The 52,817-nt window shown below is 73.4% G+C and carries 52 protein-coding genes and 1 tRNA gene; 26 read left to right on the top strand and 27 right to left on the bottom strand.

Features of this window, described 5'->3' with window-relative positions; all coding sequences use genetic code 11:
• Positions 1-169: 169 nt before the first annotated feature.
• The 7 genes from ACIQUT_RS37695 to ACIQUT_RS37665 all read right to left on the bottom strand — a co-directional run bounded on the left by ACIQUT_RS37695 (position 170) and on the right by ACIQUT_RS37665 (position 7,840).
• Positions 170-1,366, bottom strand: a complete 1,197-nt coding sequence (locus ACIQUT_RS37695) for a cytochrome P450 (RefSeq protein ID WP_403569919.1) — start codon at positions 1,364-1,366, stop codon at positions 170-172.
• A 144-nt stretch (positions 1,367-1,510) separates the two neighbouring features.
• Entirely contained in the window at positions 1,511-2,170 is a 660-nt protein-coding gene (locus ACIQUT_RS37690) for a response regulator (protein WP_403569917.1), read from the bottom strand.
• Positions 2,167-3,507, bottom strand: a complete 1,341-nt coding sequence (locus ACIQUT_RS37685) for a sensor histidine kinase (RefSeq protein WP_403569915.1) — start codon at positions 3,505-3,507, stop codon at positions 2,167-2,169. The genes ACIQUT_RS37690 and ACIQUT_RS37685 overlap by 4 nt, the downstream gene beginning before the upstream one ends.
• Before the next feature lie 87 nt (positions 3,508-3,594).
• Positions 3,595-4,275, bottom strand: a complete 681-nt coding sequence (locus ACIQUT_RS37680; RefSeq protein WP_403569913.1) for a response regulator — start codon at positions 4,273-4,275, stop codon at positions 3,595-3,597.
• Between the two features lie 8 nt (positions 4,276-4,283).
• A complete protein-coding gene (locus tag ACIQUT_RS37675; RefSeq protein WP_403569911.1) occupies positions 4,284-5,612 on the bottom strand; it encodes a sensor histidine kinase in 1,329 nt (442 codons plus the stop codon).
• 10 nt (positions 5,613-5,622) lie between these two features.
• A complete protein-coding gene (locus ACIQUT_RS37670) occupies positions 5,623-6,843 on the bottom strand; it encodes an acyltransferase (RefSeq protein ID WP_403569910.1) in 1,221 nt (406 codons plus the stop codon).
• Positions 6,836-7,840: an alpha/beta hydrolase gene (locus ACIQUT_RS37665; protein WP_403569908.1), complete on the bottom strand. Its 1,005-nt coding sequence runs from the start codon at positions 7,838-7,840 to the stop codon at positions 6,836-6,838. Before ACIQUT_RS37665 ends, ACIQUT_RS37670 begins: the two co-directional genes overlap by 8 nt.
• Positions 7,841-8,192: 352 nt before the next feature.
• Between ACIQUT_RS37665 and ACIQUT_RS37660 the strand changes: the two genes are divergently transcribed.
• Complete coding sequence (locus tag ACIQUT_RS37660; RefSeq protein ID WP_403569923.1) at positions 8,193-8,678, top strand: HIT family protein; 486 nt, start codon at positions 8,193-8,195, stop codon at positions 8,676-8,678.
• A 117-nt stretch (positions 8,679-8,795) separates the two neighbouring features.
• Here the strand turns inward: ACIQUT_RS37660 and ACIQUT_RS37655 are convergent, their stop codons facing one another.
• The 3 genes from ACIQUT_RS37655 to ACIQUT_RS37645 all read right to left on the bottom strand — a co-directional run bounded on the left by ACIQUT_RS37655 (position 8,796) and on the right by ACIQUT_RS37645 (position 10,996).
• Positions 8,796-9,434 (bottom strand): LysE family translocator, encoded by a 639-nt coding sequence (locus tag ACIQUT_RS37655; RefSeq protein WP_403569907.1) that lies wholly within the window; start codon positions 9,432-9,434, stop codon positions 8,796-8,798.
• Positions 9,435-9,807: 373 nt separating this feature from the next.
• The gene (locus ACIQUT_RS37650) at positions 9,808-10,377 is read right to left on the bottom strand and encodes a MarR family transcriptional regulator (protein ID WP_403569906.1); all 570 of its coding nucleotides are present in this window, start codon (positions 10,375-10,377) and stop codon (positions 9,808-9,810) included.
• Positions 10,370-10,996, bottom strand: coding sequence for a DJ-1/PfpI family protein (locus ACIQUT_RS37645; protein ID WP_403569904.1), 627 nt, complete (start codon positions 10,994-10,996; stop codon positions 10,370-10,372). The genes ACIQUT_RS37650 and ACIQUT_RS37645 overlap by 8 nt, the downstream gene beginning before the upstream one ends.
• A 202-nt stretch (positions 10,997-11,198) precedes the next feature.
• On the opposite strand from ACIQUT_RS37645, the gene ACIQUT_RS37640 reads away from it, so the two are divergent.
• The 4 genes from ACIQUT_RS37640 to ACIQUT_RS37625 all read left to right on the top strand — a co-directional run bounded on the left by ACIQUT_RS37640 (position 11,199) and on the right by ACIQUT_RS37625 (position 16,795).
• Positions 11,199-12,563, top strand: coding sequence for an aspartate aminotransferase family protein (locus ACIQUT_RS37640; protein ID WP_403569902.1), 1,365 nt, complete (start codon positions 11,199-11,201; stop codon positions 12,561-12,563).
• Between the two features lie 128 nt (positions 12,564-12,691).
• The gene (locus tag ACIQUT_RS37635; RefSeq protein WP_403569901.1) at positions 12,692-13,372 is read left to right on the top strand and encodes a GntR family transcriptional regulator; all 681 of its coding nucleotides are present in this window, start codon (positions 12,692-12,694) and stop codon (positions 13,370-13,372) included.
• Positions 13,373-13,383: 11 nt separating this feature from the next.
• On the top strand, positions 13,384-15,981 hold the full coding sequence (locus ACIQUT_RS37630) for a glycosyltransferase (RefSeq protein ID WP_403569899.1): 2,598 nt from the start codon (positions 13,384-13,386) through the stop codon (positions 15,979-15,981).
• A gap of 163 nt (positions 15,982-16,144) precedes the next feature.
• Entirely contained in the window at positions 16,145-16,795 is a 651-nt protein-coding gene (locus ACIQUT_RS37625) for a hypothetical protein (RefSeq protein ID WP_403569897.1), read from the top strand.
• 122 nt (positions 16,796-16,917) lie between these two features.
• Here the strand turns inward: ACIQUT_RS37625 and ACIQUT_RS37620 are convergent, their stop codons facing one another.
• Positions 16,918-17,691, bottom strand: a complete 774-nt coding sequence (locus tag ACIQUT_RS37620; protein WP_403569896.1) for an SLATT domain-containing protein — start codon at positions 17,689-17,691, stop codon at positions 16,918-16,920.
• Between the two features lie 256 nt (positions 17,692-17,947).
• Here ACIQUT_RS37620 and ACIQUT_RS37615 point away from each other — a divergent pair, with 256 nt between their 5' ends.
• From ACIQUT_RS37615 to ACIQUT_RS37585, 7 genes are all read left to right on the top strand, one after another.
• Positions 17,948-18,292, top strand: coding sequence for a YbaB/EbfC family nucleoid-associated protein (locus ACIQUT_RS37615; protein WP_360632362.1), 345 nt, complete (start codon positions 17,948-17,950; stop codon positions 18,290-18,292).
• A 118-nt stretch (positions 18,293-18,410) separates the two neighbouring features.
• On the top strand, positions 18,411-19,010 hold the full coding sequence (gene recR, locus ACIQUT_RS37610; protein WP_179175812.1) for a recombination mediator RecR: 600 nt from the start codon (positions 18,411-18,413) through the stop codon (positions 19,008-19,010).
• Complete coding sequence (locus ACIQUT_RS37605; RefSeq protein WP_403569894.1) at positions 19,003-19,677, top strand: DUF5063 domain-containing protein; 675 nt, start codon at positions 19,003-19,005, stop codon at positions 19,675-19,677. Before recR ends, ACIQUT_RS37605 begins: the two co-directional genes overlap by 8 nt.
• A 206-nt stretch (positions 19,678-19,883) precedes the next feature.
• Entirely contained in the window at positions 19,884-21,164 is a 1,281-nt protein-coding gene (locus tag ACIQUT_RS37600) for an aspartate kinase (RefSeq protein ID WP_360632353.1), read from the top strand.
• On the top strand, positions 21,161-22,234 hold the full coding sequence (locus ACIQUT_RS37595) for an aspartate-semialdehyde dehydrogenase (RefSeq protein ID WP_403569892.1): 1,074 nt from the start codon (positions 21,161-21,163) through the stop codon (positions 22,232-22,234). The genes ACIQUT_RS37600 and ACIQUT_RS37595 overlap by 4 nt, the downstream gene beginning before the upstream one ends.
• A 425-nt stretch (positions 22,235-22,659) precedes the next feature.
• On the top strand, positions 22,660-23,304 hold the full coding sequence (locus ACIQUT_RS37590; RefSeq protein WP_403569921.1) for a SigE family RNA polymerase sigma factor: 645 nt from the start codon (positions 22,660-22,662) through the stop codon (positions 23,302-23,304).
• Complete coding sequence (locus tag ACIQUT_RS37585) at positions 23,301-24,419, top strand: hypothetical protein (RefSeq protein ID WP_403569890.1); 1,119 nt, start codon at positions 23,301-23,303, stop codon at positions 24,417-24,419. The genes ACIQUT_RS37590 and ACIQUT_RS37585 overlap by 4 nt, the downstream gene beginning before the upstream one ends.
• On the opposite strand, the gene ACIQUT_RS37580 is transcribed toward ACIQUT_RS37585, so the two are convergent.
• Together ACIQUT_RS37580 and ACIQUT_RS37575 are read right to left on the bottom strand one after the other, a co-directional pair.
• Positions 24,388-25,278 (bottom strand): SURF1 family protein, encoded by an 891-nt coding sequence (locus ACIQUT_RS37580; RefSeq protein ID WP_403569888.1) that lies wholly within the window; start codon positions 25,276-25,278, stop codon positions 24,388-24,390. The two genes, ACIQUT_RS37585 and ACIQUT_RS37580, sit on opposite strands and share 32 nt — an antisense overlap.
• 84 nt (positions 25,279-25,362) lie before the next feature.
• On the bottom strand, positions 25,363-27,162 hold the full coding sequence (locus ACIQUT_RS37575) for a prolyl oligopeptidase family serine peptidase (RefSeq protein ID WP_403569887.1): 1,800 nt from the start codon (positions 27,160-27,162) through the stop codon (positions 25,363-25,365).
• Positions 27,163-27,352: 190 nt separating this feature from the next.
• On the opposite strand from ACIQUT_RS37575, the gene ACIQUT_RS37570 reads away from it, so the two are divergent.
• From ACIQUT_RS37570 to ACIQUT_RS37555, 4 genes are all read left to right on the top strand, one after another.
• On the top strand, positions 27,353-27,520 hold the full coding sequence (locus ACIQUT_RS37570) for a hypothetical protein (RefSeq protein WP_403569885.1): 168 nt from the start codon (positions 27,353-27,355) through the stop codon (positions 27,518-27,520).
• 24 nt (positions 27,521-27,544) lie between these two features.
• A complete protein-coding gene (gene codA, locus ACIQUT_RS37565) occupies positions 27,545-28,885 on the top strand; it encodes a cytosine deaminase (RefSeq protein ID WP_403569883.1) in 1,341 nt (446 codons plus the stop codon).
• Between the two features lie 65 nt (positions 28,886-28,950).
• Positions 28,951-29,460 carry a DUF5956 family protein gene (locus ACIQUT_RS37560; protein ID WP_403569881.1) on the top strand — a complete coding sequence of 170 codons (510 nt, stop codon included), beginning with the start codon at positions 28,951-28,953 and terminating at the stop codon, positions 29,458-29,460.
• 39 nt (positions 29,461-29,499) lie between these two features.
• Entirely contained in the window at positions 29,500-29,844 is a 345-nt protein-coding gene (locus ACIQUT_RS37555; RefSeq protein ID WP_403569879.1) for a VOC family protein, read from the top strand.
• A gap of 68 nt (positions 29,845-29,912) precedes the next feature.
• Here ACIQUT_RS37555 and ACIQUT_RS37550 read toward each other — a convergent pair whose 3' ends face one another.
• The 5 genes from ACIQUT_RS37550 to ACIQUT_RS37530 form a co-directional block, all read right to left on the bottom strand.
• Positions 29,913-30,653, bottom strand: coding sequence for a metallophosphoesterase (locus ACIQUT_RS37550; protein WP_403569877.1), 741 nt, complete (start codon positions 30,651-30,653; stop codon positions 29,913-29,915).
• A 104-nt stretch (positions 30,654-30,757) separates the two neighbouring features.
• The gene (locus ACIQUT_RS37545; RefSeq protein ID WP_403569875.1) at positions 30,758-31,549 is read right to left on the bottom strand and encodes an aminotransferase class IV family protein; all 792 of its coding nucleotides are present in this window, start codon (positions 31,547-31,549) and stop codon (positions 30,758-30,760) included.
• Positions 31,550-31,639: 90 nt separating this feature from the next.
• On the bottom strand, positions 31,640-31,957 hold the full coding sequence (locus ACIQUT_RS37540) for a hypothetical protein (protein WP_403569873.1): 318 nt from the start codon (positions 31,955-31,957) through the stop codon (positions 31,640-31,642).
• Positions 31,958-32,248: 291 nt separating this feature from the next.
• Positions 32,249-32,322, bottom strand: a tRNA-Pro gene (locus tag ACIQUT_RS37535).
• A 103-nt stretch (positions 32,323-32,425) separates the two neighbouring features.
• Positions 32,426-33,364: a metallophosphoesterase gene (locus ACIQUT_RS37530; protein ID WP_403569871.1), complete on the bottom strand. Its 939-nt coding sequence runs from the start codon at positions 33,362-33,364 to the stop codon at positions 32,426-32,428.
• Positions 33,365-33,432: 68 nt separating this feature from the next.
• Here ACIQUT_RS37530 and ACIQUT_RS37525 point away from each other — a divergent pair, with 68 nt between their 5' ends.
• Positions 33,433-33,894 carry a GatB/YqeY domain-containing protein gene (locus tag ACIQUT_RS37525; RefSeq protein WP_403569869.1) on the top strand — a complete coding sequence of 154 codons (462 nt, stop codon included), beginning with the start codon at positions 33,433-33,435 and terminating at the stop codon, positions 33,892-33,894.
• Positions 33,895-33,999: 105 nt separating this feature from the next.
• Here ACIQUT_RS37525 and ACIQUT_RS37520 read toward each other — a convergent pair whose 3' ends face one another.
• The gene (locus ACIQUT_RS37520; protein WP_403569867.1) at positions 34,000-36,312 is read right to left on the bottom strand and encodes a transglycosylase domain-containing protein; all 2,313 of its coding nucleotides are present in this window, start codon (positions 36,310-36,312) and stop codon (positions 34,000-34,002) included.
• Between the two features lie 607 nt (positions 36,313-36,919).
• On the opposite strand from ACIQUT_RS37520, the gene ACIQUT_RS37515 reads away from it, so the two are divergent.
• Positions 36,920-37,270 (top strand): WhiB family transcriptional regulator, encoded by a 351-nt coding sequence (locus ACIQUT_RS37515; RefSeq protein WP_179174215.1) that lies wholly within the window; start codon positions 36,920-36,922, stop codon positions 37,268-37,270.
• Between the two features lie 41 nt (positions 37,271-37,311).
• Here ACIQUT_RS37515 and ACIQUT_RS37510 read toward each other — a convergent pair whose 3' ends face one another.
• Both ACIQUT_RS37510 and ACIQUT_RS37505 read right to left on the bottom strand, forming a co-directional pair.
• Entirely contained in the window at positions 37,312-38,661 is a 1,350-nt protein-coding gene (locus tag ACIQUT_RS37510) for an ArsA family ATPase (protein ID WP_403569865.1), read from the bottom strand.
• Entirely contained in the window at positions 38,658-39,638 is a 981-nt protein-coding gene (locus tag ACIQUT_RS37505) for an ArsA family ATPase (protein WP_403569863.1), read from the bottom strand. The genes ACIQUT_RS37510 and ACIQUT_RS37505 overlap by 4 nt, the downstream gene beginning before the upstream one ends.
• Before the next feature lie 226 nt (positions 39,639-39,864).
• On the opposite strand from ACIQUT_RS37505, the gene ACIQUT_RS37500 reads away from it, so the two are divergent.
• From ACIQUT_RS37500 to ACIQUT_RS37480, 5 genes are all read left to right on the top strand, one after another.
• Entirely contained in the window at positions 39,865-40,026 is a 162-nt protein-coding gene (locus tag ACIQUT_RS37500) for a DUF4177 domain-containing protein (protein WP_007264966.1), read from the top strand.
• Positions 40,023-40,496 carry a RidA family protein gene (locus tag ACIQUT_RS37495; protein ID WP_403569862.1) on the top strand — a complete coding sequence of 158 codons (474 nt, stop codon included), beginning with the start codon at positions 40,023-40,025 and terminating at the stop codon, positions 40,494-40,496. The genes ACIQUT_RS37500 and ACIQUT_RS37495 overlap by 4 nt, the downstream gene beginning before the upstream one ends.
• A gap of 143 nt (positions 40,497-40,639) precedes the next feature.
• Positions 40,640-41,551 (top strand): NUDIX hydrolase, encoded by a 912-nt coding sequence (locus tag ACIQUT_RS37490; protein WP_403569860.1) that lies wholly within the window; start codon positions 40,640-40,642, stop codon positions 41,549-41,551.
• Complete coding sequence (locus ACIQUT_RS37485; RefSeq protein WP_403569858.1) at positions 41,548-42,393, top strand: MBL fold metallo-hydrolase; 846 nt, start codon at positions 41,548-41,550, stop codon at positions 42,391-42,393. The genes ACIQUT_RS37490 and ACIQUT_RS37485 overlap by 4 nt, the downstream gene beginning before the upstream one ends.
• Positions 42,390-42,695, top strand: coding sequence for a hypothetical protein (locus ACIQUT_RS37480; RefSeq protein WP_403569856.1), 306 nt, complete (start codon positions 42,390-42,392; stop codon positions 42,693-42,695). The genes ACIQUT_RS37485 and ACIQUT_RS37480 overlap by 4 nt, the downstream gene beginning before the upstream one ends.
• Before the next feature lie 113 nt (positions 42,696-42,808).
• Here ACIQUT_RS37480 and ACIQUT_RS37475 read toward each other — a convergent pair whose 3' ends face one another.
• On the bottom strand, positions 42,809-43,609 hold the full coding sequence (locus tag ACIQUT_RS37475; protein ID WP_403569854.1) for a nucleotidyltransferase domain-containing protein: 801 nt from the start codon (positions 43,607-43,609) through the stop codon (positions 42,809-42,811).
• 144 nt (positions 43,610-43,753) lie between these two features.
• Positions 43,754-44,428 carry a Crp/Fnr family transcriptional regulator gene (locus tag ACIQUT_RS37470; RefSeq protein ID WP_010473292.1) on the bottom strand — a complete coding sequence of 225 codons (675 nt, stop codon included), beginning with the start codon at positions 44,426-44,428 and terminating at the stop codon, positions 43,754-43,756.
• Positions 44,429-44,679: 251 nt separating this feature from the next.
• Here ACIQUT_RS37470 and nth point away from each other — a divergent pair, with 251 nt between their 5' ends.
• The 3 genes from nth to ACIQUT_RS37455 all read left to right on the top strand — a co-directional run bounded on the left by nth (position 44,680) and on the right by ACIQUT_RS37455 (position 47,791).
• Positions 44,680-45,549, top strand: coding sequence for an endonuclease III (nth, locus tag ACIQUT_RS37465; protein WP_403569852.1), 870 nt, complete (start codon positions 44,680-44,682; stop codon positions 45,547-45,549).
• A 144-nt stretch (positions 45,550-45,693) separates the two neighbouring features.
• Positions 45,694-46,575 carry an NUDIX hydrolase gene (locus tag ACIQUT_RS37460; RefSeq protein WP_403569850.1) on the top strand — a complete coding sequence of 294 codons (882 nt, stop codon included), beginning with the start codon at positions 45,694-45,696 and terminating at the stop codon, positions 46,573-46,575.
• A 13-nt stretch (positions 46,576-46,588) separates the two neighbouring features.
• Positions 46,589-47,791, top strand: coding sequence for a MarP family serine protease (locus ACIQUT_RS37455; protein WP_403569848.1), 1,203 nt, complete (start codon positions 46,589-46,591; stop codon positions 47,789-47,791).
• Between the two features lie 497 nt (positions 47,792-48,288).
• Here the strand turns inward: ACIQUT_RS37455 and ACIQUT_RS37450 are convergent, their stop codons facing one another.
• The 4 genes from ACIQUT_RS37450 to ACIQUT_RS37435 all read right to left on the bottom strand — a co-directional run.
• The gene (locus ACIQUT_RS37450) at positions 48,289-49,245 is read right to left on the bottom strand and encodes an alpha/beta fold hydrolase (protein WP_403569846.1); all 957 of its coding nucleotides are present in this window, start codon (positions 49,243-49,245) and stop codon (positions 48,289-48,291) included.
• Positions 49,242-49,700 (bottom strand): phage holin family protein, encoded by a 459-nt coding sequence (locus ACIQUT_RS37445; protein ID WP_403569845.1) that lies wholly within the window; start codon positions 49,698-49,700, stop codon positions 49,242-49,244. The genes ACIQUT_RS37450 and ACIQUT_RS37445 overlap by 4 nt, the downstream gene beginning before the upstream one ends.
• Positions 49,701-49,761: 61 nt before the next feature.
• Positions 49,762-51,264 (bottom strand): Na+/H+ antiporter NhaA, encoded by a 1,503-nt coding sequence (gene nhaA / locus ACIQUT_RS37440; RefSeq protein WP_403569843.1) that lies wholly within the window; start codon positions 51,262-51,264, stop codon positions 49,762-49,764.
• Positions 51,265-51,527: 263 nt separating this feature from the next.
• On the bottom strand, positions 51,528-52,817 hold a 1,290-nt coding region (locus ACIQUT_RS37435; protein ID WP_403569841.1), incomplete at its 5' end, for an acetate--CoA ligase.

Below are 52,817 nucleotides of genomic sequence, written 5' to 3'. Positions count from 1 at the left end.
CGGTGGACTGGGCCGCGGTCAGCCCGCCCGCCCGGCACCGGCGGCTCTCCCTGCCGGCCTACCCCTTCGCCCCGGACCGCCACTACGTCGAACGCCCCCCCCCCCCCCCCCCCCCCCCCCCCCCCCCCGGCCCCGGGGGGGGCCCCCCCCCCCCGGTCCGGTGCTCCCGTCAGAACTCGACGAGGAGTTCGCGCAGGCCGCGGATGACGTAGCCCGGCTGCCACTCGGGTTCGCGGACGAGCTTCAGCGGCGGGACGCCGTCGGCCAGGAAGGCGCCGAAGGACGCCGTCAGCTCGCGGCGGGCGAGCGGGGCACCCAGGCAGTAGTGGATGCCCGCGCCGAAGCTCAGGTGGGGATTGTCCGTGCGGGACAGGTCCAGCACGTCAGGGTCCTCGAAGCGGGACGGGTCCCGGTTCGCCGAGCCGAACAGCAGGGCGACCTCCGCCCCGCGGGGGATGACCGTGTCCCCGACCCGGACGTCGTCGAGGACCCACCGCTCGAACATCTGCAGGGGTGTGTCGTAGCGCATCAGTTCATCCACAGCTGTGGACAACTTTTCGGGACGGAGCCCGGCCAGGTGATCCGGGTTCCGGAACAGGGTCCACCAGCCGTTGACGGTGGTGTTCACGGTCGCCTCGTGCCCCGCGTTCAGCAGCAGCACACAGGTGGAGATCATCTCCTGTTCGCTGAGCCGCCCCTCCTCGTCGTGGGCGGCGATCAGCCCGGAGATCAGGTCCTCGCCGGGCCGCCCCCGCCGCTCGGCGATCAGCTCCCGCAGATAGGCGCTGAACTCCACGCTCGCCCGGACCGCCCGCCGCGCCGTCTCCTCGTCCGGCCGCAGCTCGAACATCCCGCAGATGTCCGCCGACCACGGCCGCAGCAGCCCCCGGTCTGCCTCCGGTACCCCCAGCAGCTCCGCGATCACCGCCACCGGCAGGGGCTCGGCCACGACGGTGAGCAGGTCCCCGCCGCCGTCCGCGAGCAGCCGCCCCACCAGCTCTCCCGCGAGCCGCTCCACGGCCGGCGCGAGCCGCTCCACCGTCCGCGGGGTGAACGCCTTAGACACCAGGCGCCGCACCCGGCCGTGCGCCGGATCCTCCAGGTCCAACAGGCCGTTCCCGTTGAGCACATGGAACGGTTCGTGCTCCGGCGGCGGAGCCTCCCGCCCGAACTCCTCGTGCGAGAACCGGTGGAGATACGTCCGCCCCAGCCGCCGGTCGCGCAACAGCGCGCTCACGTCGGCGTAGTGCGGCACCAGCCACTGCCCGGTGGCCTCCCACCAGATCGCCCGGCCCTGCGCGCGCAGCTCCCGGTAGGCGGGGTACGGATCGGCGACGAACTCGGCATCCCACGGATCAAAGCCCATCTCCGCAGCGTAGGCGCTCCGCGGGAGGTGCCGCGATGGAGCCGGCGATCGCCTGCGGCCCGGTTGCGGCCGGCCGTGCGGTTCCCCGCGCCCCTTCGGGGCGCTGCCGAACGCCGGTCGACTCCGCCGCGGCGCCGGGCACCGCTACGCCGGGGTCACAAGGCGCGTCTCGTATGCGAACACGGCCGCCTGCGTCCGGTCCCGCAGGCCCAGCTTCACCAGGATCCGGCTCACATGCGTCTTGATGGTGGACTCGGCGACCACCAGCCGGTCCGCGATCTCCGCATTGGACAGTCCCTGCGCGATCAGGACCAGCACCTCCGTCTCCCGCTCCGTCAGGGCCTCGACCGCCGCCGAACCGGAGAGCCGCGGCGCCGCCGACAGCTTCGAGAACTCCAGGATCAGCCGCTTGGTGACCGTCGGCGCCAGCAGCGCCTCCCCGGAGGCCACCACCCGCACACCCTCGGCGAGTTGCCGGGCCGAGGCGTCCTTGAGGAGGAACCCGGAGGCCCCGGCCCGCAGGGCCTGGTACACGTACTCGTCGAGGTCGAAGGTCGTCAGGACCAGCACCTTCGCGTCCGTGTCCGCGGCGACGATCTCCCGGGTCGCCTCCAGCCCGTTCAACACCGGCATCCGGATGTCCATCAGCACCACGTCCGGCCGCAGCGCCGCGACCCGGTCGATGGCCTCGCGGCCGTCGACGGCCTCCCCGACGACCTCGATCCCGTCCATCGCGTTCAGCAGGACGGAGAAGCCCTCCCTGACCATCATCTGGTCGTCGACGATGAGCACCCTGATCGTCATGCCGGGGCCTGCACCGTGTCCTGGACCGGCTCCTGCCGCCCCCGCACCGGTATGAACACCGCCACCTCGTACCCTCCTGCTTCCGTCGTTCCGGCCGTCATCTCCCCCTCCAGCATGGCCACCCGCTCCCGCATCCCCGTGATCCCGTGCCCGGCGCCGGGCGAGGGCCGCACGTCCCCGGTCGGCCTCCCGTTGACCACCCGTATGCCCAGCCCGCCCAGTACATAGCTGACCTCGACCCCGGCCGCCGCCCCCGGGGCATGGCGCAGCGTGTTGCTCAGCGCCTCCTGGATGATCCGGTACGCCGACAGCTCGACGCCCTGCGGCAGCTCCCGCACCGCGCCCGTCACGGTCTTCTCCACGCTCAGCCCGGCATCGCGCACATTGGCCAGCAGCCCTTCCAGCGAGGCCAGCGTCGGCTGCGGCGCGTCGGGCGCCTCGTAGTCCGCGGAGCGGACCACACCCAGCACCCGGCGCAGCTCCGTCAGCGCCGCCACCGCGTTCTCCCGGATCGTCGCGAACGCGGCCTCCAGCTCCGGCGGCGGGTTCTTCACCCGGTACGGCGCGGCCTCCGCCTGGATCGCCACCACCGACATGTGGTGCGCCACCACGTCGTGCAGCTCGCGCGCGATCGTCGTGCGCTCCTCCAGCAGGGTGCGCCGGTCCCGCTCGACAGCCGTGACCTCCTGCTGCGCGCTGACCTCCTGTGCGGCCTCCCTGCGGACGTGGCGGACCGTCACCGCCAGCAGGGACACCGCCAGCAGGAAGGCCATCGGCGCCACATGGTCCGGCTCGCCCAGCCCGAGCAGGGCGGAAAGCACCATCCCGACGAACAGGGTGATCAGCCACATCCAGCCGGCGGCCCGGGGCCGGGTCCGCAGCGCCACCACGGTCACCACGAACAGGTACATGACGAAGGCGCCCGGCGACCGGGGCCATATGCCCGCGTCCGCGCCGGCCAGCGAGAGCACCCCGGTGGCCAACAGCCCCGCCCAGAACGCCCCCACGGGACGGACCAGCGTCATCAGGACCGGCGCGGCCGCCACCAGCCCCACCACGAGACTGCCGAGCGCCCAGTCGGTGCCGCTGCCGGTCGAGGCGAGCAGCAGCACGAACAGGGCCACCGCGCCCACCACGGCATGCGGCAGGTGCGCCGACCGCCTGCGTATCCGCTGCGGGAGCCAGCGCACGAGCAGGCCGTCCGTGCGCATCGGCGGCAGCGGCCGGTACGCGAACGCATCCGTCACCAGGTCCTCGCGCAGGCCGTGCAGCAGGTCGGAAGCCAGCCGGAACTCGGGGGACCGGGGCGGCGCCCCGGATGTGGTCGTCTCGGTCATGCCCCCACGGTAGGTCGCCCTCCCCGTCGTCCGCGTCGCCGCCGAAGGGGATCTGCGGGCCTCCCTCTCAGGTACTACGCGCGGCCCTCAGTAGCCCGCCGGACGGACCAGACCCGACTCGTACGCGAACACCGCCGCCTGCGTGCGGTCGCGCAGCCCCAGCTTCACCAGGATCCGGCCCACATGGGTTTTCACCGTCTGCTCGGCGACCACCAGCCGCGCCGCGATCTCCGCATTGGACAGGCCCTGCGCGATCAGCGCCAGGACCTCGGTCTCCCGCTCCGTCAGCTCCGCGATCCGCGCCTTCGACGGCGCCCGCGGCGCCCCCAGCCGGGAGAACTCGGTGATCAGCCGCTTGGTGATGTTCGGGGACAGCAGTGCCTCCCCGGCCGCCACCACGCGCACCGCCTCCGCGAGCTGGTCGGCCGAGGCGTCCTTCAGCAGGAAGCCGGAGGCCCCGGCGCGCAGCGCCTCGTACACGTACTCGTCGAGGTCGAAGGTGGTCAGCACCAGCACCTTCACGGCGGAGCCCGTGGCCGCGGTGATGGCGGACGTCGCCTCGATGCCGCCCATGCCGGGCATCCGGATGTCCATCAGGACCACGTCCGGCCCGAGTTCGGCGGTCTTCGCCACCGCGTCGGCGCCGTCCACGGCCTGCCCGACGACCTCTATGTCCGGCTGCGCGTTCAGGAGGACGGTGAAACCCTGCCGGACCATCATCTGGTCGTCGGCGATCATGACCCGGATCGGGTCGGCCGGCGTCGTCATCGTTCTGTTCAGCCCTTCTTCGTCGCGGGATCCATGGGCAGCACGGCGCTCACCTCGTACCCTCCGCCGGGCCGCGGACCTGCGGCCAGCTCGCCCCCCAGCATGCCCGCCCGCTCCCGCATCCCGAGCAGCCCGTGCCCCGCCCCCTGCGAGGGCGGTACCGGGCGGGTCGGGGCGGTGTTGGCGATGCACAGGTGCAGCTCCTGCGGCCCGTACGCGATACCCACCTCGACCCGTGAACCGGGCGCGTGGCGCAGGCAGTTGCTCAGCGCCTCCTGCACGATCCGGTACGCGGTCAGCTCGACGCCCGGCGCCAGCGGCCGCCGTATCCCCGCGATCTCGGTGGTGACGGTCAGGCCCGCGCCCCGCACGTTGTCGACGAGGCCGTCCAGTTCGGCGAGCGTGGGCTGCGGGTGGTGGGGGTTGGCCGGGTCGTCGGGATGCTCGGAGCGCAGCACGCCCAGCACCCGGCGCAGCTCCGTCAGCGCCTCCAGCGCGTTCTCCCGGATGCCCGCCAGGTTCTCCTTGAGCTCCTCGGAAGGGTTCTCGACCAGGTGCGGGGCGACCTGCGCCTGGATGGAGATCACCGACATGTGGTGGGCGACGACGTCGTGCAGTTCGCGGGCGATGCGGCTGCGCTCCTCCAGCAGGGTGCGCTGGGCGCGCTCCTCCTCGGTGAGCGTCTCCTGCTCGACGAGCCTGGTACGGGCCAGCCGGGTCGCGCGCAGGGCGTACCCGAGCACGCCGACGAAGCTGAAGAGGAGCAGGACGCCCAGGATGAAGCTCTCGCCGTGTTTCGGCTGCAGGGCGAGCTCGGCCAGCCCGGTGAGGACGACGGGGACGGCGACGATGATCACGGTCACCCGCGGCGGCACCCGCAGGGCGGCCAGCAGCAGCACCACGGCGAAGGCGACCATCCCGCTCGGTGGCCAGGGCCAGGACTGCCCGACGCCGACGTGGTCGTGGATGTGCGTCGCGACCAGGCCCGCGGCCAGCAGGGCGAGCCACCAGGCGGCGACGGGGCGGAACATCGCGAGCAGGATCGACGCGCCGGTCGCCAGCCCCGCCACCAGCGGGTAGCCGCCGGTGACGTGGTAGCGGTCGCCCATCTGTTCGGTGGTCAGGAACGTGAAGAACACCGCGACGTAGGCGACGGCGATGTGGGGCAGCCAGGCGAGCCAGCGAGGCCGGGACAACCTGGGCAGCGGGTTCCGCTCCAGGGTGAAGAGGTCCAGCGCCACGGTACGCAACAGGCCCCGGCCCCGCGCGGCCGGGCCGACGGCTCCGCCGGGTGTCCGGACCACGGGGGCTGCCGGGTGCTCGCTCTGGTCGTTCACGGCGCCCAGCCTAGGCATGGGTGATCACCTCTTCGGCCGCCGGCCGTCCGGAGGTCGGCACGGCGGAGCCCGCGACCGTCCGGGAAGGGGCGCCGGTGCCCCGCCGGGGCCGCCTGGCCTGCTCGTACGCGCGGAACGCGCTCCAGCACACGGCCAGCGCGGCGGCGAAGACCGGCAGCCACAGCAGCCGGGCGGGTATCCACAGCGGCGAGTCGGGGACGGTGTGCAGCCCGGGCAGGTCGGCGGGGGCCAGCATGCCGAGCGTGGTGACGGCCATCATCGCGGTCTGGTGCCACAGGAAGATCGTCATCGCGGACAGGTTCGCCAGCGCCACCGCCGCCCACACGCGGGGCCGCCGCATGGCCCGGGCCACCGGCTCCCGCAGCAGCAGGGCCAGCCCGCACTGGGCGAGGCCGAAGGCGGCCGCGGCCAGGGTCGGCGGGTTCAGGTTCGACACCTCCGCTCCCGGAACACCGACCATGGACGCCGGGTACCCGCCCCACAGGACCAGCGCGGCGGTCCCGGCCGCACCCCCGCCCAGCAGCAGTGCGGCCGGGGTGCGCCGGGCGAACGCCCCCCGGGACCAGGCCGCGCCCAGCGTGTAGGGGACGAGCCAGCCTGCGGCCACGTTCACCCAGCCGACCCACTCGGGCCCGCCCTGCCCGAACCGCCACACGTCCACGCCCGCCACCACGGCCAGCGGCCACAGCGGGTTGACCCGGGCCACGAGCGGGGTGGCGGCAGTGAGCGCGGCGAAGACGAGGAGGAACCACAGCGGGGAGAGGACGAGCCGGAGCAGCGCGTGCACGGTCTTCTGCTCCGCCCCGCCCAGCAGCATCCCGGCCCCGGCGACGGCCCACACGGCCAGCACCGCGGCGACCGGCCGGAACAGCCGCGACAGGCGCTGCCCGACCCACGCGCCGTACGGCACCCCGCGCTCCCGCGCCGCCGCATGTCCGCGGGCCGCGAGATGCCCGCCGACCAGGAAGAACACGGCCAGCGTTTGGAACACCCAGGACACCGGCGCCAGCCAGGGCATACGGGACAGCGGGCTGGTGGTGCTCAGGCCGCCGTCGGCGGTGGTGGTCAGCGCGGTGACCAGCCAGTGCCCCAGCACCACCCCGAGGATGGCGAAGGCCCGCAGCGCGTCCACGGTCCGGTCCCGGCCGGCGGGCGTGGACGCGTCCACCCGGTCGGCGAGGACGGACCAGCGGGCGCGGAGCTTACGCACGGGGGGCCTCCAAAGTGCCGAGGACGATGCGGGCCAGGCTGTCGAGGGACTCGGTCCCGGGCTTCAGGTAGTCGCTGTGCCCGCCCGGCCCGGCCGCGAACGCCCGGGCGCCGAAGGCGGGGGCGACGGGATCCGTGCCGAACCCGACCGCGCCGATACGGACGTGCGGGACCCGCCCGATCCAGTCGTCGCCACCGCGGCCGGCCCAGACCCGGGCACCGGTGGGCAGTTCGGCGGCGGAGGCCGCGCCCGTGCCCGGGCTGCCGAACAGGGCGATGTCGCCGACCTTGGGCCCGGTGGCCGTACGGGCGCAGACCACCGAGCCGTAGGAGTGGCACAGGAGGGAGAGCCGGGCCCCCGGAACGGAGGCCTGCTCCAAGCGGCGGAGGAACGGCGCCAGTTCGGCCGCGGCCTCCTGCGCCCGGCCGGCGGTGAGCACGGTCGCGCTGACCGTGCCGGGCGTGTCGTACCCGAGCCAGGCCACCACGGCGGAGCGGGCATGCTCGGCCGTCAGGCGCTGCTGCAGGGCGACCGCCCCGGACCGGAACCGCTGGTAGGTGTCCAGGGTGGTGTCGGAGCCGGGCACCAGGACGGTGATCCGGTCGGCGGTCTCCAGGTCGCCGAACACCTCGACGGCACGCCCCCTGCCCCGGCCGTCGAAGGCGAGGAACCGGGCGGTCCCCTCCGCCTCCATGGCGTGGAGCCGGTCGGCGCGGCCGGTGCGGCCGGCGTCCCGGGCCATGCGGGCCGCCTCGGCGAGGTTGGCGAGGTTCGCGGCGTACGCCTCCCGGGGCGCGGCCCCTTCGGCGAGCGCCGCCGGTATCGGCGCCGGCACGTCCGGGGAGGCGGCGGCGGACACGGGGACGGCCACGGCCGCGGCGACGAGGCCCGCCAGCAGGGTGCGGCGCAGACGGCCGCGCAGGCGGCCTGCGGTGCGGCGTCCTCCAGAGCCTTCTCCGAGGCGTCCTTCTCCGGGGCGTCCTTCGAGGCGGGTCATGGCGGTCCCCCTGCTCCTTCGCTGCCGGCGCGCGGCGCCCATCGGCTCCTCCGAGCGGCCTGCGGTCGGCGGCCGGCTCTTCTGCGCTTTCTGGTATCGAAGTTAGGAATCGGAGGGCATGGTTGGCGTCCCGCTGGGGAGCCGCCTTCGCGCATAGCTCTCAGGTATGACAGGGGCAACCTGAGAGCCAGAAAAGGCTGTTCGGGAGGGGGTGTGGATCATCCCCGGGGCTGCATCCCCGGGGCGGGCTCCAAGTCCCTTCGAAGGTCGCGGACTTGCCGCCGGCGGTCCGCCGGCGGTCCGGCGGAGGCCTGGAGGCGGTTCGGGGACGGTCGCTACGGTGGCGGGTGTGATCGACAACGACTGGCGCAACGACCGCATAGGCAGCGCACACCGCGGTGAGAACCCGACCGTGCTGCGCCGCCTCGACCAGAGCTTCGCCGTGATCGGAGACCGGCAGTTCCTCCCCGGGTACTCGGTGCTCCTGACCGACGACCCGTCGGTGACCCGGCTCTCCGACCTGCCCCGGGCGCGCAGGACCGCGTACCTCGGCGACGTGGAGCGGCTCGCCGAGGCCGTCGAGCGGGCCTGCCGGCGGCTCGACCCGGCCTTCCGCCGGGTGAACATCGAGATCCTGGGCAACAAGGACCCCTACCTCCACGCCCACATCTGGCCCCGCTACGACTGGGAGCCCGCCGACCTGGTCCAGCTGCCCGTCTGGCTGTACGAGGAGCAGTACTGGAGAGGCAGCGAGTACGAGCTCGGCCCCCGTCACGACGGGCTGCGCACGGCCATCGGCGAGGAACTCGACCGGCTGGGCGGCAGCGAGGCCGACTGACCGGGCGCGGGGCGGGAGGGCCGTGCGGGCCGCGCCGTGCGGGCCGCGCCGGGTGGGCCGCGCCCGCGCCGGGCCGGGCCGGGGCGTGCCGGGCAGCCGCACCGGGCCGGGGCGGGGCTACGGGGTGGTCGCCACCCGGATGCCGAAGCCGATCAGGACCACCCCGGTCACCCGGTCCGGCGCCCGGCGCACGCGCGGCCTGCCGAAGAACCGCCGGGCGCGGGACAGGACGTACACGTACGTGCCCAGCCAGGCCACCGTCAGCAGGACGTGGATCAGCACCAGCAAGGCCATGCCCGCCGCCGGGCGCAGGCCGGACGGGGCGAGGGCGGGCAGCAGGCCGGTGTAGAACACGGCGATCTTGGGGTTGAGGGCGTTGCTGACGAGGCCGGTGCGCCAGGCGTCGGCGGCGGGCCGGCTGCCGGTGCCCGCGCGGGCGGCGGGGGCCGCGGGGGCTTCGGGGGCCGGAGGCGCGCCCGGTCGGCGCAGGGACTGGACGCCGAGGAAGCAGAGGTAGGCGGCACCCGCCAGCTTCACCACGAGGTACACCTCGGCCGAGGCGGCGAGCAGCGCGGCCAGGCCGGCCACGGTGAGCACGCCCCACAGGAGCAGGCCCGCCGTGATCCCCGCCACGGTGCGCAGGCCGTCGGCGCGGCCGCGGGCGACGGCACGCCTGGTCACGATGGCCATGTCGGGGCCGGGGACGAGGGTCAGGAGTGCCAGGACGCCGGTCGCGGTGAGGAGTTGCGTGAGCACGCGGCTCAGTGTGCCACCGGGCTGCGGGCGCGGAGGGTCTTGCGGGTGGGCTGCCGCTGCGCGGGGCCTTCTCCCCGCCCCGCCCTTCCCCCGTTCCCCGGGGCTCCGCCCCGGACCCGGTGCGGAGCGAGCCCCGGCACCCGGTCCGGGCAGCAGGGCGGGGCCGGGGGTTTCGGGGCTCTGCCCCGGGCCCCGCGCCTCAAACGCCGGCGAGGCTGGAATTGTGCCGGCCGGGTTGGAATGGTGCGGGCCGGGCTGGAGCGGCGCGGGCCGGGTTGGAATGGTGCCGGCCGGGTTGGAATTGTGCCGGCCGGGTTGGAATGGTGCGGGGCGCCGCTCCAGGCGTTGGGCGATGCGGTGGCGGGGGCGTGTCCTATGTGTTGGTGGGGGTAAGGGGCGGGAGGGTGTCCAGGGCGGCGGTGAGGCGGTCGAGGGCGGCGACCGTTTCGCGGAACGCGGCGTCGCCGAGGCGCTCCGCCAGGGCGGTGGCCAGGGCGGCGTGGCCCGGGTTGATGCGGGCGATCGCGGCGCGGCCCGCCTCCGTCGGGCGGAGCAGCTTCGCGCGCCGATGTGCCGGGTTGGGTACGTACTCCGCGAGGCCCTGGGCGGCCAGCAGGTCCGCGACGCGCTGGACGCTCTGCCGGGTGATGCCCATGGCGCGGGCGATGCCCGCCACCGGCAGGGGTTCCCCCAGGACCGCGCCCAGCACCTGCCACCGTGCCGCCGTCAGCCCGGCCGGCCGGGCCAGCTCCTCCGACAGGGCGAGGAAGCGCCCGTTCAGGCCGAACACGCCGAGGGCGGTGCGGCTGAGCAGGTCCTGGCGGGCGCGCAGCGACAGGGGTTCCCCTGCCGACTCCGTCTCCGTCTCCGGGTCCGGGTTTGGATCCGTCTCCGGGTCCGTCTCCGGGTCCGTCTCCGGACCCGGACCCGTCGGCTCAGGCATCGCCGCGTTCCGCTGCTGCCATGAGGACCGGGAAGGCGGTCTCGTCGGAGTCGTGGAACAGGCGGTACCACGCGTCGAGGACGTCCGGCTTGTACGCGCCGAGCAGGGCGAAGACCTCCCGGGCGAAGGCCACGGGCTCGGTCGGCCCCGCCGTGATCAGGATGCCGTCCGTGACGGCGTCGGCCTCCACGTACCGCCCGGCGCCCGCGTAGCCCGGCTGCACGTCCAGGTACGCGGCGGCCGCACTGGTGTGGGCGCGGTCGTCCAGCAGGCCCGCGCGGGCCAGGCCGGCCGTGGCGCCGCAGATCGCCGCGACCGGCACCCCGGCCGCCAGGAACTCCCGCGCCTTCGCCGCGAACGGCGCCAGGTCGTCGCCGGTGTCCCACAGGGAGGCGCCCGTCAGGATCAGGAGGGACGAGTCCTCGGGGGAGAGGTCGGCGAGGGCCATGTCGGGCTGGATGCGGATGCCGCCCATGGTGGTGACCGGCTGCTCCGCGGTGGGGCCGACCGTGCGGATCCGGTGGCCGCGCTGGGTCAGGTGGGCGGTGGTGTGGCCGGTCTCCCAGTCCGCGTACGTGTCGTAGACCGCCAGGTGGATCCGCTTCGGTGACGTCGTCATGGGATTGCCTCCTTGCCGGAAGGGTCAGCGCCTCGGCGCCTTGTGGCAGTAGGCTGTCATCTCGACAGTGTGCTGTCAATGCCAATGGGCTGTTCGCTTGCTGTCGGCGAAATGGGGCGGGCGACAGACTGCCGAGGGGTGGGGCCAGGGTCCATACAGTCCGCCGATACCCCTCCGACCTGCATACTTCTAGCGTGGCCGCATGACCCCTCACCTCCCCCTCGACGCGGACGGAGTCGCCGTCAAGGCCGCCGACCGCAAGCACGTCTTCCACTCCTGGTCCGCGCAGGAGCTCATCGACCCGCTCGCCGTCGCCGGGGCCGAGGGCTCGTACTTCTGGGACTACGACGGCCGCCGCTACCTCGACTTCTCCTCCCAGCTGGTGAACACCAACATCGGCCACCAGCACCCCAAGGTCGTCGCCGCGATCCAGGAGCAGGCCGGCCGCCTGTGCACCCTGGCCCCCGGCTTCGCCGTCGACGTCCGCTCCGAGGCCGCCCGGCTCGTCGCCGAGCGCACCCCCGGCGACCTGGACAAGGTGTTCTTCACCAACGGCGGCGCCGAGGCCGTCGAGAACGCCGTGCGGATGGCCCGCCTGCACACCGGCCGCCCCAAGGTGCTGTCGACCTACCGCTCGTACCACGGCGCCACCGCCGCCGCGATCAACCTGACCGGCGACCCGCGCCGCTGGCCGTCCGACACCGGCGCGGCCGGGGTCGTGCACTTCTGGGGGCCGTTCCTCTACCGCTCCCCGTTCCACGCCGCCACCGAGGCCGAGGAGTGCGCGCGCGCCCTGCGCCACCTGGAGGACACCATCGCCTTCGAGGGGCCGGCCTCCATCGCCGCGATCATCCTCGAGACGGTCCCCGGCACCGCCGGGATCATGGTCCCGCCCGCCGGCTACCTGGCCGGCGTACGCGAGCTCTGCGACCGCCACGGCATCGTTTTCATCCTCGACGAGGTCATGGCCGGATTCGGGCGCACCGGGAAGTGGTTCGCCGCCGAGCACTGGGGCGTCACCCCCGACCTGATCACCTTCGCCAAGGGCGTGAACAGCGGCTACGTGCCCCTGGGCGGCGTCGCCATCTCCGCCGCCATCGCCGACACCTTCGCCCGGCGGCCGTACCCGGGCGGGCTGACGTACTCCGGGCACCCCCTGGCCTGCGCCGCCGCCGTGGCGACCATCGCCACCATGGCGGAGGAGGGCGTCGTCGAGCACGCCGCCCACCTCGGGCAGAACGTGATCGGCCCGGCGCTCGCCGAGATCGCCGAGCGGCACCCGTCGGTCGGCGAGGTCCGGGGCCTGGGTGCGTTCTGGGCCGTGGAGCTCGTACGGGACCGGGAGACGCGGGAGCCGCTCGTCCCGTACAACGCCGCGGGCGCCGACAACGCGCCGATGGCCGAGTTCGCGGCGGCCTGCAAGGCTTCGGGCCTGTGGCCCTTCGTCAACATGAACCGGGTGCACGTCGTCCCGCCCTGCACCGTCACGGAGGCGGAGGCCAAGGAGGGCCTGGCGCTCCTCGACGAGGCGCTGACCGTCGCGGACCGGTACACCACGACCGGCTGAACGGCGGCTGCGGGCCCGTACGCGATCTGTATCTACGTATAGATCCGCATAACGTCCCGGAATCGAACGGTTTCGGCCGCGCCGCCTGGCCTAAGGTGTCCGAAGTTCACCGAAGGAGACGGACCCTTATGTCAGGCGGCGCCGCGGTCACCCGCAACACACTTCGCCAGCAGATCGCCGACGCGCTGCGCGACGAGGTGCTGGCGGGACGCCTGCCTCCGGGCACCGAGTTCACCGTCAAACAGATCGCCGAGCAGTACGGGGTCTCCGCGACCCCGGTCCGCGAGGCGCTCGTCGACCTGTCCGCCCAGGGACTGCTGGAGTCGGTGCAGCACCGGGGCTTCCGCGTGCGTGTCTACACCCTGGACGACTTCCGGGGGATGATCGAGGCCCGTACGCTCATAGTCGACGGGATCTTCCGGCGGCTCGTGGAGCGCGGCACAGCGCCCGGCTCGGGCGAAATGCTGGTGTCGGTGCGCCGTCGGGCCGAGGAGGCGTGCCGGGCCGCACAGAGCGGCTCGCTCGAAGTGCTGATCGGCTACGACCTGCGCTTCTGGAGGGAGCTGAGCGGGCTGGTCGGCAACACGTACATCTCGGAGTTCTTGCACCGCATCCGCGTGCAGTGCTGGGCCTTCGCCGTGCCGCACCTGAAGGCGGCACCGGACCTGCACGCCGGGCTGTGGTCGGGCCACAACGAGCTGGTCGACGCGGTGGCGCTGGCGGACGCCCACGAGGTACGCCGCCTCGTGCACGCCTACAACCAGCACAGCCTGGACTGGGCCGCGACGCTGAAGCCGGTCGCCCTGTGACCGGCCCGGGCGTGAACCAGAACACGGGCACGGGCACCGGTACCGGCGCGGGCGTCGGCACGGGCGTCGGCACCGCCACCGCTACCGGCACGGGCATCGGCACCGCCATCGACGCGGAAGCGGTGCCGCGCGCGGCCGGATCGGTCGGCCTGTCCGTCGTGATCCCCGCCCGCGCCGACGGGCACCGCATCGGCGCGACGGTCGCCGCCCTCCGCGAGCACCTCGACGCCCGCCACGGCACCGGCACCGGCGACTGGGAGCTCCTCGTCGTCGACGACGGCTCCGCGGACGACACCGCGGACGCCGCCGGGGCCGCGGCCGCCGGCGACCCCCGGATCCGGCTGATCCGGCTGGACGGGCCCCGCGGCAAGGGCGCGGCGCTGCGCGCCGGGGTGGCGGCCACCGCCGGGCGGCGGGTGCTGCTGACCGATGCCGGGCTGGGCACCCCGCCGGCCGAGCTGGACCGGCTGGAACGGCTCCTCGGAACCGACCCGGACACCGGCGCCGACACCGACACCGACACCGGCTCCGGCGCCGACACCGACGGCCCCGGCTCCCCCGCCGCCGTCCTCGGCCGGACCGGGAGCCGCCTCGTGCGGGCGCTCGGCATCCCCGGGATCCCCGGGTTCCGCGCCGACACCTGCGCCTTCGCCCTCTTCGACGGGGACCGGGCGCGGGCCGCCTTCGCCGCCTCGACCCTCGACGGCCCGGCCGTCGACGCCGAGATCACCCGCCTGCTGCGCCGCCGGGCCGGTGCCGGGGCCGTCGTCGAGGTTCCGGTGCGCCGCCGCGCCGAGGCGCGGGCCGACCGGCCGGCGCCGGGCCGCCGCAGCGCCGCCGGGCTGCGCGCGGCGTTCGGGGACCTGCTGGGCCTGAACGCCGGCGGCCTCACCGTCGCCGCCGTCTTCCTGGCCCTCTCCTTCTACGTCTTCCACGGCCTGTGGGCCGACCTCGACGGCCGCTACCTGAAGGACGCGCTCCAGGACCAGAACCAGTGGGAGTGGTTCGTCGGCGTCGCCACCGACAACATCGCCCACCTGCGCAATCCGCTCTTCACCACCGCCCAGGGCATGCCCGACGGCGTGAACCTGATGGCGAACGCGACGATGCTCGGCCTGACCGTGCCGCTCATCCCGGTCACGCTGCTGTTCGGCGAGACCGTCACGTTCGCCCTGGTCCTGACCCTCGGCATGGCCGCCAGCGCCTGGACCTGGTACTGGCTGATCCGCCGCCGCTGCACGCCGAACCGCTGGGCGGCGGCCGTCGGCGGGGCGCTCGCCGCGTTCGCGCCGCCGATGGTCTCGCACGCCAACGGCCACCCGAACTTCGTCGTGCTCTTCATGCTCCCGCTGATCGTCGACCGGGCGCTGCGCCTCGCCGAGGGGCGGAACGTGGTCCGGGACGGGGTGCTGCTCGGGCTGTTCGCGACGTACCAGATCTTCCTGGGCGAGGAGCCGCTGCTCATCGCCGCGCTCGGCATGCTGGTCTACTGCCTCGCCTGGCTCGCCGTCGACCGCCGCCGCGCCCTCGCCGCCGCGCCGTCGCTCCTGCGCGGCCTGGGGATCGCCCTGGCCGTCTGCCTGCCGCTGCTGGCCTTCCCGCTGTCCTGGCAGTTCTTCGGCCCGCAGAGCTACCACTCGGTCCTGCACGGGGACAACGCCGGCAACAGCCCGCTCGCCCTGATCGAGTACGCCGCCCGCTCCCTGTTCGGCGACGCCGAGACCGCGGGCCGCCTCTCGCTGAACACCACCGAGCAGAACGCCTTCTACGGCTGGCCGCTGCTGGCCCTCGGCACGGCCGTGTGCGTGTGGATGTGGCGGCGCCCCGCCGTCCGCGCGCTGGCGGTCACCGGGGTCGTGGCGCTGCTGCTGTCCCTCGGGCCGCGGGTGCCCGTACCGCGCACCGACCTGGTGCTTCCCGGCCCCTGGGCGCTGTTCGCGCGGATGCCGCTGTTCGAGTCGGTGATCGAGGGCCGGGTCGCGATGGTGTGCGCGCCGATCCTGGGCGTCCTGGTCGCCCTCGCGCTCGACCGGGCCGCGCAGGCCCGCACCCGTGAACTGCGCACCGTCGGCCTGCTGGCCGTCGCGGCGGCGCTGATCCCGATCCTGCCGCTGCCGCTGGCGGTACGGGACCGTGCGCCGGTGCCCGCGTTCATCACCTCGGGCGCGTGGCAGCGCTACGTCAACCAGGGTGAGGTGCTCGTTCCGGTACCGCTGCCCGACCCGGGCCAGGCCGACGCCCTGCACTGGCAGGTCGAGGCGGACTTCGGCTTCCGCCTCGCCGGGGGCTACTTCAACGGCCCGTGGGGGCCCGAGCGGATCGGGATCTACGGGGCCGCGCCGCGCCACCTGTCGAACCTGCTGCGGGACGTCCGCTACGGGGCCGCGCCGCCCGAGGTGACGCCGCAGTGGCGGGAACAGGCCCGGCAGGACCTGGAGCACTGGAAGGCGGGCGCCGTGGTGCTGCCGTTCCAGGACCGGTCGGACGAGCTGAAGGCCCTGATCAGCGAGCTGTTGGGGCAGCAGCCGGAGCAGGTGCTGGACGTGTGGGTGTGGCGGGTCGGCACCCGGCCGGATTCGCTCCCGGGCGGGTCGCAGTCGCAGCCGTAGCCGCAGCGATGGCTGCAGCCGCAGCCGCCGCAGGGCCCGCCGCAGGGGCGCGGAACGGCCTGCCGCAGGGCCCGGCTTCGGCCGGGTTCTGCGCAGGCCTTCGCGGAGGGTGTCCGGCGCATTACGCTGACGGCATCGGCGGCAACGACTGATCGGAGCCCGAGTGGCCTGTGACCTGTGGCTGGTCCCCCTTGTCGACGTGCTGTGCCACAGCCCCGACAACCCCTTCGCGGAAGAGATCGCCTCGTACGACAGGGCGCTGGGCGAGGCCGGACTGCCGTCCGTGCCGGTGTTCGCGTACATGCCGGGCCTCAGCGGGGACGTCGCCCCGGTCGCCGGCTTCGACTACGACGCCCTGCACTTCCTGCGGCGGGCATACCTGCTGCAGGTCCGCGGGCTGCCGGTGACCCCGGTGGACGGGCTGGGCGGGGACTACGAGCAGCTGCTGGAGATGTTCGAGGCCACGGCCCAGCAGTCGCACCTGGTGTGGCACTACGACCACGCCGGGGCGTACGTCCCGGTGGACTTCGCGGCGCCGCTGGCGAACGAGGAGCTGCTGGCCGCGGGCGGGCCGCTGGGGTCGGCGCAGGGCCTGCTGCGGGAGCTGGCGGTGGTGGCCCCGGCGATCGGGATCGATCCGGCGAACCCGCCGGTGGCTCCGGCCCCGCCGGGCCGGCCGACCTCACTGGAGGAGCCGGCGGGTCCGGTTCCGTACGACGACAGCCCCTTCGCCCGGGAGCGGCACGTGTGGCTGGGCCTGCACGCGGCCGCGACCCGCAGCCTCGGCCAGGGCTCGATGATCATCTTCAGCTGACCGGCGACCCGGCGACCCGGCGACGCGGCAACCCGGCTGAGCGGCGAACCGGCTGACCGGCGGGCCGGGAGCCCGGCTGTCCCGAGGGCCCGGCCGACCGCGGCCCGGCCGGACGTGCCGCTTCAGCGGGGCTGCTCCGGGGGCCGCTGCCGCGGCATGTTGGGCCGGGTCCCCGGCGGCAGCGGGAACCGCGCCGGCGGGACCCCGGCCTCGGGGCGGGTGGCGGGGCCGCCCAGCGACTGGAGCACCAGCGGCGCGGGCCCCGAACCGAACTCCAGCATCCACTCGGCGGTCTCGGAGCGCACGAGCTCGGTCACGTCCTCCGAGAACCGCCGCAGCACCGTCAGGCAGCGCTCCGCGGCCTCGCTCGCCGTGCCCTCGGTGGGGCCCAGGACCTCCCGTACGTTCTCCGAGGCCCAGTCGAACTGGAGGGTCTGCAGCCGGCGCTGCACCGCCTGGGCCGTCGCGACGTCCCGCATCCAGCCCGAGGTCAGGCCGAAGAACCGGTCGCAGGCCACGCAGGCCGCGGCCAGCAGCAGCGAAAGGCAGCCGTAGGTGGTGGCGCCCGGCGCGGCTCCGGTGAGCTCCAGCAGCGGCATCGCGGCGCCCACGACCGCCCCCACGGCGGCGCCCACCCGCAGGATCCGCGCGCCCCTGCGCTTCCATGCGCGGTCGGACATGTACCACTCCGCCGTGCGCAGCGCATCCGCCTCGACCCGACGGTAGAGCTCGTCCAGCCGCTCGGCGGGCTCACCCCAGTCCCCGAGGGGGAACGGTCCGCCGGTCAGATCGCCCGCCGCCATGGGCCCGCCGCCCTCCTCCCGGGATCCCGGGGAGTCCCGGGGTTCCAGGGGATCCCGGGGTGGCCCCTCGGGCTGCATCTCCGGCTGGCTCACCCGGCACTCCCTCTGCCTGCGCTGACGTGTGGTGGTGCGCGTGTGCGCAATGATGCGCATGCTCTTCCTACCTTCGAATGACAGCCGGTGGGCGAAGAATCCCCGGATTTCCGCCCGCAAGAAGGTCACCGGCAGCGGCGCGCACGCCCGGCCACTCACTCGAAAGAGTTGGTCCTCACGGCGTAGGGCGCTGCGCGCGGTGAGCACGTAGGCTCGGATTGACCAAGCGTTCCGACGGTACGGAAGAGAGTGACCTGTGTTTCCCGGTGGCGGACAGCCCAACATGCAGCAGCTGCTCCAGCAGGCCCAGAAGATGCAGCAGGACCTCGCGGCGGCCCAGGAGGAACTGGCGCGCACCGAGGTGGAGGGCCAGGCGGGCGGCGGCCTCGTCAAGGCCACCGTCACCGGCTCCGGTGAGCTGCGCGCACTCGTGATCGACCCCAAGGCCGTGGACCCGGAGGACACCGAGACCCTGGCCGACCTGGTCGTCGCGGCCGTCCAGGCGGCCAACGAGAACGCCCAGGCGCTCCAGCAGCAGAAGCTGGGCCCCCTCGCCCAGGGCCTGGGCGGCGGCAGCGGCATCCCCGGCCTGCCGTTCTAGGCCCCCGCCCACCGGGCCACCGCCCACGGCCCACGGCCCCGTCCGGGGCCCCGGCCCCCGCCCGAGGCCTCCCGGCCCCCATCAGCCATCCAGAGCAGAACAGAAAGAAGGCAGTCCGTTGTACGAAGGCGTGGTCCAGGACCTGATCGACGAGCTGGGCAGGCTGCCCGGTGTCGGGCCCAAGAGCGCGCAGCGGATCGCCTTCCACATCCTGCAGGCGGAGCCGACCGACGTCCGGCGCCTCGCGCACGCGCTGCTGGAGGTCAAGGAGAAGGTCCGGTTCTGCGCCGTGTGCGGCAACGTGGCGCAGGCGGAGCAGTGCGGCATCTGCCGCGACCCGCGCCGCGACCTCACCGTCATCTGTGTGGTGGAGGAGCCGAAGGACGTGGTCGCCATCGAGCGGACCCGCGAGTTCCGGGGCAGGTACCACGTCCTGGGCGGCGCGATCAGCCCGATCGAGGGCGTCGGCCCGGACGACCTGCGCATCCGCGAGCTGCTGGCGCGGCTCGCGGACGGCGAGGTGACCGAGCTGATCCTGGCCACCGACCCGAACCTGGAGGGCGAGGCCACGGCCACGTACCTCGCGCGCATGATCAAGCCCATGGGCCTGAAGGTCACCCGCCTGGCCAGCGGGCTCCCCGTCGGGGGAGACCTGGAGTACGCGGACGAGGTCACGCTCGGGCGGGCCTTTGAAGGAAGGCGACTTCTCGATGTCTGACGCAACGCTGCACGCCCTGGCCCAGGATCCGGACGACTTCGCCGTCCAGATCGCGGACCAGATCGAGTCGTTCATCGTCGCGGTCACCGAGGTGGCCAAGGGCGAGGACCCGGACAGCGCGGTGCCCTTCCTCCTGCTGGAGTTCTCCCAGCTGCTGCTGGCGGGCGGCCGGCTCGGCGCGTACCAGGACGTCCTGCCCGACGAGCGCTACGAGCCCGACCTCGGCCCGGAGCCGGACGTGGACGAGCTGCGCGAGCGGTTCGCGTACCTGCTCGACCCGGTCGACGTGTACTCCGAGGTCTTCGACCCGTACGAGCCGCGCAAGACGCCGGTCGCCCACCGGATCTCCGACGACATCGCCGACGTGGTCACCGACCTGCGGCACGGCCTGGCGCACTACCGGGCGGGCCGGACGGCCGAAGCCCTGTGGTGGTGGCAGTTCTCCTACTTCTCCAACTGGGGCTCGACGGCCTCCGCAACCCTGCGCGCCCTGCAGTCGCTCGTCGCGCACGTACGCCTGGACCAGCCGCTGGAGGCCCTGGACGGGCTGGACACCGACGAGGACCTGGCCGAGGACGACCTCGCCGAGCAGGCCGGCCGGGTGATGGCCGAGGAGCTCGGCACGATCGGCCGCCGGGCGGCCCCGAGGCCGGTCGGCGAACGGTAGGTAGGCGCGAAGAGGGCGCCACGGGGGCGCGAAGAGGGCGCCAAGGGGCGCCGACGAGGGGGAGCGGAGAAGGTGCGGTCCTCGCGCGGGCAGTACTGATCACGGGATGACCCAAATGTCTCATGATGTGGTACGTGGCGGCCGGATTGCGGTCGCTCGTTAGACTGGCCCGCGACCGGAGTACTGGAATTGAGCGAGGAGCGCACGTGGGCCTTGTCGTGCAGAAGTACGGAGGCTCCTCCGTAGCCGATGCCGAGGGCATCAAGCGCGTCGCCAAGCGGATCGTGGACGCCAAGAAGAACGGCCACCAGGTGGTCGTCGTGGTTTCCGCGATGGGCGACACGACGGACGAGCTGATCGATCTCGCCGAGCAGGTGTCGCCGATGCCTGCCGGACGTGAGTTCGACATGCTGCTGACCGCCGGAGAGCGGATCTCCATGGCACTGCTGGCCATGGCGATCAAAAACCTGGGCCACGAGGCCCAGTCGTTCACCGGCAGCCAGGCAGGCGTCATCACCGACTCGGTCCACAACAAAGCGCGCATCATCGATGTCACGCCGGGCCGTATCCGCACCGCGCTGAACGAGGGCAACATCGCCATCGTCGCCGGCTTCCAGGGCGTGTCCGCCGACAGCAAGGACATCACCACCCTGGGCCGCGGAGGCTCGGACACCACCGCCGTCGCGCTCGCCGCGGCGCTGGACGCCGAGGTCTGCGAGATCTACACCGACGTCGACGGCGTCTTCACCGCCGACCCGCGCGTGGTGAAGAAGGCCCGGAAGATCGACTGGATCTCCTCCGAGGACATGCTGGAGCTGGCCGCCTCCGGTTCCAAGGTGCTGCTGCACCGCTGCGTCGAGTACGCACGCCGTTACAACATCCCGATCCACGTCCGCTCGTCCTTCTCCGGACTGCCGGGTACCTGGGTCAGCAACGAGAAGCCCGAGTCGCAAGGGGACGAGCAGGTGGAGCACGCCATCATCTCCGGAGTCGCCCACGACGTCTCCGAAGCCAAGATCACCGTCGTCGGCGTCCCGGACAAGCCGGGCGAGGCCGCGGCCATCTTCCGCGCCATCGCGGACGCCGAGATCAACATCGACATGATCGTCCAGAACGTGTCCGCCGCGGCGACCGGCCTGACGGACATCTCCTTCACCCTCCCCAAGACCGAGGGCCACAAGGCCATCGACGCCCTGGAGAAGGCGAAGGCGCAGATCGGTTTCGACTCCCTGCGCTACGACGACCAGATCGGCAAGATCTCCCTGGTCGGCGCGGGCATGAAGACCCACCCGGGCGTCACCGCCTCCTTCTTCCAGGCGCTGTCCGACGCGGGCGTCAACATCGAGCTGATCTCCACCTCCGAGATCCGCATCTCGGTGGTGACCCGCCAGGACGACGTCAACGCCGCCGTCGTCGCCGTCCACACGGCCTTCGGCCTCGACTCCGACAGCGACGAGGCCGTCGTATACGGAGGCACTGGACGATGACCAACGCCCGGTCCTCCGGCCCGGCGCTCGCCGTGGTCGGGGCGACCGGGGCAGTCGGAACCGTCCTGCTCCAGATCCTGTCCCGGCGGGCGGACGTCTGGGGCGACATACGCCTGATCGCCTCCGCGCGCTCGGCCGGCCGCATGCTGGCCGTCCGTGCGGAGGAGACCGAGGTGCTCGCCCTCACCGAGGACGCCTTCGACGGCCTCGGCCACGGCGACATCGTGATCTTCCTGACCCCGGCCGAGGTCTCGGCCCGCTGGGCGCCCGTCGCCACCGCGCGCGGCGCCGCCGTCGTCGACCGGTCCGCCGCCTTCCGCGAGGACCCCGAGGTGCCGCTCGTGGTGCCCGAGGTCAACGCCGCGGCCGTACGGCACCGGCCGCGCGGCATCGTGGCCGGACCGGACTGCGTCACCGCCGCGCTGACCGCCGCCCTGGGCGCCCTGCACGCCGAGTACGGGCTCGCCGACCTGACCGTGTCCTCGTACCAGGCCGCGAGCGCCGCCGGACGGGCCGGCTCCGAGGCGCTGCGCCGCCAGCTGTCGCTGGTCGCCGGAACCCCGCTGGGCGAGATGACCGGGGACGTGCGGCGCGCGGTCGGCGAGGACACCGGCCCCTTCGCGGGCCCCCTCGCGCTGAACGTCGTCCCGTGGTCCGGGCAGCTCGGCGAGGACGGCTGGTCCACCCACGAGCTGGCCGTACGGGCCCAGACCCGACGGGTCCTCGGGCTGGACACCCTCCCGGTGGCGGTGACCTGCGTCCAGGTGCCCGTGCTGACCGGGCACTCGCTGAGCGTCCGCGCCCGGTTCGAGGCCCCCGTGGACGCCGCGCGGGCCCGCGAGGTCCTCCAGGCCGCCCCCGGCGTGGTCGTCGTGGACGAACCGGCGGCGGGCGAGTTCCCGACCCCCGTGGACGCCGCGGGAACGGACCCGGCGTGGGTGGGACGGCTGCGCGCCTCCCTCGACGACCCGCGCTCCCTGGAGTTCTTCGTGTGCGCCGACAACCTCCAGGGCGGTGCCGCCCTGAATGCCGCGCGAATCGCGGAACTGATCGCTGATGAATTCGCGTAATGCACTTTGTAGGATCAGGTGCTGATCCCCTGATCAAGGTGATGGCCTGACTGCCGCTGGACGGACGGGGGCAATCAGGAAGAACGAGTGCGCATGAGGGCAATGAGGATGGTGCTGGCCGGTCCGCCTCGCGCGTACAACCCTGGTGGGGGGACGCGTGTCCAACTGGCGTGGCAGAGGCACTACTCGTACGCGACAGCGCACCGGTGCGCAGCACGATCGGTGCACCGCAGCGCCGGCGCACCCAGACGACCGGAGAGATCCCGGTGACCGTCCCGGTCCCGCCGGCCGTGCCGCCCGCCTCCGCCCCGCCCGCCCTGCCGACCCCGGGCGGCCGCGTGCCCACGCCGCGCGATAGCGCGGGACCCGCCGACCCCGACGCGAACGACACGCACGACGCGAACGACACGCACGACGCGAACGACGTGAACGACGCGTACGAAGGGACTGGCGGGACCGTCGCCGAGGCCGCTGCCACCGCGCCGCCGGATGCCGCTGCCGGCGCGCCGCCGGAGGCCGCTGCCACCGCCCCGTCCGAGACCGCTGTCGGCGCGCCGCCGCCCGTGGTCGTGGCCGGCACCACGGTCGACCACCTCACCGAGACCTACCAGGCCCACTACCGCTCGCTGCTGGGCCTGGCCGCGCTGCTCCTCGACGACACCGCCTCCTGCGAGGACGTCGTCCAGGAGGCGTTCATCCGCGTCCACTCGGCCCGCGACCGGGTCCGGGACCGCGACAAGACGCTGGCGTACCTGCGCCAGACGGTGGTCAACCTCTCCCGCTCCGCGCTGCGCCGCCGCATCCTCGGCCTGAAGCTGCTGTCGAAGCCGATGCCGGACATGGCGAGCGCCGAGGAGGGCGCGTACGACCAGCTGGAACGGGACGACCTCATCAAGGCGATGCGCGGACTGCAGCGGCGCCAGCGCGAGGTGCTGGTGCTGCGGTACTTCGCGGACATGACCGAGGCCCAGGTCGCCGAGACCCTCGGCGTCTCGCTCGGCTCGGTGAAGGCGTACGGATCGCGGGGCATTGCCGCGCTGCGGGTGGCGATGGAGGCTCAGCAGTCATGATGGACGACCACACGCGACCGGACGGGTCCGGCGACGAGCAGGAGCTGCGCACCCTGCTGCACGCTGCCGTCTCGGGCCTGGAGCCCTCCGCCGGCGCCCTGGACCGGCTGCGGTCCGCCGTCCCCGCCCGCCGGGCCCGCAAGCGCCGGGCCGCCGTCGGTGCCGCCGCGGCCGCGCTGCTGGCCGCCACCGCCCTGCCCGCCGCCCTGCACCTGGGCATCGCGGGCGGCGACGGCAGCGTCAGCGACCACTCCGCGATGGCCGGACACGGCGAGGAGGCCGCCACCGCAGCGGGCGCCGGCGGCCACGGCCACGACCACAGCGGGGCGGGTCACGCGCCCAAGCAGTCCAAGGACGCCGGCGCGGGCCCCGGAGGCCACGGCGGCACCGCCGCCGGCTCGGACCCCACCGCTGCCGGCTCCCCGTCCGGCGGCGGCACGGCCGCCCCGTCCGCCGGCGGCGGCACGGGCGGCGCGACCGGGACCCCCGGCGGCCCGATGCCGCCCGTGGCGTCCCCCGCCGCTCCCGGGTGCAGCGCGGACCAGCTCGGGGTGCAGGCCAGCGCCCGCGCCCCCGAGGCCGACGGGAAGGTGTACGGCAGCTTCACGGTCACCAACGTCTCGGCCCGCGGCTGCAGCGTCGCCGGCCCGGACACCGTGACCGCGGCCTCGGTGAGCTCCTCCGCGTCCGGCGGGTCCGGCGGGGTCACCGTCGTCGGCCACACCGCGGGCGACGCGGCGCCCGGACTGCCCGACCCGTCGGCGGAGGCGCCGTCGCTGGTGCTCCAGCCCTACGCGGCGTACGAGGTCCGCTTCGCCTGGGTGCCCTCGGGGATGTCCTGCCCGGCGGCCACCCCCGAACCGGCGGCCAAGCCCCCGGCGGGCGGTACGCCGCAGGGGCAGCTCCCGGCTGACGGCCCGGCCGCGGCGGAACCGGCGGCGGGCGGGGCTGCCGGCCCGGCCGCGGACACCACCGGCGTGGCGGTGTCCCACACCCCGGCCACGGCGGTGCCGGGCGCGCCGGCCCCGACCACCCGGGCGACGATCCCGGCGGCTTGCGGGGGCACGCTCTACCGGACGGGCGTCATTCCGGTCGACGCGGCGCAGAAGCCCTGACCGGCTCCTCCGACTCCGACCCCGGTGCCGACTCCGGCCCCGGCGCAGCGGACGCGGCCGCCGGGGCCTCCCCGTCGGCCACGCCGGCCCCCGCAGCCGCATCGGCCTCGGGCAGCAGCCCCGCCTCGGCGTCGCGCAGGGACTCCACCTCGCGGCGGTACAGCCGGAACCACATGAACAGCACGAACGCGGCGAAGACGAACCACTCGCCGGTGTAGCCCAGGTTCTGGAACGCCTTCAGGTCCAGCCCGGTGTTGCTCGGCGCCTTCGCGGGCACCGGCGTCAGCCCGTCCGCCGGGGTCTGCACCGTCAGCCAGGCGTCGTACAGCTCGTACGGCACCAGGTTGACCAGTGAGGCCGCCCCGATCACCCCGAGCTGCCCGGCCGGGAGCCCGCCCTGGGAGTGCACGCCCTTGCTGGTGGAGGTCTCCGAGGCCTGCAGGGCCCCCGTCACCTCGACCCGCCCGCCCGGCGCGGCCGGCGCCCGGCCGGGGTCCGCCGTGCCCGGCAGCCAGCCCCGCACCACGGGGACGGTCTTGCCGGAGTCGGTCTTCAGCAGGGTCAGGACGTAGAAGCCGGCCTTCCCGTCGAGCCGCCGCTCGGGGACCAGCAGCTGGTCGGCGTACTGCCCGGAGACGGTGGCGAGGCGGCCGGAGGTCTTCTTGTCCACCGGCAGCAGCGAGTCCAGCGGCGCGGCCGCCTCCTCGGCGGGGCGCGCCTCGGACGCCTCCCGGTGGGTGTCGACGCGGTCCTCGAACCGGCCGAGCTGCCAGGTCCCCATGAACAGGCAGACGGGAACGGCCAGCGCGACGAAGACGTTGATCCCCCACCAGCGCGGGGTCAGGAGAAACCGGTGCACCCCACCACCGTACGGGGGGTGCACCGCGATCACGGTGGCGGGGGTTCGCCGGGGTGCGCCGCCCCCGCCGCCCGTGACCCGGCGTCAGCGCGGCAGGTGCTTCAGCGCGAAGTCGATCTCCATCCTGACCTGCTTGATCCGCTCCTCCACCACCAGCGAGCCGTGCCCGGCGTCGTACCGGTACACCTCGTGCACCGCGCCGCGCGCCGCCAGCCGGTCCACGTAGTTGTCGATCTGCCGGATCGGGCAGCGCGGGTCGTTCACGCCCGCCGCGATGTGCACCGGCGCCCGCACCGCGTCCACGTACGTCAGCGGGGAGGACGCCGCGAAGCGCTCCGGGACTTCCTCCGGCGTGCCGCCGAACAGGGTGCGGTCCAGGGCCTTCAGCGCCTCCATCTCGTCGTGGTACGCGGTCACGTAGTCCGCGACCGGTACGGCGGCCAGCCCCACCGCCCAGGCCTCCGGCTGCATGCCCAGGCCCAGCAGCGTCAGGTACCCGCCCCACGAGCCGCCCGACAGCACCAGCCGGGCCGGGTCGGCCAGGCCCGAGGCCACCGCCCACTCGCGGACCGCGGTGATGTCCTCCAGCTCGATCAGCCCGACCCGGTGCTTGAGGGCGTCGGTCCACTCGCGGCCGTACCCCGTCGAGCCCCGGTAGTTGACCCGGACCACCGCGAAGCCGTGGTCCAGCCAGGCCGCCGGGGCGGCCGCGAAGGCGTCGCAGTCGTGCCAGGTCGGACCGCCGTGCACCTCGAACACGGTGGGGAAGGGGCCCTCGCCGTGGCCGACGGGCCGCTGCGCGAGCGCGTGGATCCGCCCGCCCGGGCCCTCCACCCACACGTCCTCCACCGGGACCGAGCCGGGCGGCCGGAAGCCCGGCGGATCCAGCACCACCCCGCCCGCCGTCGACCGGATCGCCGACGGCTCGGCCGCCGAGGACCACTGGTATTCGACCGTCCCGTCGGGCCGCGCCGTCGCACCCGAGACCGTGCCGGGCGGGGTCTCCACCCGGGTCAGCTCCTGCCCGGCCAGGTCGTAGCGCCACAGCTCGCTGCGCGCCTCGAAGCTGTGCTCGACGAGCAGCGCCGAGCCGTCCGGATACCACTCGGCGCTCACGTCGCCCGGCAGGTCCAGCAGCAGCTCCTGCTCGGCGCCGGTGGCCGTGTCCCACACCATCGGCTCCCAGCGGCCGCGCCGCTGGTGGCCGACGAGCAGCCGGGTGTCGCCGGCGACCGGGGCGAAGCCGAGGACCTCCAGGCCCAGCTCCAGGGTGCCGCCGCGGGAGTCGTCCAGCTCCGCGGCCGTGGTGCCGTCGAGGGTGACCACGCGCAGGGACGAGTGCATGGCGTCGCCGTGCTCGGTGTGCTCGATCGCGATCAGCGTGCCGTCCCGGGACAGGTCCCCGACCCCCGCCGACTCGCGGTGCCGGTAGACCTCCACCGGCTCCGCGCCGCCCGGCCGCACCACGTGGACGGTCGAGCCCTCCTCGTCGGTGGAGCGGCCCACGACCGCCGTCCCGTCCCGGCCGATGGCGAGACCGGCCGGGTACGAGGGCTGCAGGCCGGGGGTGGCCGGCTCGTCGGGGCCGCCCGCGAAGGGCTGGCGGACCCACGTGCCGAACTCGTCGCCGTCGGTGTCGGAGAACCACCAGATCCACTCCCCGTCGGGGGAGAGCGTTCCGTCGGTGGTGCCGTTGGGCCGCTCCGTGGCCTGCCGCTGGGTGCCGGTGGCGCGGTCCCAGGCGTACAGCTCGTAGGTTCCCGTCGCGTTGGAGACGAACAGCGAGCGGTGCGGGGCGTCCTCGGCCCAGTCGGGCAGTGCGACGCGCGGCGCCCGGAAGCGCTTCTCCCAGTCGGGCATGCCCGTGGCCGTGTTCTCAGTCATACCCCTATGTAACCCGATCGGGTGCGCTAGCCCGCCGGTCCGCCGGTCCGCCGGTCCGCCGGTCCGCCGGTCCGTCGGCCTGCCGGTCCGTCGGCCTGCCGGTCGGGCGGCCGCCGCTGCGGATGCCGCCCGCCCCGAACGGGGGGACAGTGGAGGACATACGCCTTGCGAAGCCGGAGGAGGACCCGTCATGGCCAAGAAGGAGCGTGCCGGTACGGCGCATGCCGCGGAGCGCGAGCACGAGCGGGCGAAGAACACGGCCGCCGAGGCCCGCGCCAAGTCCGCGGCCCGCGATGCACAGACCCTCTCGGCGAAGACGAGGGGCATGCACCAGAAGGCCCAGGCCAAGCGCGGCTGACCCGCCGGGCCCTACGCTGGCCCCATGCGGATGACCGTCCGGGGCGCCCGGCTGCTGCACGCCGACCGCCCCGGCGTGCTGCGCCCCGGCCTGTACGAGGTCCGGGTCGGCCCGGACGGCAGGATCGCCCGGATCTCCCCGGACGACGGCCGCGCGGATCCCCCGCCCCCGCCGCCCGCCGGCGTGCTCGTCGACGCCGACGGCGGGCTGCTCACCGCCCCCTTCGTCGAACCACACATCCACCTGGACACCGCCCTGACCGCCGGGGACCCGCGCCCCAACGCCTCCGGCACCCTCTGGGAGGGCATCGCCTGCTGGAGCGCCCGCAAACGCACCCTGACCCGCGAGGACGTCATCGCCCGCGCCACCGAGGTGCTGCGCTGGCAGGCCGCCCAGGGTGTGCTGCACGTGCGGACCCACTGCGACGTCACCGACCCGGAGCTCACCGCCCTGGACGCGCTGCTGGAGGTCCGCGACCGGGTCCGGGAGTTCATGACCCTCCAGATCACCGCCTTCCCCCAGGAGGGCATCCTCTCCTTCCCCCGCGGCGAGGCCCTGCTGCGCGAGGCGGTGGCCCGCGGCGCGGACGTCGTCGGGGCGATCCCGCACTTCGAGGACACCCGCGAGGACGGCGTCGCGTCCCTGGGAATCGCCTTCGCCGTCGCCGAGGAGCGCGGCCTGCGCGTCGACGCCCACTGCGACGAGATCGACGACGAGCAGTCCCGGTTCGTGGAGGTGCTGGCCGCACTCGCCCTGCGCTCGGGGCTGCGGGAGCGCGCGACCGCCTCGCACACGACGGCCATGGGCTCCTACGGCGGCGCGTACAGCTTCAAACTCCAGCGGCTGCTGGCCCGTTCCGGAATCAACCTGGTCGCCAACCCGTTCGCCAACCTCAACCTGCAGGGCCGCTTCGACGCCTACCCCAAGCGGCGCGGCGTCACCCAGGTCAAGGAGATGCTGGCCGCCGGCGTCAACGTGGCCTTCGGGCACGACGACGTCATGGACCCGTGGAACGCGCTCGGCACCGCCAACCCGCTCCAGACCGCCCTCGTCGGCCTGTACGCCGCCCAGCTGACCGGCGCGGACGAGATCCCGGTGGCGTACTCGATGGTGACGGACCGCGCCGCCCGCGTCCTGGGGCTGACCCCCTCCGAGTACGGCATCGCCGAGGGCGCCGCCGGATCCTTCGTCGTGCTGCCCGCGCCCACCCCGCAGGAGGCGGTCCGCCGCCAGGTCCGGCCCCGGTACGTCGTGGCGCACGGCAGGGTCGTCGCCGAGACCCCGCCCGCGCCGACCCTGCTGACCTGGCCGGGCGAGCCCCCGGCGGAGGTCGACTTCGGCCGTCCCTCCGGTGAATCCCCCTGACCCCGTGACCATGTGACACCGTGTCGGGCCCGGCGCCGGCCGGGCCCGCCGGTACCCTCTCGCCCATGTCGTGGGACGAGGACGGAACACCGCATCCCCTCGCACTGCGCCGCAGCGGCCGCAGCGAACAGGAACCGGACCGGCTGCCGGAGGTCCGGGAACTGGAGGCGCTCGGCTGGGAGCCCGCCCCCGGGGAAGCGGCCTGGGTGTTCCTGCCGTACGTCTGGCCCCCGCACGCCCGCACCTGGATCCCCGACCGGTCCACCCACTGGGCCGTGGACACCGTCCTCGACGGGCACGGGCACGTCACCGACGTGCACGCCGTCCCGCTGGCGGACCCGGACCTCCACGTCCTCGACCGCGAGACCGACGAGGCCGTCGCCGCCCTCGGGCTGCCGCCCCGACCGCCCGGACGGCTGTGGCTGCTGCGCCCGGTCGGCCCCTTCGCCACCGTCGGGGCGGTCCTGGAACACCTCCGGACGGCGGCCGGAGGGCGCCGGGTGGCCGTCGCCGCCTCGGCGGCCTTCATGGAGCTGGTCCGGGCCGAACTGGCGGCCCTGGCGGCGGAGGAGTAGGCAAGGAGCGGCGGGGCTCCGGGGCGTAGGCTCGCCGCCATGCGCATACGCCTGCACCAGATCGTCGTGGACTGCCGGGAGCCGGGGACGCTGGTGCGGTTCTGGGCGCGGCTGCTGGAGGCCGAGCCGGTCGACCGGGCCCGCGGCTGGTCGCACCTGGAGCTGCCCGGCGTGGCGCGGCTGGCGTTCCAGCCGGTGCCCGAGGGCAAGGCGGTGAAGAACCGGCTGCACCTCGACCTCGCGGTCGACGACGTCACGGCCGCCGCGGCGCGGGCCGTGGAGCTGGGCGCCACCGCGGTCGGCGGCCCCGTCACCGACGACCAGGGCTCCTTCCAGGCGATGCGCGACCCGGAGGGCAACGAGTTCTGCTTCGTCACGGGCTGACCGCCGACCGCCGACCGCCTTCTCCCGGGCTCCGGTGAGGGCAGCGAGGGCAGTGAGGGCGGTGAGGGCTATCCCAGCGCCCGGTAGTGCGTGACGAGCCGCCGGTCGCCGCCGAGGACGTGGAACGCCAGCGCCGGGGCGGACTCGAAGTCCACGACGGGGCGGCCCTCCAGAGGCAGCGGAACGGTGGAGGCCACCCCGGGCGCCACGAGCAGCGGCAGCCCCGCGAAGGTGGTGGCCGCGGCGGCGTGCGCGTGCCCGCACAGCAGGGCGACGACGTGCGGGTGGCGGCCCAGCACCCCGGCGAGGCGGTCCTCGCCGAACTGCCGGACCCGGTCCACGTGCGGGGTGTGCAGGTCGGCCGGCGGGTGGTGGAAGCAGACGAACACCGGCAGGGTGCCGTCCTCGGCGGCCAGCGCGTCGTCGAGCCGGCGCAGGGTGGCGTCGCTCAGCACGCCCTCGTCCTTGCCCGGGATCGTCGAGTCGCACAGCACGAACACGGCCCCGGGCGTGCGGACGACCCGGTTCACCTCGTCGTCCTCCGGCTCGCCGTCGAGCAGCCCGGCCCGGAACGGCCCGCGCCGGTCGTGGTTGCCGGGCAGGACCAGGACCGGCCAGGGCAGGTCGAGCAGCTCGCGCGCCTGCGCGTACTCCTCGTCCGTGCCGTGGTCGGCGATGTCGCCGGAGACCAGCACGGCGTCCACCGGGCCGGGTAGCTCCCGCAGGTAGCCCATCACCTTCCGGGCGCGCTCGGTGGCGCGCTCCCCGAGGTCCAGGTGCAGGTCGCTGACGTGGGCGATGACGGTCACGTCTCTTCCTTCCGCGCGTCGTTCGCCGCCGCGGCCCGGAAGCGGGCCCGGACCTCGGCGCTGGTGCACCCGACGCTACCCGCGCCGGACTTCACCGGGCCCGCTCAGAGCAGATCGCCGGGAACGGCGGCGTACGCGTCCCGCAGCGCATCGATCACCGGATGAGAACCGGAACCGGAGCCGGAAGCGAACAGCTCCACCCCGTCCACGGCGCGGACGGCCCGCACCCCCATCGCCGCGTTGGTGGCGAAGGCGGCCTCGAACCCCGCGACATCCGCCAGCCGCACCCCCCGACTGCCGTACGGGTGGGCCTGCTTCAGCAGCTGCATGGTCACCCCGTCGAGGCACTCGGCGTCCGGCCAGACCACCCGCCCGCCGTCGACGAACCCGATGTTCCAGGTGGCCCCCTCGGACACGGCCTGCCCGACGTCGACGAACAGCGCGTCGTCGAAGCCGTCCAGCTGCGCCTGCCGCCGGTGGTGCAGCCCGGCGAAGAGCCCGACGCTCTTGACGCCCGGCACGTCGCGCACGTACGGCGTCGACCGCACCCGCAGCGGCGGCAGCTCCGCTCCGCCCGCCGGCCGGACGGTCACCAGCACCTGCGGATCACCGGCCGCGACGGGACGCCCGAGGTCGAGCCCCGGATCGAACACCGTCACCCGGACCGTGACCGCCCCCCGGCCCGGCGCCATCCGCCGCGCCAGCCCGCGCACCCGCTCCCCGTCGAGCTCGGCCCCGAACAGCATCCGGCAGTCCCGCCGCAGCCGCTCCAGGTGCAGCGCGAGCCCCTTCACCCGCCCGTCTTCGACCCGCATGGTCGTGAAGTGCCCGTAGTTGGCCAGCGCCAGCGCCTGCAACTCCCGGACCCCGACCGCCACCCCGTTCAGCTCTCCCATGCCCCCACGATGCCACCCGCCCCGCACCGTCCTGAACCCGCGGCCTTCTCGGGTACCGCCGGCGCGATGCCGAGGATCCGGGCGGACCGGCTACAGCCCGCCGAGCGCCGCCGCGGCGGCGCCGACCTCCTCCTCGGTGTAGCCCGTCCGGAACCTCAGCTCGTCCGCGCCCAGCGCGTCGACCGTCACGTGGATCAGGGCCTGCCAGCGCCGTGCGACCTGCGGAGGGATCTCCACTCCGCCGACGGGAAGGGATTTCCTGATGTCGCGCGCCAGCCCCAGGATTTCGGCGGGCTGCTGCGGCGGAATTCCGGCCGTGGCCCATCGTTCTTCGGGAACGCCGTGGACTTCCTTCGTCACCTGGAAGATGATCCTGAACTGTTCAGCGGTCAGGGGCACGCCGGGCATGCGGTCACTCCAGTTTTGCCTTCGATCCCGGGCGCGGGCTCATGAATGGTCCGCGATGTTCTGGGACATCGGGTCGACTTGCGGACGAGGGGACAGCCCTGCAGCGCCTGCCGCGAGGGTCCGCCTACGATCCGTTGCCGTGCGGATACGCCTTCGGGCCGCGGGGAGGGAGCGAGGACGTCCGGGCTGGAGCGGATCCCGGCTCGCCGAAACAAGCCGGACGAGCTGGCCAAGATGCAGGAAGGGCCTGACCCGCGATGCGGATCAGGCCCTTGACCTGGTCTTACGAAGTCGGGGTGGCGGGATTTGAACCCACGACCTCTTCGTCCCGAACGAAGCGCGCTGCCAAGCTGCGCTACACCCCGATCGCCGCCGTTTTCTGGGCTCTCACCCTGGCGACATCGATTACTTTAGCGGACCCTCGCCCGGAGACGAAATCCGGTTCTCGTGGGCGGGCCCGCGGGCCCGCTAGGCCTTCGGGGCGAGGGTCAGGAGCGTGGCCTCCGGGGGGCAGGCGAAGCGGACCGGGGTGTAGCGGTTGGTGCCGCAGCCTGCGGAAACGTGCAGGTAGGCGCGCCGGTCGCCGGTCTCGTGGGTGGAGAGGCCCTTGACCCGGTCGGTGTCCAGGTCGCAGTTGGTGACGAGGGCCCCGTAGAAGGGGATGCACAGCTGCCCGCCGTGCGTGTGCCCCGCCAGGATCAGCGGGTAGCCGTCCGCCGTGAAGGACTCCAGGCTGCGCAGGTACGGGGCGTGCACCACGGCGATCGAGAAGTCGGCGTCGGCTTCGGGGCCGCCGGCGACCCGCTCGTAGCGGTCGCGCTTGATGTGCGGGTCGTCGAGGCCGGTGAAGGCCAGCTCCAGCCCGTCGAGCTTGAGCCGGGCCCGCGTGTTGGTGAGGTTCAGCCAGCCTGCCGCGTCGAAGGCGTCCCGCATGCCCTCCCACGGGTTGTGCACGGCGCCGACGACCGGCTTGTTGCCGTTCAGCCCGTGCCGGCCCTGGACCTTTTCGAGCAGGTAGCGCCCGGGGTTGCGCAGCCGCGGCCCGTAGTAGTCGTTCGAGCCGAACACGTACACGCCCGGGAACGACATCAGCGGGCCGAGCGCGTCGAGCAGCTCCGGCACGCCCTCCGTGTCGGAGAGGTTGTCGCCGGTGTTCACGACGAAGTCCGGGCGCAGGCCGGCCAGGGACTGCAGCCAGGCGCGCTTCTTGCGCTGGCCGCTGACCATGTGGATGTCCGACACCTGGAGTACGCGCAGGGGGCGCATCCCGGCGGGCAGAACCGGAATCGTGATCCGGCGCAAGCGGAACGACCGCGCCTCGAATCCGGCGGCATAGGCCACTCCAGCGGCCCCCACCGCCGCGATTCCGGCGGTGACCTTCAGGGGTACTCCGTAACGCGCGCGCATGGGGTCATCGTCTCAGACGCGGAAAACCGGAAGGCGCCGCCGCCCCCGTACCTGGCAGACTCATGGGCATGACCACGCTCAAGGCCAAGCTGCAGGAAGACCTCACCACCGCGATCAAGGAGCGCAACGAGCTCCACTCCTCCACGCTGCGACTGACCCTCGCCGCGATCACCAAGGAGGAGGTCGCGGGCAAGGAGGCGCGCGTCCTCTCCGATGAGGAGGTCCTCACGGTGATCGCCAAGGAGGCGAAGAAGCGCCGCGAGGCCGCGGAGGCGTTCGCCCAGGGCGGCCGCGCCGAGCAGGCCGAGCGGGAGACGGCGGAGGGCGAGTTCCTCGACACCTACCTGCCGAAGCAGCTGACCGACGACGAGCTCGCCGCGATCGTCGCGCAGGCCGTCGAGGAGGCGCGGGCCGCGGGTGCCGAGGGGCCGCGGGCCATGGGCGCCGTCATGAAGATCGTGAAGCCGAAGGTGACCGGGCTCGCGGACGGCGGCCGTGTCGCCGCCGCCGTCAAGAAGCACCTTCAGTAAGCACCTTCAGTAAGCAGTAAGCAGGACCGTAGCCAGGAAAAGCCGAGAAAGGGGTGGGGCCCGGTGCCGAACGGCACCGGGCCCCACCCCTTTCTCGTTTTTCCGCTACTGCCCGTCGCGGCCGCCGATCACGCCCGGTTCCAGGGTGATCCCGGGGATCGGGTTGGTCGGCGTGGTGCCCCCGCCCGTCGCAGCGCCGGTCGCAGCGCCCGTCGTTGCGCCGGTGGTGGTGCCGCCCGTGGTCGTGGCGCCGGGCTTGCCGTCGCCACCCGGCTTGCCGGGCTTGCCCGGCTTGTTGGGCTTCACCGGGTTGGTCGTCGGCGGGGTGGGCTTGCCGGTGCCGCCGGGGTTCCCGGTGTCGGGGAGGCCGACCGTGACGAAGCTCGGGGCCTCGCGGCCGGCGAGGGCCCCGCTGACGGCCTGCTTCCAGATCGGGCCGGGGAGCCCGCCGCCGTACACCTTGTCGTAGTACTGGCCGCCGATGGTGATGTTCTCCATCGACACCTGCTTGGAGCCGCCGGAGCCGACCCAGGTCGCGCCGGACATGTTCGGGGTGTAGCCGACGAACCAGGCGTTGTAGCGGCTGTCGGTGGTGCCGGTCTTGCCCGCGTTCTGCCGGTCGGTCAGGCCCGCCGCCGTACCCGTGCCGGAGTCGACGACGCCGAGCAGCAGGCTGTTGATGGTGTCGGCGGTCCGCTCCGACATCACCCGCTCGCACTTGGACTTCGGCACGGACAGCGCCTTGCCGTGGGCGTCGGTGATGGACTCGATGGAGACGGGGGTGCAGTACGTGCCGCGGTTGGCGAAGGTCGCGTACGCGTTGGCCATGGTCAGCGGGGACATGCCCTCGGTGCCGAGCGCGATGGCCGGGACCTCGGGCAGCTTGGTGCCGTCGGCCGGGATCACGCCGAGCTTGGTGGTCATCTCGGTGACCGGGCACACGCCGGTCTCCGTGATCATCTCCACGAAGTAGGTGTTGACCGACTTGGCCATCGCCTGGTTCATGCCGTACGGGCCGACCTCGGACGCCTGCTCGTTCTCCAGGCGCTCGTGGGCGGTGTTGACCCAGGGCTTGTCGCCGCAGGTCCGCACCGGGCTCGGGTACTCCATCTGGTACGGCGAGGGGTACACCCGGCCGGGGGAGATGCCCTCCTCCAGGGCCGCGGCCGCGACGAACGGCTTGAAGGTCGAGCCGGTCGGGAAGCCGAAGCTGGATCCGCCCATCCGCTTGTCGACGGAGAAGTTGATCTGCGTCTCGTTCTTGCTGAAGCCGTACGGCTTCGACTGCCCCATGGCGACGACGCGGCCGGTGCCGGGCTGTACCAGGGTGACGGCCGTGGCGACCTTGTCGTCCTGGCTGACGTGGTCCTTGATCGACTCGTTGACCGAGTCCTGCGACTGCGGGTCCAGCGTCGTACGGACGGTCAGGCCGCCCCGGTTCCACAGCTTGGCCCGCTCTTCGCGGGTCTTGCCGAACACCGGGTCGGTCAGGAACGTGTTGCGCACGTAGTCGCAGAAGAAGCCCGCGCCCTTGACGGCCGTGATGCAGCCGTTCTTGGGCCGGGTCACCTTCAGCTGGACCGGCTTCTTCTTCGCCTCGTCCGCCTCGGCCTGCGAGATGTCCTTGACGTCGGCCATCCGCTGGAGGACGACGTTGCGGCGCTTCATCGCCTCCTGGCTGTCGTTGACCGGGTCGTACCGGCTGGGCGACTGCACGAGGCCGGCGAGCAGGGCCGACTCGTCCAGGGTGAGGTCCTTGGCCGGCTTGCTGAAGTAGCGCTGGGACGCGGACTCGATGCCGTACGCCTGCTGGCCGAAGTACGTGATGTTGAGGTAGTTCTCGAGGATCTTCTTCTTCCCGAGCTCCTCCTCGACCTGGATCGAGAACTTCAGCTCGCGGATCTTGCGCCCGAGACTCTTCTCCTGCGCCTCGCGCACCTTCGTCTCGTCGTCGCCGGCCTCCTCGACGAAGACGTTCTTCACGTACTGCTGGGTGAGCGTCGAGGCGCCCTGGGCGGCGCCGCCCTCCTGCGCGTTGCGGTTCACCGCGCGCAGGATGCCCTTGAGGTCGACGGCGCCGTGCTCGTAGAAGCGCGAGTCCTCGATCGCGACGATCGCCTTCTGCATGTACGGCGAGATGGCGGTGAGCGGGACCACCTGCCGGTCACGCGAGTACACCGTGGCGATCGGACCGCCCTCGGCGTCCAGGATCGTGGTGCGCTGACTGAGCGGCGGGGTCTTGAGGTTGGCGGGGATCTCGTCGAATCCCTCTACTGTGCCCTTGGCTGCCAGCCCGAGGGCTCCGGCGCCCGGGATGGCGATGCCTGCCAGAACGACTCCGGCGAGAACGGACAGCCCGAGGAACTTGGCGGCCTGCTGCGGCCCCGTGAGCCCGGCGCCCGAGCGCTTCTTTCCCATGGAGGGAAGCCTAATCCGTCGTGAGTGGCGTTCCGTGGGAGCGGGGGCTTCTCGGAGCGTTCGAGTACCAGACCGTGACATCCGAAGGTAGCCGGGCGGGCCGGATCCCGTGCCGGCCGGCAGGTCGGCTCGTGGCGCAAACGAGTGGCATCGGCGCCGCCGCGGCCGCGCCGTGTTCGGAGGCCCGTCCCTCGACTTGACGGCATGGCAGCGCGGGAGGCCTACGTTCTCATTCGCCGGACACACACGAATGCCTTGGCCTAAGCTGTCCTCAACTGTCACAGCAGTGCGGTGCGACATCAACCCCTCGGCTTGATTTTCACCCTTCCCGAATGGGGTGGACTCATGTCCGAATATCGCCGCTCATGCTGACGACTGCTCGTCCGAAGTCCGCCGATTCATCCGAGTCGCCGGAATGGCCCGGCATGTCGTTCGATCACTCCGTCGGGTGATCTGCCGCTTACCCATAGTCCGTTCGGGCCATTCAAGATTGGGCCCGTCGGGGGTGTTGCGCCGTCCCCGCCTTCCGTAACGTCCTCAACTGGCAGCGGTGAATATGCCGCTACCGCCGTGGGGGAGCCTCGATTCGGGAGAGGACGGCGCCGGGATGGGCTGGGTAACCGACTGGAGTGCGCAGGCAGCCTGCCGCACTACCGATCCGGATGAACTGTTCGTTCAAGGAGCGGCACAGAACAGGGCCAAGGCGGTGTGCACCGGGTGTCCGGTGCGGACCGAGTGCCTGGCCGACGCGCTCGACAACCGTGTCGAGTTCGGAGTGTGGGGCGGAATGACCGAGCGGGAGCGTCGGGCGTTGCTGCGCCGGCGTCCCACCGTCACCTCGTGGCGGCGGCTGCTCGAAACCGCCCGCATGGAGTATGAACGCAGCACGGGCATCCTCACCGTGGATGTCGATGCGGAGATGGACGTCCCGTACGAGACGTACGCGGCGGCCGGGTAGATCCCCTGCCGTCCCGCGTACACCCGTCGCCGTACGGTCGCCTACGCTCCGGCCGGAACCCCTGACGGAACCCCGGCCGCGAGCCGTTCTCCGATGGCCCGCAGCCCGGCGAGGTCGTGCACATCGCCGGGCAGGGCGGTCACCTCGGTCACCGCCACCTCGGGGTGACGTGACGTGAATCGGTCACGCGTGCGCTGTTCGCGCGCGATCACCTGCATGCGCTCGGCGTGCAGGCGGAGCAGTCCTGCCGCGATCTCGTCCGCTTCCGCGTCCGAGCCCGCATCCAAACCCCCGGCCGCGCCCGCGGTCGTGCCCCCGGCCGCGCCCGCGGTCGTGCCCGCGCCGGCGTCCGAGCCCGCATCCGGGCCCGGCTCCGCGTGCACCCCTTCTGCGGCCGAGTCACGAAGTCCAGCTTTCCCGGCCTCCTGATCCACAATGCCGCCCCGCTCAAGATTGTCCGCGGCGGCCAGGGCCCGCTCGGCGGACAGCCCGTCGGCGCCGCTGCCGTGCACCCGGTTCAGGACGAGCCCGGCCAGCGGCATCCGCTCCGCGGCCAGCCGCTCCACGAAGTACGCGGCCTCGCGCAGCGCGTCCGGCTCGGGGGCCGCCACCACCAGGAAGGCCGTTCCCGGAGCCTGGAGCAGCCGGAACGTCGCGTCCGCGCGGGTGCGGAAACCGCCGAACATCGTGTCCATCGCCGCCACGAACGTCTGCACGTCCTTCAGCAGCGAAGCCCCCATCAGTTTGCTGAGGGTGCCCGTCATCAGCGACATGCCGACGTTGAGGAACTTCATCCCCGCCCGGCCGCCGACCTTCGCCGGAGCCATCAGCACCCGGATGAACTTCCCGTCCAGGAACGACCCGAGCCGCTTCGGCGCGTCGAGGAAGTCCAGCGCGGACCGGCTCGGCGGGGTGTCGACCACGATCAGGTCCCAGTCGTCCCGGGCCCGCAGCTGCCCCAGCTTCTCCATCGCCATGTACTCCTGCGTGCCCGCGAAGCCGGCCGACAGGGACTGGTAGAAGGGGTTGGCCAGGATCGCCCCGGCCCGCTCCCGGTCCGCGTGCGCCTCGACGATCTCGTCGAAGGTCCGCTTCATGTCCAGCATCATGGCGTGCAGTTCACCGCCGTCGCCGGCCACGCCGGAGACCCGGCGCGGGGTGTTGTCGAGGGAGTCGATCCCCATCGACTGGGCCAGCCGGCGCGCCGGGTCGATGGTCAGCACGACCACCTTCCGGCCCCGCTCCGCCGCCCGCAGGCCCAAGGCCGCGGCGGTCGTGGTCTTGCCGACCCCGCCCGCGCCGCAGCACACGATGATCCGGGTGTCGCGGTCGTCCAGCAGCCGGTCCACGGACAGTTCCGGCGACGACGACGCGCCCACGGCCTCACTCATTCCTCGCCCGCCTGTTTCCGCAGCTCCGAGGCCAGCTCGTACAGCCCGGCCAGATCCATCCCCGCGCCGAGCAGCGGGAGTTCGTACGTCGGCACCGTCAGCTCCCGCAGCACGGACCGCTGCGCGCGCTCCAGCTCCACCCGGCTCGCGTGCTCGGCGGCCTGCGCGAGCAGCGGCTCCACCAGCCGCTCCGCCTGCCCGCCGCGCCGGGCGCCGCCCAGGCCGGCCCGGGACAGCGCCCGGGCCACGCCGGCGCGGTGCTCGTTGCCCGCGGCCCGCAGCGCCTCCTCGTCGAGATGGTGCGGCCGGACCATGTTCACCACGACCCGCCCCACCGGAAGCCCGGCCTCCACCAGCTCGGCGATCCCGTCGGCGGTCTCCTGGACGGGCATCTCCTCCAGCAGCGTCACCAAGTGCACCGCCGTCTCCGGGGACTTGAGCACGTTCATCACGGCCTGCGCCTGGTTGTGGATCGGCCCGAACCGGGCCAGCCCCGCCACCTCGTCGTTCACGTTCAGGAAGCGGGTGATCCGGCCCGTCGGCGGCGCGTCCATGACCACGTGGTCGTACACGTACCGGCCGGCCTTGTCCTTGCGGCGCACCGCCTCGCACGCCTTGCCCGTCAGCAGCACGTCCCGCAGCCCGGGCGCGATCGTCGTCGCGAAGTCGATGGCCCCCAGCTTCTTCAGCGCACGGCCCGCCGATCCGAGTTTGTAGAACATCTGGAGGTAGTCCAGCAGCGCCCGCTCCGCGTCGATGGCGAGCGCGAACACCTCCCCGCCGCCCGGGGCGACGGCGATCCGGCGCTCCTCGTACGGGAGCTCCTCCGTCCCGAAGAGCTGTGCGATCCCCTGCCTGCCCTCGACCTCCACCAGAAGCGTCCGCCTGCCCTCGCGTGCGAGGGCGAGCGCGAGTGCCGCGGCAACCGTGGTCTTTCCGGTTCCGCCCTTGCCGCTGACCACCTGGAGCCTGCTCACAGCCCTTGAGCCTAACCACTCGGCCCTCGCGCCGCGCAGGACCCTCTCCCCCCGGCCGGAGCAGGGGCCCGGCCGGGGCGGTCGCGCCGTGGTCCCGCCGTGCTCCCGCCGTGGTCCCGCCGCGGTCCTGCCGCGGTCCTGCCGCGGTCCTGCCGCGGTCCCGCCGCGCCGCCGCCGTGCTCCGGCCGGGCGTTTTCCCGGCGCGACAGGCGATACGCTCGCCCCCATGACCAAGAAGTTCGAATACGCGACGGTCCCGCTGCTGGTCCACGCCACCAAGCAGATCCTGGACACCTGGGGCGAGGACGGCTGGGAGCTCGTCCAGGTCGTGCCCGGCCCGAACAACCCCGAGCAGCTCGTGGCCTACCTCAAGCGGGAGAAGGCATGAGCGGCGCCGTCGAAGCGAAGCTGGCCGAGCTCGGCCTGACCCTCCCCGAGGTCGCCGCGCCGCTGGCCGCGTACCAGCCGGCCGTCCGCTCGGGCAACTACGTGTTCACCGCGGGCCAGCTCCCGATGGTCAAGGGCAGCCTGCCGGTCACCGGCAAGGTCGGCGCCGAGGTCTCGCCCGAGCAGGCCAAGGAGCTCGCCGGGATCTGCGCGCTGAACGCCCTGGCCGCCGTGAAGTCCGTCGTGGGCGACCTCGACCGGATCGCCCGCGTCGTGAAGGTCGTCGGCTTCGTCGCCTCGGCCCCCGACTTCGCGGGCCAGCCCGCCGTCCTCAACGGCGCGAGCGAGCTCCTCGGCGAGGTGCTCGGCGAGAAGGGCGTCCATGCCCGCAGCGCGGTCGGCGTGGCGGTGCTCCCGCTCGACGCCCCGGTCGAGGTCGAGTTCCAGGTCGAGCTGCTGCCCGAGGCCTGACCGGCCCCGGACGCACCCCGGACGCACCCCGGGCTCTCCGAGGGGTCCCCGGGGCCCTGCCGGGCCCGCACGCCGACGGCGCGCGGGCCCGCCCACGGCAGGCAGCTCTCGAACATCGGGCCGGATGCCCGTAGCATCCGGGCATGCCCAACGGTGAGCAGGGACAGCAGCAGACACACGGAGCCACCCCCGCCGGCGGGCAGTGGTACCCGCCGGAGTGGCCCGACCGGATCCGCGCGCTCGCGGACGGCTCCCTCACGCCGGTGGAGCCCAGGCGGGCCGCCACCGTGATGCTGCTGAAGGACACCGCGGCCGGACCGGTCGTGCACATGCTGCGCCGGCGGGCCTCCATGGCCTTCGCCGGCGGCGCGTACGCCTACCCCGGCGGCGTCGTCGACCCGCGCGACGAGGACCGCCTCGTCGGCTGGGCCGGACCCGACCTGGACACCTGGGCGGCCCGACTCGGCACCGACGCCCGCACCGCCCAGGCCATCGTCTGCGGGGCCGTCCGCGAGACCTTCGAGGAGGCGGGCGTACTCCTCGCGGGCGAGACCGCCGACACCGTCGTCGGGGACACCACCGGCGAGGACTGGGAGGCCGACCGGCAGGCCCTCGTCGCCCGCGAGCTGTCCTTCGCCGCCTTCCTCGAACGCCGCGGCCTGCGGCTGCGCTCTGACCTGCTGGGCGCGTGGGCCCGCTGGATCACCCCGGAGTTCGAACCGCGCCGCTACGACACCTGGTTCTTCGTCGCCGCCCTCCCCGAGGGCCAGCGCACCCGCAACGCCTCCACCGAAGCCGACCGGACCGTCTGGATCCGCCCCGCCGACGCCGCGGACGGCTACGACAAGGGCGAGCTGCTGATGATGCCGCCCACCATCTCCACCCTGCGGTCCCTGGAGCCGTACCGCAGCGCCGCCGACGCCCTCGCCGCGGCCGCCGGCCAGGACCTGGAACCCGTACTGGCGCAGGCCGCGCTGGAGAACGGCGAGGTGGTGCTCAGCTGGCCCGGCCACGACGAGTTCACCAAGCGCGTCGCCTTCGGAGGCGAGTCGTGAGCGATGCCGCAGCCCTGCCCGGACAGCCGCGCGGAGTGGTCTCCTCCGGACCGGCCACCGCCCGCGCCACCAACATCCTGGCCCCGAACGCCTCGCCCATGACCCTCGACGGCACCAACACCTGGCTCGTCTCCGAGCCCGGCTCCGACCTCGCCGTCGTCATCGACCCCGGCCCGCTGGACGAGGCGCACCTGCGGACGGTCGTCGAGACCGCCGAGCGCGCGGGCAAGCGCATCGCGCTGACCCTCCTCACCCACGGCCACCCCGACCACGCCGAGGGCGCCGGCCGCTTCGCCGAGCTCACCGGCACCAAGGTCCGCGCCCTGGACCCGGCCCTGCGCCTCGGCGACGAGGGGCTGGCCGCCGGGGACGTGATCCGCACCGGCGGCCTGGACCTGCGCGTGGTCCCCACCCCCGGGCACACCGCCGACTCCCTCTGCTTCCACCTGCCCGCCGACCGGGCCGTCCTGACCGGCGACACGATCCTCGGCCGCGGCACCACCGTCGTCGCCCACCCCGACGGGCGCCTCGGCGACTACCTCGACTCGCTGCGCCGGCTGCGCTCCCTGACGGTCGACGACGGCGTGCACACGGTGCTGCCCGGCCACGGCCCGGTGCTGGACGACGCGCAGGGCGCGGTGGAGTTCTACCTCGCCCACCGCGCGCACCGGCTCGCCCAGGTCGAGACCGCCGTCGAGGACGGCTACACCACGCCCCAGGAGGTCGTCGCCCACGTCTACGCGGACGTCGACCGCTCCCTGTGGCCGGCCGCCGAATGGTCCGTACGGGCCCAGCTGGAGTACCTTCAAGATCACGGCCTGATCCCTGGGGGACCCGAATGAACACGCTGATCCTGCTGCTCGCCGTCCTCGCCTGCGCCGCGTGGATCGCCTCGACGGTGACCCTGCGCATGAAGGCACTGGCGCGCAGAGCGGAACGGCTGGAGCGGCGCCTGGGCCTCGTCCTGGACCACCTGGGCATCGAGGAGCCCGAGCCGGCGGGCCTGGAGGGCGTACGGGCGCTGCTGCGCGAGGGCCGCACGATCGAGGCGATCAAGGCCTACCGGGCGGCCACCGGGGCGGACCTGGTCGAGGCCAAGCGGGCCGTCGAGGAACTGGCGGAAGCCCTCAAGAACCGCGCCTGAGGCTCGTGCCGGTCCCGTGGGCGGGTCCCGGCACGGGGAACTGCGCGATCAGCCACGACCGGGCCGCAGGCGATCGCCGGCGCGTCGCGGCCCCTCCCGCGGAGCGCTCAGGCTCAGCGCGGGGTCTTCGTGCCCAGCCGGGCCGTGTACTCCTGCGCGAGCCACGGCCCGAGGTCCTCGACGAACGCCCGCGGCACGGCCGGGTCCGAGACCGGAGCCAGCGCCACCGCGGCCGCGGCCCGCATCTGCGCGGCGCGCTCCGGGTAGTACCGCGCGAAGACCTCCGCGGACTCGGTGAGGTCGCTGGTCCAGCCGCCCCAGCGCGGCATGACGAGCATGAGCCCGGTGCGCACCAGATGCCGGGCGAAGCCGCGGCTGATCCGTGTGACGTCGCCGGGGGTGGCCGCCGCGTCCAGCCGTGCCCGCCAGCGGGGCAGGAGGTCGGCCAGGCCGCCGTTGGTCTCGCGGGCCAGCCGGTCGTCCGGGCGGTAGCGGGGCAGTTGCGCGGCCAGGTCGGGGCCGACGAGCGGGGTGCACAGGCAGGCCAGGAACCAGCCCAGGTCGTACCGTTCCTGCTCGCTCAGCAGCCGGTCCCTGCCGTACAGCAGCACGCCGGCCCCGTCGATCTGCCCGAACTCCCCGTCCAGGGTCCGCGCCAGCACCTCGGCCGTCTCCCGGTCCTCCTCGGCCGGCTCGTGGTGCAGGGCGAGCAGCAGGTCGAGATCGGAGCGGCCCGGCCGGGCGGTGCCGCGCGGCACGGAGCCGTACAGGTAGGCGCTGTGCAGCCGGGGCCCGTACGCGTCGGCGATCAGGCCGCGCGCGGCGGCTACGACCGGCGCGAACGCCTCCTGCACCAGGCCGAGCGACCCCTCCCGCTCGAAGTGCCCGTCCGCGTCCACTCCCCGAGGCTCCACGGCCCCACTGTGCCCGATCGCGGGGGCGCCGGGGCATGCGGGGCCCGGACGGCACGAAGGGGCCCCGCCCGGACCACTTCCGGGCAGGACCCCTCTCGCGTACGGGTCGTACGCGCCGTACCGGTCGTACGGCGTATGCGTACGTCAGCGCGAGCGCTTGGCCAGCCGCTCCACGTCCAGCAGGATCACCGCGCGGGCCTCCAGCCGGAGCCAGCCGCGGCCGGCGAAGTCGGCCAGGGCCTTGTTCACGGTCTCGCGGGAGGCGCCGACGAGCTGGGCGAGCTCCTCCTGCGTCAGGTCGTGCACGACGTGGATGCCCTCCTCCGACTGCACGCCGAACCGGCGCGACAGGTCCAGGAGCGCACGGGCCACGCGGCCCGGGACGTCGGAGAAGACCAGGTCGGACATCTGGTCGTTGGTCTTGCGCAGGCGGCGGGCCACCGCGCGCAGCAGGGCGCTCGCCACCTCGGGCCGGGCGTTCAGCCAGGGCTGGAGGTCGCCGTGGCCCAGGCCGAGGAGCTTGACCTCGGTGAGGGCGGTGGCGGTGGCGGTGCGCGGGCCCGGGTCGAACAGCGAGAGCTCGCCGATCAGCTCGCCGGGGCCGAGGACGGCCAGCATGTTCTCGCGGCCGTCGGGGGAGGTGCGGTGCAGCTTGACCTTGCCCTCGGTCACGACATACAGCCGGTCACCGGGGTCGCCCTCGTGGAACAGGGCGTCACCGCGTGCGAGAGTCACCTCGCTCATGGAGGCGCGGAGCTCCGCGGCCTGCTCGTCATCGAGCGCCGCGAAGAGCGGGGCGCGCCGCAGAACGTCGTCCACGAGTCTCTCTCCTATGTCGACCAGCTCAGGGGACCGTGTTCCCCATTTTGCCGGACGCCTCAAACAGTGCGATCAATCACAAGGATGCCGGACGGACGGGCATGCTGTGCGGCGAGAGGCCAATCGGGGTGGTGTTACCTGAGGTCCGGGCGGGTTCAGGCGGCCGGGCTTAGGCTGGCCGGGTGTCCAATAAGCCGGTGAGAGCACAGGCCAAGGGGTCCGCGCGAGTGACGCGCGCGGCCGATTCAGCTGTGGGCGAACAAGCCCCCGAGAAGGCGCCCGGGCCGCCCCGGAAGCCCGAGAAGAGCCTTCCGAAGCCCTCGGGCAAAGCTTCGGCCAAGAAAACGGAATCCCGGCTGGCCATGGTTCGCCGCGCCCGCAGGATCAACCGGGAGCTGGCAGAGCTCTACCCGTACGCCCATCCCGAACTCGACTTCCGGAACCCCTTCGAGCTGCTGGTCGCGACCGTCCTGTCCGCCCAGACCACCGACCTCCGGGTCAACCAGACGACCCCGGCCCTCTTCGCCGCGTACCCGACCCCCGAGGACATGGCGGCGGCCGCACCCGAGGAACTGGAGGAGATCATCCGGCCGACCGGGTTCTTCCGGGCCAAGTCCAAGGCCCTCCTCGGCCTCTCGCAGGCCCTGCGGGACAACTTCGGCGGGGAGGTCCCGGGCCGCCTGGAGGACCTGGTGACCCTGCCCGGCGTCGGCCGCAAGACGGCCAACGTGGTGCTCGGCAACGCGTTCGGCGTCCCCGGGATCACCGTGGACACCCACTTCGGGCGGCTGGTGCGGCGCTGGAAGTGGACCGAGCAGGAGGATCCGGAGAAGGTCGAGGCGGAGATCTGCGCGATCTTCCCCAAGAGCGAGTGGACGATGCTCTCGCACCGCGTCGTCTTCCACGGCCGCCGCATCTGCCATGCGCGCCGGCCGGCCTGCGGCGCCTGCCCGATCGCCCCGCTCTGCCCCGCGTACGGGGAGGGCGAGACGGACCCGGAGAAGGCGAAGAAGCTTCTGAAGTACGAGAAGGGCGGCCAGCCGGGCCAGCGGCTGAACCCGCCGCCGGACTACCCGGGCCTCCCGGCCCAGCCGCTGGGCGGAGCCCCGGCGGCGGTCTGAGCAGGGCGCGGGCCGCCGCCCTCGGCGGCCCGCGGTGGAACGAATCCGGACCCGGGCTGCGTTGTCCCCGTGTCGGGACGGCGTCGGCACGGCGTCGGGACGGTGTCGGGCCGGTGCCGGCAACAGCAACGGCAGGGAGCAGGGGTGCCTATGACGCGCGGAGCGCGGGACGACAGCGGAGTGGCCCGAGCGGGAGTGGCCCAGGAGGCCGCGCCACCGGCGCAGGATTACGGCACGGCTGGCCCGGAGCCCGCACCGGGCCCCGGGCCGGGCGCCGGATCGGGCCGCGGATCGGGCTCCGCTCCGGGCGCCGGGCATGGTGCCGGGCCCGGGGCCGGACCGGGCTCCGCGGACCGCTGCGACCTGCGCCTGACCACCCAGGGCCTGCCCGGCTGGCTGGAGCCCGTCGTGGAGGCCGTGCGGACGGTCCGCCCGACCCAGCTCAGCCGGTTCCTGCCGCCCGAGGACGGCCGGGGCCGCCAGTCCGCGGTCCTCATCCTCTTCGGCGAGGGCCCCTCCGGCCCCGAACTGCTGCTGATGGAGCGGGCCGGAAGCCTGCGCTCCCACCCCGGCCAGCCCTCCTTCCCCGGCGGCGCCCTCGATCCGGAGGACGGCGACCCGCACACCACCGGCCCGCTGCACGCCGCGCTGCGCGAGGCCGAGGAGGAGACCGGGCTCGACCCCGCCGGGGTCCAGCTGTTCGGGGTGCTGCCGCGCCTGTACATCCCGGTCAGCGAGTTCGTCGTGACCCCGGTCCTCGGCTGGTGGCGCGAGCCGAGCCCGGTGGGTGCCGTGGACCCGGCCGAGACCGCCCGCGTCTTCACCGTCCCCGTGTCCGATCTCACTGACCCCGCCAACCGCGCCACCGCCGTCCACCCCAGCGGCCACCTGGGCCCCGCTTTCACCGTGAACGACGCTCTGGTCTGGGGTTTCACCGCCGGAGTGATCGACCGGATGCTGCACTTCGCAGGCTGGGAGCGCCCATGGGACCGGTCGAGGCAGGTCCCGCTCGACTGGCGCGCATGAGACGGTGGCCCACGTGAACGTGCTGGACATCCTGCTGCTGGTCGCTGCCGTGTGGTTCGCGATCGTCGGCTACCGCCAGGGTTTCGTCGTCGGCATCCTGTCGGTGATCGGCTTCCTGGGCGGTGGCCTCATCGCCATGTCCGTCCTCCCGCTGATCTGGGACAAGGTGACCGACAACGGCACGAAGGTGTCCACCACGATCGTGGTGGTCGCCGTCGTCGTCGTCATCGTCTGCGCCTCCATCGGACAGGCCTTCACCACCCACCTCGGCAACCGCCTGCGCCGCCACATCACGTGGTCGCCCGCGCGGATCCTCGACGCCACCGGCGGCGCCCTCGTGAACGTCGTCGCGATGCTGCTCGTCGCCTGGCTCATCGGATCGGCGCTCGCCGGCACCTCGCTGCCCACGCTGGGCAAGGAGGTCCGCAACTCCCGGGTGCTGCTGGGGGTGTCGCGGGTGCTGCCCGAGCAGGCCGGCACCTGGTTCTCGGACTTCACCTCCACCCTCGCCCAGAACGGCTTCCCGCAGGTCTTCAGCCCGTTCTCCAACGAGCCCATCACCGAGGTCAGGGCGCCCGACCCGGCGCTGGCGCAGAGCCCCGTCGCCGCGGCGGCCAAGCGCTCGATCGTGAAGGTCGTCGGTACGGCGCCCAGTTGCAGCAAGGTGCTGGAGGGCACCGGCTTCGTCTTCGCCCCCGGCAAGGTCATGACGAACGCGCACGTCGTCGGCGGCGTCACCGAACCGACCGTGCAGATCGGCGGCGAGGGCAAGCTGTACGACGGGAAGGTCGTGCTCTACGACTGGGAGCGCGACATCGCCGTCCTGGACGTGCCCAAGCTGAAGGCGCCGCCGCTGGAGTGGGCCGACAAGAACGCGGTGAGCGGCAGCGACGCGATCGTCGCGGGCTTCCCGGAGAACGGCGCGTACGACGTCCGCTCGGCGCGCGTCCGCGGCCGGATCAACGCCAACGGCCCGGACATCTACCACCGGGGCACCGTCCGCCGCGACGTGTACTCGCTGTACGCGACCGTCCGCCAGGGCAACTCGGGCGGTCCGCTGCTGACCTCGGACGGCAGGGTGTACGGAGTCGTCTTCGCGAAGTCCCTCGACGACCCGAACACCGGCTACGCGCTGACGGCGGACGAGGTCCGCGACGACATCCGGATCGGGAAGACCGCCGAACGGCGCGTCGACAGCCAGGCCTGCGCCCTGTGAGCCGTACGGGCGGGTGACCCCGTACGGGTGGGCGACGTCCCCGCCCGTACGGCCCCGGCCCCGGTCCCGGCCCGAAGGGGCGCGGGGAACTGCGCGATCAGCCGCAACCGGGCCGCAACCGGGCCGCAGCGATCGCCGGACCGTCGCGGACCACCGCGGTACCTCGCGCGGAGCGCTCAGGTGCGTGGATGGCGCAGCCGCGCCGACACCCAGCGGGCCCGGCGGCGCAGGATGCGCGGAATCCCGAGTCGGGGGTCGCGGCCCTCGCGGCCGGTCCTCCCGTGCCCGCCCGGCGTCACTGCCGGGCGGTGGTCGTGTGTGGTGTCACCGTGGTCGTGCGTCCAGCCCATACAACGAGCTGTGCCCGGGCGCCAAGGTCGGTAACCCCGTCCGGCGCTGCCAATTGGCCTATGCGCCGGGCAATTGAATGCCCGTAAGACAGTCGGACCGTCATTCCGCCGGACGGCCGCGGCCGCACGGGCGGCGGGCGCCGGGGGTCAGCGGTCGGGTTCCGGATCCTTGAGCCAGTTCACCAGCTCGGTCGAGAACGCGGCCGGGTCCTCCTCGTGCGGGAAGTGCCCGAGCCCGTCGAACAGCCGCCAGCGGTACGGGGCTTCGACGTACTCGCCGGAACCGGCAGCGCTGCGCGTCCGCATCACCGGGTCGAGCGAGCCGTGCAGGTGCAGGGTCGGCACCCGCACCGGCATCTTCATCCGCCGGTTGAACTGGAGCCCGTCCGGCCGGGCCATGGAGCGCATCATCCAGCGGTACGGCTCGACCGAGCAGTGCGCGGTGGACGGGATGCACATCGCCCGCCGGTACACGGCCAGGTCCTCCTCGGCCGCGTCCTCCTGCAGTCCCGGCCCGGACCAGTCCCGGATCAGCTTCCCGACGAGCGCCCCGTCGTCGGCGACGAGCTGCCGCTCGGGGATGAACGGCCGCTGGAAGCCCCAGATGTGCGAACTCGCCCTGGTCTGCCCGAAGTCCGACAGCATGGCCGAGCGCCAGCGCCGCGGGTGCGGCATGGAGGAGACGACGAGCCGGCGCACCAGCTTGGGCCGCATCACGGCCGCCGTCCAGGCGAGGTACCCGCCCAGGTCGTGCCCCACCAGGGCGGCGTCCGGCTCGCCGAGGGACCGGATGACGCCCGTGACGTCGAGCGCCAGGTTGGCGGGGTCGTAGCCGCGCGGGGTGCGGTCGCTGCCGCCCACCCCGCGCAGGTCCATCGCGACGGCGCGGTACCCGGCCTCGGCGAGCGCGGTCAGCTGGTGCCGCCAGGTCCACCAGAACTGCGGGAAGCCGTGGAGCAGCAGCACCAGCGGCCCGTCGCCGAGCTCGGCGACGTGGAACCGGGCCCCGTTGGCCGCGACGTCCCGGTGCGTCCAGGGGCCGTCAAGGCGCACCGCTGTCGCGGTGGTGGGCGGGGTGCTGGGGTCCGGTGCGGTCGCTGTCATGAGGACGAGCGTGCCACACCCACAGCCTGGTCACTCACCGGCCGCGGATGCGGCTTGACGGTCTGGAGGACGGCCGCGGTCTCCTTGACGGAGGCGATGGTCTTCTCCGGCGGCTTGACCTTCTTGAACTTGTTCACGGCGATCAGCGCGAGCAGGCCCGCGAACAGCAGGAACGCCACGCCGACGATGAGGAAGGACCAGGCGAGGCCGAGCCCGAGGTTGTGGATCCCGTACGCGGCGGCGAAGCTCAGCACCGGCAGGGAGAAGAGGGCGAACACCCCGGCGATCGAGATGGCGATGCCGCCGGTCGTCCCGCGCCGGACGTCCTCGCGGAGCTCTGCCTTGGCGAGGGCGATCTCGTCGTGCACCAGGGCGGACATCTCGGCGGTGGCCGAGGCGACCAGCTGGCCGAGTGTGCGCTCGGCCCCTTGCGCCCCTTGGTCCACTGCGGTCATCGCTCTCTCCCTCTGTCGTCGGCCGGCGGCTGTCCCCCGTCGGTCACTGCGTCAGTTCAGATCATGCCGGACGGTCGCCGCCGCCGCTGGACCCGGCCGCCCCTTCGGCCGGCGCGGCGGGCGGCGCGGCGGGCGGTGCGGCGGTCGCTGCGTCGGCCGGCGGGGCGGCCGAGGCGGCCGAAGGGGCGGCCGAGCCCTCGGCCTTGCGGCGGTGCACCGCGGCCTTCTCCTCGTGGATCCGCGCCATCCGCAGGTGGTAGTCCGGGTTGTGCTCCTCGTAGATGTCGGGGATGCCGTCGAGGTCCTCGTCGCGCTCCTCGGCCTCGGTCAGGGCCCGGTACGTGCGGTCGCGCAGCTTGAGCAGGACGCAGGCGACGGTGGCGGCCGTGAAGGAGCCGATCAGCACGGCGGCCTTGACCTCGTCCATGAGGACCGGTTCCTCGGCGAACGCGAGCTCGTCGATCAGCAGGGAGACGGTGAAGCCGATGCCGGCGAGGGAGGCCACGGCGAGCACGTCGGGCCAGGCGAGGTCCCCGCCCAGTTCGGCCCGGGTGAAGCGGGCGGCGAGCCAGGTGCCGCCGAAGATGCCCACCGTCTTGCCGACGACCAGGCCGAGGACGACGCCGAGGGGCTCGGGCCGGGTGAAGACCTGCCCGATGGCGCCGCCGGAGAGGGCGACCCCGGCGGAGAACAGCGCGAAGAGCGGGACGGCGAGGCCGGCCGAGAGGGGGCGGACCAGGTGCTCGATGTGCTCGCCGGGGGAGTGCTCCTCGCCTTCCCGGCGGGTGCAGCGCAGCATCAGGCCCATGGCGACGCCGGCGATGGTCGCGTGGACGCCGCTGTTGTACATCAGGCCCCAGATGACCAGGGCGAGCGGGACGTACACGTACCAGCCGCGCACGCCCTTGCGCAGCAGGAACCAGAACAGGGCCAGGCCGAGGAGGGCTCCGCCGAGCTGCGGGAAGCTGATCTTGCTGGTGAAGAAGACCGCGATGATCAGGATCGCGAACAGGTCGTCGACGACGGCGAGGGTCAGCAGGAAGGCGCGCAGGGCGGACGGCAGCGAGGTGCCGATGACCGCGAGGACGGCGAGGGCGAAGGCGATGTCGGTGGCGGTCGGGACCGCCCAGCCCTCCATCGAGCCGCCGCCTACGGTGTTGACGAGGACGTAGACCACCGCGGGCACGGCCATGCCGCAGACGGCGGCGATCACCGGGAGTGCGGCCGCCTTGGGGTCGCGCAGGTCGCCCGCGACGAGCTCGCGCTTGAGCTCGATGCCGGCGACGAAGAAGAAGACGGCGAGCAGGCCGTCGGCCGCCCAGTGCTGGAGCGACAGGTCGAGGCCGAGGGCGGCCGGGCCGATGTGGAAGCCGCTGACGGCCTCGTAGCTGTCGCCGAAGGCGGGGATGTTGGCCCACAGCAGGGCGGCGACCGCGGCGACGAGGAGCAGGACGCCGCCGACCGTCTCGGTGCGCAGGGCGTCGGCCACGAAGCGCCGTTCGGGCAGCGAGAGGAGGCCTAGGAACGTGCGGCTGCGGTGGTCGGTGGTGCGGGGCGCGGCCACGAGAGGACACCTCCGGGGTGGTGGGACGGCATGACGGAACCCGTTGCCGACCAGACTTCCCGGCGCACCTGCACTTCTTTACGTTTCCCTCACCGTACAGGAGTGCGCGGGAACGAACCGGATGATCATCACCTTAGGTGTGAAAGGGGCATCCGGCGCGTCGCGCGCGCGGATGCCCCTGTCCGGCTCGGAACCCCTGCCGGGCGGTTCCTGCCGGGTGGTTCCTGCCGGGTGGTCCCTGTCGGGCCGTGCCCGGACCGGGCTCAGTCCTCGCTGCCGGCCGCGGGCAGCTTGCTCTGGATGAGGTCCATGACCGAGGAGTCGGTCAGCGTGGTGACGTCGCCGAGTGCGCGGTTTTCGGCGACGTCGCGGAGGAGGCGGCGCATGATCTTGCCGGAGCGGGTCTTGGGGAGTTCCGCGACGGGCAGGACGCGCTTGGGCTTGGCGATGGGGCCGAGGGTGGCGCCGACGTGGTTGCGGAGGTCGGCGACGAGGGTGTCGTCTTCGCTGGCGGTGCCGCGCAGGATGACGAAGGCGACGATGGCCTGGCCGGTGGTCTCGTCGGCGGCGCCCACGACGGCCGCCTCGGCGACGGCGGGGTGTGAGACGAGTGCGGACTCGACTTCGGTGGTGGAGATGTTGTGGCCGGAGACGAGCATGACGTCGTCGACGCGGCCCAGGAGCCAGATGTCGCCGTCGTCGTCCTTCTTGGCGCCGTCGCCGGCGAAGTACTTGCCCTCGAAGCGGGACCAGTAGGTGTCGATGAACCGCTGGTCGTCGCCCCAGATGGTGCGCAGCATCGACGGCCACGGCTCGGTGAGGACGAGGTAGCCGCCTCCGCCGTTGGGGACTTCGCGGCCTTCGTCGTCGACGACGGTGGCGCCGATGCCGGGCAGGGCGCGCTGGGCGGAGCCGGGCTTGGTCTCGGTGACGCCGGGCAGCGGGGAGATCATCATGGTGCCGGTCTCGGTCTGCCACCAGGTGTCCACGATCGGGCAGCGGTCGCTGCCGATGTGCTTGCGGTACCAGATCCAGGCCTCGGGGTTGATCGGCTCGCCGACCGAGCCGAGGACGCGGAGGGTGGAGAGGTCGAACTTGGCGGGGATGTCGTCGCCCCACTTCATGAACGTGCGGATCGCGGTGGGTGCGGTGTAGAGGATGGTGACGCCGTACTTCTGGACGATCTCCCAGAAGCGGCCCTGGTGCGGGGTGTCGGGGGTGCCCTCGTACATGACCTGGGTGGCGCCGTTGGCCAGCGGCCCGTAGACGATGTAGGAGTGGCCGGTGACCCAGCCGATGTCGGCGGTGCACCAGAAGACGTCGGTGTCGGGCTTGAGGTCGAAGACGGCGTGGTGGGTGTAGGAGGCCTGGGTGAGGTAGCCGCCGGAGGTGTGCAGGATGCCCTTGGGCTTTCCGGTGGTTCCGGAGGTGTAGAGGATGAACAGCGGGTGCTCGGCGTCGAAGGCCTGCGGGGTGTGCTCGGCGGACTGCCGGCCGACCGCCTCGTCCCACCACAGGTCGCGGCCCTCGGTGAAGGCGGTGTCCTGGCCGGT

Source organism: Streptomyces sp. NPDC090445 (genome assembly GCF_044769385.1).
Lineage (GTDB): Bacteria > Actinomycetota > Actinomycetes > Streptomycetales > Streptomycetaceae > Streptomyces.
This window is presented reverse-complemented; position numbering and strand designations above follow the sequence as displayed.

Excerpts from the sequence above, each read along its gene's own strand:
- ACIQUT_RS37695 (WP_403569919.1), bottom strand. The coding sequence starts at position 1,366 with ATGGGCTTTGATCCGTGGGATGCCGAGTTCGTCGCCGATCCGTACCCC.
- ACIQUT_RS37690 (WP_403569917.1), bottom strand. The coding sequence starts at position 2,170 with ATGACGATCAGGGTGCTCATCGTCGACGACCAGATGATGGTCAGGGAG.
- ACIQUT_RS37685 (WP_403569915.1), bottom strand. The coding sequence starts at position 3,507 with ATGACCGAGACGACCACATCCGGGGCGCCGCCCCGGTCCCCCGAGTTC.
- ACIQUT_RS37680 (WP_403569913.1), bottom strand. The coding sequence starts at position 4,275 with ATGACGACGCCGGCCGACCCGATCCGGGTCATGATCGCCGACGACCAG.
- ACIQUT_RS37665 (WP_403569908.1), bottom strand. The coding sequence starts at position 7,840 with ATGACCCGCCTCGAAGGACGCCCCGGAGAAGGACGCCTCGGAGAAGGC.
- ACIQUT_RS37650 (WP_403569906.1), bottom strand. The coding sequence starts at position 10,377 with ATGCCTGAGCCGACGGGTCCGGGTCCGGAGACGGACCCGGAGACGGAC.
- ACIQUT_RS37645 (WP_403569904.1), bottom strand. The coding sequence starts at position 10,996 with ATGACGACGTCACCGAAGCGGATCCACCTGGCGGTCTACGACACGTAC.
- ACIQUT_RS37640 (WP_403569902.1), top strand. The coding sequence starts at position 11,199 with ATGACCCCTCACCTCCCCCTCGACGCGGACGGAGTCGCCGTCAAGGCC.
- ACIQUT_RS37635 (WP_403569901.1), top strand. The coding sequence starts at position 12,692 with ATGTCAGGCGGCGCCGCGGTCACCCGCAACACACTTCGCCAGCAGATC.
- ACIQUT_RS37605 (WP_403569894.1), top strand. The coding sequence starts at position 19,003 with ATGTCTGACGCAACGCTGCACGCCCTGGCCCAGGATCCGGACGACTTC.
- ACIQUT_RS37595 (WP_403569892.1), top strand. The coding sequence starts at position 21,161 with ATGACCAACGCCCGGTCCTCCGGCCCGGCGCTCGCCGTGGTCGGGGCG.
- ACIQUT_RS37585 (WP_403569890.1), top strand. The coding sequence starts at position 23,301 with ATGATGGACGACCACACGCGACCGGACGGGTCCGGCGACGAGCAGGAG.
- ACIQUT_RS37575 (WP_403569887.1), bottom strand. The coding sequence starts at position 27,162 with ATGACTGAGAACACGGCCACGGGCATGCCCGACTGGGAGAAGCGCTTC.
- ACIQUT_RS37570 (WP_403569885.1), top strand. The coding sequence starts at position 27,353 with ATGGCCAAGAAGGAGCGTGCCGGTACGGCGCATGCCGCGGAGCGCGAG.
- codA (WP_403569883.1), top strand. The coding sequence starts at position 27,545 with ATGCGGATGACCGTCCGGGGCGCCCGGCTGCTGCACGCCGACCGCCCC.
- ACIQUT_RS37560 (WP_403569881.1), top strand. The coding sequence starts at position 28,951 with ATGTCGTGGGACGAGGACGGAACACCGCATCCCCTCGCACTGCGCCGC.
- ACIQUT_RS37555 (WP_403569879.1), top strand. The coding sequence starts at position 29,500 with ATGCGCATACGCCTGCACCAGATCGTCGTGGACTGCCGGGAGCCGGGG.
- ACIQUT_RS37545 (WP_403569875.1), bottom strand. The coding sequence starts at position 31,549 with ATGGGAGAGCTGAACGGGGTGGCGGTCGGGGTCCGGGAGTTGCAGGCG.
- ACIQUT_RS37540 (WP_403569873.1), bottom strand. The coding sequence starts at position 31,957 with ATGCCCGGCGTGCCCCTGACCGCTGAACAGTTCAGGATCATCTTCCAG.
- ACIQUT_RS37530 (WP_403569871.1), bottom strand. The coding sequence starts at position 33,364 with ATGCGCGCGCGTTACGGAGTACCCCTGAAGGTCACCGCCGGAATCGCG.
- ACIQUT_RS37525 (WP_403569869.1), top strand. The coding sequence starts at position 33,433 with ATGACCACGCTCAAGGCCAAGCTGCAGGAAGACCTCACCACCGCGATC.
- ACIQUT_RS37520 (WP_403569867.1), bottom strand. The coding sequence starts at position 36,312 with ATGGGAAAGAAGCGCTCGGGCGCCGGGCTCACGGGGCCGCAGCAGGCC.
- ACIQUT_RS37515 (WP_179174215.1), top strand. The coding sequence starts at position 36,920 with ATGGGCTGGGTAACCGACTGGAGTGCGCAGGCAGCCTGCCGCACTACC.
- ACIQUT_RS37510 (WP_403569865.1), bottom strand. The coding sequence starts at position 38,661 with ATGAGTGAGGCCGTGGGCGCGTCGTCGTCGCCGGAACTGTCCGTGGAC.
- ACIQUT_RS37500 (WP_007264966.1), top strand. The coding sequence starts at position 39,865 with ATGACCAAGAAGTTCGAATACGCGACGGTCCCGCTGCTGGTCCACGCC.
- ACIQUT_RS37495 (WP_403569862.1), top strand. The coding sequence starts at position 40,023 with ATGAGCGGCGCCGTCGAAGCGAAGCTGGCCGAGCTCGGCCTGACCCTC.
- ACIQUT_RS37490 (WP_403569860.1), top strand. The coding sequence starts at position 40,640 with ATGCCCAACGGTGAGCAGGGACAGCAGCAGACACACGGAGCCACCCCC.
- ACIQUT_RS37480 (WP_403569856.1), top strand. The coding sequence starts at position 42,390 with ATGAACACGCTGATCCTGCTGCTCGCCGTCCTCGCCTGCGCCGCGTGG.
- ACIQUT_RS37450 (WP_403569846.1), bottom strand. The coding sequence starts at position 49,245 with ATGACAGCGACCGCACCGGACCCCAGCACCCCGCCCACCACCGCGACA.
- ACIQUT_RS37445 (WP_403569845.1), bottom strand. The coding sequence starts at position 49,700 with ATGACCGCAGTGGACCAAGGGGCGCAAGGGGCCGAGCGCACACTCGGC.